This is a genomic window from Sporosarcina sp. SAFN-010, from assembly GCF_059415065.1.
Genome location: NZ_JBPFDS010000002.1, coordinates 153,657 through 211,327 on the forward strand (window position 1 = coordinate 153,657; position 57,671 = coordinate 211,327).

General features: G+C 46.2%; 58 protein-coding genes and 1 riboswitch. Of the genes, 9 read left to right on the forward strand and 49 right to left on the reverse strand.

What is annotated here, in order from left to right; translation table 11 throughout:
- A partial coding sequence (locus ACR65F_RS03650; protein WP_440503317.1) for a hypothetical protein occupies window positions 1-244 on the forward strand: 244 nt, incomplete at its 5' end.
- Between the two features lie 97 nt (window positions 245-341).
- Here the strand turns inward: ACR65F_RS03650 and glyA are convergent.
- From glyA to rpmE, 12 genes are all read right to left on the reverse strand, one after another.
- Entirely contained in the window at window positions 342-1,595 is a 1,254-nt protein-coding gene (glyA, locus tag ACR65F_RS03655; RefSeq protein WP_440503318.1) for a serine hydroxymethyltransferase, read from the reverse strand.
- 59 nt (window positions 1,596-1,654) lie between these two features.
- Window positions 1,655-2,200 carry a TIGR01440 family protein gene (locus tag ACR65F_RS03660; RefSeq protein ID WP_440503319.1) on the reverse strand — a complete coding sequence of 182 codons (546 nt, stop codon included), beginning with the start codon at window positions 2,198-2,200 and terminating at the stop codon, window positions 1,655-1,657.
- 16 nt (window positions 2,201-2,216) lie between these two features.
- Entirely contained in the window at window positions 2,217-2,657 is a 441-nt protein-coding gene (rpiB, locus tag ACR65F_RS03665; protein ID WP_039044348.1) for a ribose 5-phosphate isomerase B, read from the reverse strand.
- 173 nt (window positions 2,658-2,830) lie between these two features.
- Entirely contained in the window at window positions 2,831-4,123 is a 1,293-nt protein-coding gene (locus tag ACR65F_RS03670) for a methyl-accepting chemotaxis protein (protein ID WP_440503320.1), read from the reverse strand.
- Complete coding sequence (locus tag ACR65F_RS03675; RefSeq protein ID WP_440503321.1) at window positions 4,123-4,566, reverse strand: low molecular weight protein arginine phosphatase; 444 nt, start codon at window positions 4,564-4,566, stop codon at window positions 4,123-4,125. The genes ACR65F_RS03670 and ACR65F_RS03675 overlap by 1 nt, the downstream gene beginning before the upstream one ends.
- Before the next feature lie 51 nt (window positions 4,567-4,617).
- Window positions 4,618-5,118 carry a manganese efflux pump MntP gene (locus ACR65F_RS03680; protein ID WP_039044351.1) on the reverse strand — a complete coding sequence of 167 codons (501 nt, stop codon included), beginning with the start codon at window positions 5,116-5,118 and terminating at the stop codon, window positions 4,618-4,620.
- Window positions 5,119-5,210: 92 nt separating this feature from the next.
- The gene (locus tag ACR65F_RS03685) at window positions 5,211-6,257 is read right to left on the reverse strand and encodes an L-threonylcarbamoyladenylate synthase (protein WP_440503322.1); all 1,047 of its coding nucleotides are present in this window, start codon (window positions 6,255-6,257) and stop codon (window positions 5,211-5,213) included.
- Window positions 6,258-6,317: 60 nt separating this feature from the next.
- The gene (locus ACR65F_RS03690) at window positions 6,318-6,911 is read right to left on the reverse strand and encodes a stage II sporulation protein R (protein WP_440503323.1); all 594 of its coding nucleotides are present in this window, start codon (window positions 6,909-6,911) and stop codon (window positions 6,318-6,320) included.
- A 46-nt stretch (window positions 6,912-6,957) separates the two neighbouring features.
- A complete protein-coding gene (prmC, locus tag ACR65F_RS03695) occupies window positions 6,958-7,809 on the reverse strand; it encodes a peptide chain release factor N(5)-glutamine methyltransferase (protein WP_440503324.1) in 852 nt (283 codons plus the stop codon).
- Window positions 7,802-8,878 (reverse strand): peptide chain release factor 1, encoded by a 1,077-nt coding sequence (gene prfA, locus ACR65F_RS03700; RefSeq protein ID WP_440503325.1) that lies wholly within the window; start codon window positions 8,876-8,878, stop codon window positions 7,802-7,804. The genes prmC and prfA overlap by 8 nt, the downstream gene beginning before the upstream one ends.
- Window positions 8,879-9,040: 162 nt before the next feature.
- Entirely contained in the window at window positions 9,041-9,643 is a 603-nt protein-coding gene (locus ACR65F_RS03705; protein ID WP_039044355.1) for a thymidine kinase, read from the reverse strand.
- Between the two features lie 102 nt (window positions 9,644-9,745).
- A complete protein-coding gene (rpmE, locus tag ACR65F_RS03710; protein ID WP_025785581.1) occupies window positions 9,746-9,958 on the reverse strand; it encodes a 50S ribosomal protein L31 in 213 nt (70 codons plus the stop codon).
- Window positions 9,959-10,196: 238 nt separating this feature from the next.
- On the opposite strand from rpmE, the gene ACR65F_RS03715 reads away from it, so the two are divergent.
- On the forward strand, window positions 10,197-10,490 hold the full coding sequence (locus ACR65F_RS03715) for a hypothetical protein (protein WP_440503326.1): 294 nt from the start codon (window positions 10,197-10,199) through the stop codon (window positions 10,488-10,490).
- Window positions 10,491-10,819: 329 nt separating this feature from the next.
- Here ACR65F_RS03715 and rho read toward each other — a convergent pair whose 3' ends face one another.
- The 6 genes from rho to ACR65F_RS03745 form a co-directional block, all read right to left on the reverse strand.
- Window positions 10,820-12,103 carry a transcription termination factor Rho gene (rho, locus tag ACR65F_RS03720; protein WP_039044356.1) on the reverse strand — a complete coding sequence of 428 codons (1,284 nt, stop codon included), beginning with the start codon at window positions 12,101-12,103 and terminating at the stop codon, window positions 10,820-10,822.
- Window positions 12,104-12,215: 112 nt separating this feature from the next.
- On the reverse strand, window positions 12,216-13,181 hold the full coding sequence (glpX, locus tag ACR65F_RS03725; RefSeq protein ID WP_025785579.1) for a class II fructose-bisphosphatase: 966 nt from the start codon (window positions 13,179-13,181) through the stop codon (window positions 12,216-12,218).
- Window positions 13,182-13,279: 98 nt separating this feature from the next.
- A complete protein-coding gene (gene murA, locus ACR65F_RS03730) occupies window positions 13,280-14,563 on the reverse strand; it encodes a UDP-N-acetylglucosamine 1-carboxyvinyltransferase (RefSeq protein WP_440503327.1) in 1,284 nt (427 codons plus the stop codon).
- A 19-nt stretch (window positions 14,564-14,582) separates the two neighbouring features.
- Window positions 14,583-15,230, reverse strand: a complete 648-nt coding sequence (gene fsa / locus ACR65F_RS03735) for a fructose-6-phosphate aldolase (RefSeq protein ID WP_039044358.1) — start codon at window positions 15,228-15,230, stop codon at window positions 14,583-14,585.
- Between the two features lie 105 nt (window positions 15,231-15,335).
- Window positions 15,336-16,193, reverse strand: coding sequence for a class II fructose-bisphosphate aldolase (locus ACR65F_RS03740; protein WP_039044359.1), 858 nt, complete (start codon window positions 16,191-16,193; stop codon window positions 15,336-15,338).
- A 112-nt stretch (window positions 16,194-16,305) separates the two neighbouring features.
- Window positions 16,306-16,668, reverse strand: a complete 363-nt coding sequence (locus tag ACR65F_RS03745; RefSeq protein ID WP_440503328.1) for a response regulator — start codon at window positions 16,666-16,668, stop codon at window positions 16,306-16,308.
- A gap of 151 nt (window positions 16,669-16,819) precedes the next feature.
- Between ACR65F_RS03745 and ACR65F_RS03750 the strand changes: the two genes are divergently transcribed.
- Complete coding sequence (locus tag ACR65F_RS03750; RefSeq protein WP_440503329.1) at window positions 16,820-17,335, forward strand: DUF2529 family protein; 516 nt, start codon at window positions 16,820-16,822, stop codon at window positions 17,333-17,335.
- 265 nt (window positions 17,336-17,600) lie between these two features.
- On the opposite strand, the gene pyrG is transcribed toward ACR65F_RS03750, so the two are convergent.
- From pyrG to ACR65F_RS03870, 24 genes are all read right to left on the reverse strand, one after another.
- Window positions 17,601-19,202, reverse strand: a complete 1,602-nt coding sequence (gene pyrG, locus ACR65F_RS03755; protein WP_440503330.1) for a CTP synthase — start codon at window positions 19,200-19,202, stop codon at window positions 17,601-17,603.
- A gap of 182 nt (window positions 19,203-19,384) precedes the next feature.
- Entirely contained in the window at window positions 19,385-19,939 is a 555-nt protein-coding gene (gene rpoE, locus ACR65F_RS03760; protein WP_440503331.1) for a DNA-directed RNA polymerase subunit delta, read from the reverse strand.
- A gap of 51 nt (window positions 19,940-19,990) precedes the next feature.
- Window positions 19,991-20,158, reverse strand: coding sequence for a hypothetical protein (locus tag ACR65F_RS03765; RefSeq protein ID WP_156138003.1), 168 nt, complete (start codon window positions 20,156-20,158; stop codon window positions 19,991-19,993).
- A gap of 426 nt (window positions 20,159-20,584) precedes the next feature.
- Window positions 20,585-23,854 carry a fused isobutyryl-CoA mutase/GTPase IcmF gene (icmF, locus tag ACR65F_RS03770; RefSeq protein WP_440503332.1) on the reverse strand — a complete coding sequence of 1,090 codons (3,270 nt, stop codon included), beginning with the start codon at window positions 23,852-23,854 and terminating at the stop codon, window positions 20,585-20,587.
- A 42-nt stretch (window positions 23,855-23,896) separates the two neighbouring features.
- Window positions 23,897-24,529 carry a TetR/AcrR family transcriptional regulator gene (locus tag ACR65F_RS03775; protein ID WP_440503333.1) on the reverse strand — a complete coding sequence of 211 codons (633 nt, stop codon included), beginning with the start codon at window positions 24,527-24,529 and terminating at the stop codon, window positions 23,897-23,899.
- A 15-nt stretch (window positions 24,530-24,544) separates the two neighbouring features.
- The gene (locus ACR65F_RS03780) at window positions 24,545-25,684 is read right to left on the reverse strand and encodes an acyl-CoA dehydrogenase (RefSeq protein ID WP_440503334.1); all 1,140 of its coding nucleotides are present in this window, start codon (window positions 25,682-25,684) and stop codon (window positions 24,545-24,547) included.
- Window positions 25,685-25,745: 61 nt separating this feature from the next.
- The gene (locus ACR65F_RS03785) at window positions 25,746-25,871 is read right to left on the reverse strand and encodes a hypothetical protein (RefSeq protein WP_440503335.1); all 126 of its coding nucleotides are present in this window, start codon (window positions 25,869-25,871) and stop codon (window positions 25,746-25,748) included.
- A gap of 189 nt (window positions 25,872-26,060) precedes the next feature.
- Window positions 26,061-27,197 carry an acyl-CoA dehydrogenase gene (locus tag ACR65F_RS03790; RefSeq protein ID WP_440503336.1) on the reverse strand — a complete coding sequence of 379 codons (1,137 nt, stop codon included), beginning with the start codon at window positions 27,195-27,197 and terminating at the stop codon, window positions 26,061-26,063.
- A gap of 14 nt (window positions 27,198-27,211) precedes the next feature.
- On the reverse strand, window positions 27,212-28,063 hold the full coding sequence (locus tag ACR65F_RS03795; RefSeq protein WP_440503337.1) for a 3-hydroxybutyryl-CoA dehydrogenase: 852 nt from the start codon (window positions 28,061-28,063) through the stop codon (window positions 27,212-27,214).
- Window positions 28,064-28,539: 476 nt separating this feature from the next.
- On the reverse strand, window positions 28,540-29,733 hold the full coding sequence (locus ACR65F_RS03800; RefSeq protein ID WP_440503338.1) for an acetyl-CoA C-acetyltransferase: 1,194 nt from the start codon (window positions 29,731-29,733) through the stop codon (window positions 28,540-28,542).
- Between the two features lie 188 nt (window positions 29,734-29,921).
- The gene (locus ACR65F_RS03805) at window positions 29,922-32,072 is read right to left on the reverse strand and encodes a heterodisulfide reductase-related iron-sulfur binding cluster (RefSeq protein ID WP_039044513.1); all 2,151 of its coding nucleotides are present in this window, start codon (window positions 32,070-32,072) and stop codon (window positions 29,922-29,924) included.
- Between the two features lie 537 nt (window positions 32,073-32,609).
- Window positions 32,610-33,290: an alpha-ribazole-5-phosphate synthase gene (locus tag ACR65F_RS03810; protein WP_440503339.1), complete on the reverse strand. Its 681-nt coding sequence runs from the start codon at window positions 33,288-33,290 to the stop codon at window positions 32,610-32,612.
- Window positions 33,287-33,883 (reverse strand): cob(I)yrinic acid a,c-diamide adenosyltransferase, encoded by a 597-nt coding sequence (locus ACR65F_RS03815; RefSeq protein ID WP_440503340.1) that lies wholly within the window; start codon window positions 33,881-33,883, stop codon window positions 33,287-33,289. Before ACR65F_RS03815 ends, ACR65F_RS03810 begins: the two co-directional genes overlap by 4 nt.
- A 13-nt stretch (window positions 33,884-33,896) precedes the next feature.
- Window positions 33,897-34,289 carry a bifunctional adenosylcobinamide kinase/adenosylcobinamide-phosphate guanylyltransferase gene (locus ACR65F_RS03820; RefSeq protein WP_440503341.1) on the reverse strand — a complete coding sequence of 131 codons (393 nt, stop codon included), beginning with the start codon at window positions 34,287-34,289 and terminating at the stop codon, window positions 33,897-33,899.
- A complete protein-coding gene (locus ACR65F_RS03825; RefSeq protein ID WP_440503342.1) occupies window positions 34,232-34,828 on the reverse strand; it encodes a histidine phosphatase family protein in 597 nt (198 codons plus the stop codon). Before ACR65F_RS03825 ends, ACR65F_RS03820 begins: the two co-directional genes overlap by 58 nt.
- Window positions 34,801-35,562: an adenosylcobinamide-GDP ribazoletransferase gene (cobS, locus tag ACR65F_RS03830; protein ID WP_440503343.1), complete on the reverse strand. Its 762-nt coding sequence runs from the start codon at window positions 35,560-35,562 to the stop codon at window positions 34,801-34,803. The genes ACR65F_RS03825 and cobS overlap by 28 nt, the downstream gene beginning before the upstream one ends.
- Window positions 35,559-36,395: a cobyric acid synthase gene (locus ACR65F_RS03835; protein ID WP_440503344.1), complete on the reverse strand. Its 837-nt coding sequence runs from the start codon at window positions 36,393-36,395 to the stop codon at window positions 35,559-35,561. The genes cobS and ACR65F_RS03835 overlap by 4 nt, the downstream gene beginning before the upstream one ends.
- Window positions 36,392-38,050: a bifunctional adenosylcobinamide kinase/adenosylcobinamide-phosphate guanylyltransferase gene (locus ACR65F_RS03840; protein WP_440503345.1), complete on the reverse strand. Its 1,659-nt coding sequence runs from the start codon at window positions 38,048-38,050 to the stop codon at window positions 36,392-36,394. The genes ACR65F_RS03835 and ACR65F_RS03840 overlap by 4 nt, the downstream gene beginning before the upstream one ends.
- Window positions 38,037-39,005: an adenosylcobinamide-phosphate synthase CbiB gene (gene cbiB, locus ACR65F_RS03845; protein WP_440503346.1), complete on the reverse strand. Its 969-nt coding sequence runs from the start codon at window positions 39,003-39,005 to the stop codon at window positions 38,037-38,039. Before cbiB ends, ACR65F_RS03840 begins: the two co-directional genes overlap by 14 nt.
- A complete protein-coding gene (locus tag ACR65F_RS03850) occupies window positions 38,993-40,462 on the reverse strand; it encodes an adenosylcobinamide amidohydrolase (RefSeq protein ID WP_440503439.1) in 1,470 nt (489 codons plus the stop codon). The genes cbiB and ACR65F_RS03850 overlap by 13 nt, the downstream gene beginning before the upstream one ends.
- Complete coding sequence (locus tag ACR65F_RS03855) at window positions 40,462-41,442, reverse strand: FecCD family ABC transporter permease (RefSeq protein WP_440503440.1); 981 nt, start codon at window positions 41,440-41,442, stop codon at window positions 40,462-40,464. Before ACR65F_RS03855 ends, ACR65F_RS03850 begins: the two co-directional genes overlap by 1 nt.
- An 11-nt stretch (window positions 41,443-41,453) precedes the next feature.
- Window positions 41,454-42,461 (reverse strand): ABC transporter substrate-binding protein, encoded by a 1,008-nt coding sequence (locus ACR65F_RS03860; RefSeq protein ID WP_440503347.1) that lies wholly within the window; start codon window positions 42,459-42,461, stop codon window positions 41,454-41,456.
- A 120-nt stretch (window positions 42,462-42,581) separates the two neighbouring features.
- A riboswitch (cobalamin riboswitch) is annotated at window positions 42,582-42,766 on the reverse strand.
- A gap of 1,012 nt (window positions 42,767-43,778) precedes the next feature.
- A complete protein-coding gene (gene argS, locus ACR65F_RS03865) occupies window positions 43,779-45,446 on the reverse strand; it encodes an arginine--tRNA ligase (RefSeq protein ID WP_440503348.1) in 1,668 nt (555 codons plus the stop codon).
- Window positions 45,443-45,880, reverse strand: a complete 438-nt coding sequence (locus ACR65F_RS03870) for a YwiB family protein (protein WP_039044506.1) — start codon at window positions 45,878-45,880, stop codon at window positions 45,443-45,445. The genes argS and ACR65F_RS03870 overlap by 4 nt, the downstream gene beginning before the upstream one ends.
- Before the next feature lie 163 nt (window positions 45,881-46,043).
- Between ACR65F_RS03870 and ACR65F_RS03875 the strand changes: the two genes are divergently transcribed.
- The gene (locus ACR65F_RS03875) at window positions 46,044-48,101 is read left to right on the forward strand and encodes a transglycosylase domain-containing protein (RefSeq protein WP_440503349.1); all 2,058 of its coding nucleotides are present in this window, start codon (window positions 46,044-46,046) and stop codon (window positions 48,099-48,101) included.
- A 478-nt stretch (window positions 48,102-48,579) separates the two neighbouring features.
- Here the strand turns inward: ACR65F_RS03875 and ACR65F_RS03880 are convergent, their stop codons facing one another.
- Entirely contained in the window at window positions 48,580-49,110 is a 531-nt protein-coding gene (locus ACR65F_RS03880) for a YwhD family protein (RefSeq protein ID WP_039044504.1), read from the reverse strand.
- Window positions 49,111-49,178: 68 nt separating this feature from the next.
- On the opposite strand from ACR65F_RS03880, the gene thmT reads away from it, so the two are divergent.
- Entirely contained in the window at window positions 49,179-49,364 is a 186-nt protein-coding gene (thmT, locus tag ACR65F_RS03885; protein ID WP_025785549.1) for a 2-hydroxymuconate tautomerase, read from the forward strand.
- Between the two features lie 58 nt (window positions 49,365-49,422).
- Here the strand turns inward: thmT and ACR65F_RS03890 are convergent, their stop codons facing one another.
- Window positions 49,423-49,929 (reverse strand): YwgA family protein, encoded by a 507-nt coding sequence (locus tag ACR65F_RS03890; RefSeq protein ID WP_440503350.1) that lies wholly within the window; start codon window positions 49,927-49,929, stop codon window positions 49,423-49,425.
- Between the two features lie 15 nt (window positions 49,930-49,944).
- Window positions 49,945-51,243, reverse strand: a complete 1,299-nt coding sequence (locus tag ACR65F_RS03895) for an HD domain-containing protein (protein ID WP_440503351.1) — start codon at window positions 51,241-51,243, stop codon at window positions 49,945-49,947.
- 173 nt (window positions 51,244-51,416) lie between these two features.
- Between ACR65F_RS03895 and ACR65F_RS03900 the strand changes: the two genes are divergently transcribed.
- A complete protein-coding gene (locus ACR65F_RS03900) occupies window positions 51,417-52,049 on the forward strand; it encodes an RsfA family transcriptional regulator (protein WP_039044501.1) in 633 nt (210 codons plus the stop codon).
- A 28-nt stretch (window positions 52,050-52,077) separates the two neighbouring features.
- On the opposite strand, the gene lipL is transcribed toward ACR65F_RS03900, so the two are convergent.
- The gene (gene lipL / locus ACR65F_RS03905; protein ID WP_440503352.1) at window positions 52,078-52,920 is read right to left on the reverse strand and encodes an octanoyl-[GcvH]:protein N-octanoyltransferase; all 843 of its coding nucleotides are present in this window, start codon (window positions 52,918-52,920) and stop codon (window positions 52,078-52,080) included.
- A 218-nt stretch (window positions 52,921-53,138) separates the two neighbouring features.
- Between lipL and hemQ the strand changes: the two genes are divergently transcribed.
- A complete protein-coding gene (gene hemQ / locus ACR65F_RS03910; protein WP_039044500.1) occupies window positions 53,139-53,891 on the forward strand; it encodes a hydrogen peroxide-dependent heme synthase in 753 nt (250 codons plus the stop codon).
- Window positions 53,892-54,341: 450 nt separating this feature from the next.
- Here hemQ and ACR65F_RS03915 read toward each other — a convergent pair whose 3' ends face one another.
- Window positions 54,342-55,295 carry a nuclease-related domain-containing protein gene (locus ACR65F_RS03915; protein WP_440503353.1) on the reverse strand — a complete coding sequence of 318 codons (954 nt, stop codon included), beginning with the start codon at window positions 55,293-55,295 and terminating at the stop codon, window positions 54,342-54,344.
- A gap of 625 nt (window positions 55,296-55,920) precedes the next feature.
- On the opposite strand from ACR65F_RS03915, the gene ACR65F_RS03920 reads away from it, so the two are divergent.
- Together ACR65F_RS03920 and gerQ are read left to right on the forward strand one after the other, a co-directional pair.
- A complete protein-coding gene (locus ACR65F_RS03920) occupies window positions 55,921-56,340 on the forward strand; it encodes a cell wall hydrolase (protein WP_039042735.1) in 420 nt (139 codons plus the stop codon).
- Window positions 56,341-56,358: 18 nt separating this feature from the next.
- Entirely contained in the window at window positions 56,359-56,739 is a 381-nt protein-coding gene (gerQ, locus tag ACR65F_RS03925; protein WP_039042734.1) for a spore coat protein GerQ, read from the forward strand.
- 54 nt (window positions 56,740-56,793) lie between these two features.
- Here gerQ and ACR65F_RS03930 read toward each other — a convergent pair whose 3' ends face one another.
- Window positions 56,794-57,174 carry a DUF423 domain-containing protein gene (locus tag ACR65F_RS03930; protein WP_125102574.1) on the reverse strand — a complete coding sequence of 127 codons (381 nt, stop codon included), beginning with the start codon at window positions 57,172-57,174 and terminating at the stop codon, window positions 56,794-56,796.
- Between the two features lie 30 nt (window positions 57,175-57,204).
- On the reverse strand, window positions 57,205-57,525 hold the full coding sequence (locus ACR65F_RS03935) for a YwdI family protein (RefSeq protein ID WP_440503354.1): 321 nt from the start codon (window positions 57,523-57,525) through the stop codon (window positions 57,205-57,207).
- Between the last annotated feature and the right edge of the window lie 146 nt (window positions 57,526-57,671).

Below are 57,671 nucleotides of genomic sequence, written 5' to 3' on the forward strand. Positions count from 1 at the left end.
CAACATGGAAGAATTAATCGGCATCGAGACACAATTCAACAAGAATAAGGGCGTTATTGGTAGCGCGTCGCTTATTTTAGGATGGGCTACCTCGGTGGCATATCTGAATCGGCAATATGACGGCGGATATCGGCAGTTTCGCGAGGTGAATCGGCACTTCCGGAGTAAGAATCGGCACTATCTCTTGAAGTATCGGCAACATGGAAGAATTAATCGGCATCGAGACACAATTCAACAAGAATAAGGGCGTTATTGGTAGCGCGTCGCTTATTTCTAGTGAACATACCCGAATTTCGCCCGTAAAAAAACCGCCATCTTAAGGATGGCGGCTCTGTATGCATTTATGCATATAGCGCGTGCTGATCTGTTAGTGCTTTGACGCGTTGTTTTGCTTCTTCTTTCACAGCATCGTCTTCGTGGTTCTTCAAGAGTTTCGCGATGATCGCTCCGACTTCTTTCATGTCGTCTTCTTTGAAACCGCGTGATGTCACTGCTGGTGTACCGATACGGATACCTGAAGTAACAAATGGGCTTTCTTTATCAAATGGAACCGTGTTTTTGTTGACGGTGATTCCGCATTCATCCAACACATGCTCTGCAACTTTTCCTGTTAAGCCAAGGCTCGTCAAGTTCAATAGAAGCAAGTGGTTGTCCGTACCGCCAGAAACGATGCCGATCCCTTCAGCAACAAGTGTTTCGCCTAGAGCTACCGCATTCTTTTTTACTTGCTGAATGTACGTTTTGAAATCAGATCGTAATGCTTCGCCAAATGCCACTGCTTTTGCTGAAATTACGTGCATCAATGGACCACCTTGAACGCCTGGGAAAATTGTTTTATCGATTTTCTTGCCGTATTGCTCAGCAAATTCTTCGTTGATCAAAATGAGTCCACCACGTGGTCCGCGCAATGTTTTGTGCGTTGTAGACGTAACGAAATGCGCGTGCGGTACTGGGCTGTTGTGTTCGCCGACTGCAACAAGTCCTGCGATGTGCGCCATGTCCACCATTAAGAAAGCACCGACTTCATCAGCAATTTCACGGAATTTCTTGAAATCGATTTCGCGTGGGTATGCACTTGCGCCCGCTACGATCATCTTCGGCTTGTGTTCAAGCGCTTTTTGACGAACGTCTTCGTAGTCGATACGCTCGTCCTGCTCACTTACACCGTACTCAACAAAGTTGTACAGCTTTCCAGAGAAGTTTACTGGACTTCCGTGTGTCAAGTGACCACCGTGTGAGAGGTTCATCCCAAGAACGACGTCGCCTGGCTCGAGTACTGTGAAGTAGACTGCCATGTTTGCCTGTGCTCCTGAGTGCGCTTGAACGTTTGCATAGGCTGCACCGAATAACTCTTTAACGCGGTCGCGGGCGATGTTTTCAACAACATCGACGTGTTCGCAGCCGCCATAATAGCGCTTGCCCGGATAGCCTTCTGCGTATTTGTTCGTCAAGTAGGAACCTTGTGCTTCCATGACCGCTTCAGAGACAAAGTTTTCTGATGCAATCAATTCGATATTAGCGTTCTGTCGATTCTTTTCTGCCATTATTGCTTCAAAAACAGCACTATCTTCGCGTTTCACATTGCTCAAATCCATGTTCATTTCCCCTTTAGCGTCTATTAGTCTTACTACCCTCAAAGCTTGATGGCATTGAGTTATTCGTACTGCGCTCGAACTCCTCCGATGAGTTTCGGACGAGTAGTTGCACAGGTAACGACAGCTTCACCAACCTGTTTAACGGATGTGCGAATCGGGACTGCAACCGGTTTCAATTGCATACCAATCAGAGTTTGTCCAATGTCGATCCCGGCGTTTGCACGGACAGATTCAACGACGACCGCATCATCTAAATGCTCAAACGCATAAGCGGACATTGAACCGCCTGCAGTCCGAACGGGCACGACAGAAACAGGTTCAAGTGCAAACTTTTCCGCTGTTTTCCGATCGATTGTGAGAGCACGGTTAATGTGCTCGCACCCTTGGAAAGCGAGATGCAGCCGATGAGTTGCAGCAAATTGTGAAAGAGGTCCATAAAGCGCTTCCGCTACGTCGAGCGCCCCGGCTGTACCAATTCGTTTGCCTGCCACTTCAGAAGTGGAACAGCCTATGACAAAAAGGGAACCCGGTACTGGCGGAGCAATTTCCGCAAATTCTGCGAGTGTTTGTTCCAGCTGCAATCTCCATAAGATATACGCGTCCATGACATCCCCCAATTTCTTAGTTGTTTTCAAGATTCATCAATTTCTCGATTCGTCGTTCGTGTCGACCACCTTCAAATGGTGTTTCTAACCATGTTTGAACGATTTCGCGGGCAAGTCCCGGACCGATAACGCGTTCTCCCATCGCTAATACATTTGAATCATTATGACCTCTAGTTGCTTTAGCGCTGAACACGTCGTGAACGAGTGCGCAACGGATTCCATTTACTTTATTGGCCGCTATTGACATGCCGATACCGGTACCACAGATGAGGATACCTTTATCGAATTCACCGGATGCGACGCCTTTAGTTACGGGTGCTGCGTAATCTGGATAGTCAACGGACTGGCCAGATTCCGGACCGAAGTCTTCGAAGTCAATGTTTAGTTCTGTCAGTAGTTGTTTAATTTCATGGCGTAAGTTGTTGCCGCCATGATCGGAAGAAATCGCGAGTTTCATATGCGTCCCTCTTTTCATAATATACTTACAACTAATTCTATCATTGTTCCTAAAAAAAACACAGTGCGAAGTAATATGAGAGATTCTTCTGGTTTTCGGATTAATTAGGAATATGATTTCCCAGACTAGACGGACTTTTTTCCACAGAAAAAGCCGGCGCATGGCCGACTTTGTTATTGAGAAGTATCGAATTGGCGAATGACACCATAGAGGGCTTCGGATTGCCCTTTTAGTTCACTAGCTAGGACGCTTGTTTGTTCAATTGAATGCGCTTGTTCTTCGGTTGCCGCTTGGACTTCTTCAGCGCCTGCTGAAGTCTCTTCTGCAATCGCCGCAACTTCTTGCGACTGATGAGCCGTTTGTTCAATTTTGCTAAGCTGGTGTTCCACAAGCTCTGTAATTCCAGTGATAGAACCTGCCATATCAGTAACAGTTGTTGCCATCGCAATAATACTTTTGTTTGTTTCGTCTGCTCGTCCAGCTTCTTGAGAAGCTGTTTTTACTTGCGCTTCCATTTCTTTCACGACTTTCGTGACATCGGATTGTATTGTACTTACTAGACCGCCGATCATTTGAACGGATTTTGCACTTTCATCCGCAAGGACACGGACTTCTTCTGCAACGACTGCGAAGCCTTTTCCATGTTCTCCTGCACGCGCCGCTTCAATGGAAGCATTCAGCGCCAGCAAATTTGTCTGATCTGCGATGTTGCCGACGAGTTGAACGATTTCGCCAATCTTTTGTGCATTTCTATCGAGATCACGGATTGTTAAAAGAGAGTCTTCGCTTTGTGTGGACATTTCGCGGATTCCACCTACAAGTGTCCTGTACGCATCGGTTGTCCGCTTCAATTCAGCAAGCATGTCGTTCGATTGCTTGGACGATTGATCGGCACGAGTATTCACATCTGAAGCGAGTGCGCGAATGTCTTCCATCGCTTCAGCCGTCTCTTGGATCGCAATCGCTGACGCTTCCGCACCCGAAGAGATCTCAATAATAGTCGAAGCAATCGCATCTGCCTGATTAGAAGCAGATCCTGTTTCATTGTGTAAAATTTCTACGGAGCGCGACGTTTTTTCAAAGTTAGTTTCAATCTGCCCAACAATTCCTCGTAAGTTGACAACAACTTGTTGGAACGCTTCTGCAACGGAACGGATTTCATCAGACGAGTTCGGCAATTCTATGTCAGTACCGATTTTTCCATCAGCAATCCGCATCGCTTCCTGTTCAAGCCGTTGGAGAGGCTTCGTTAAGATTGTACTGAAAAGGGCTGCGAGTACAGCAGACCAAAAAATCCCCATTCCATATGTCATAATTCCGAACCAGGTCGGATTTGCATTCGGGAAAAATTGAGGTTGTAAGATGTTAATGAACACTGCACTTGTTGAATACGTCACAATCGCAAGAATCGTCACGAATATGACGAGTTTCCATTTCAATCCGAACTTTTTTTTCGTCTCTGTCATCACTGTTTCCCCATTAACTTGCGCGCTAGCACATCAATCTGATCGGACAATTCTTCAAACGTCTGTTGATAAACTCCGAGATTCCCGCCATAAGGATCCTGAACATCGTATTGGGCGGCTCCTACATACTCTTTCAATGTAAATATCTTGTCAGAACCGTTACCAAAGGCATATCGAAGCGTTTCTCGGTGGGATACCGTCATTGTAAGAATGAGATCTGCCCACTCCAAGTCCTGTTCTGTAAAACGTCGTGAGGTCGGCGTTACCGGCATTCCATTTTCCTCTAGTAGTAATCGGGAATGATTGGAAATGAAGGCACCATCTGTTGCATAAACACCCGCTGAACGAACCGAAACCCCTTCTAGTTGCTTCGATTTCAATATTCCTTCCGCTAGCGGACTTCTACATGTATTTCCTGTGCAAATAAAGCAAATATTCATCATAATCACCTGTCTTCATCATAACCGATTTATCCCAAAACTGAAACAGTTTTTTTAAGAAATCCATGACAATATCCCCATACCTATTAAGATAAGTCCGGCAATTTTTCGTAAAGTTGCTCTATAACGCGGCTTAATTGTTAAATTCGCACGCAACGCAAAGTAGGAAAGAACTAGCGACATTACCCCCGTTGAGACGATGAAAAGCCATTTATTTAAATGCATTAATCCAAAAGACATGCTTATAGAAAATCCATCCAAACTAACCGCAACGGCAATCAGAAGAGGACCCGCTACTTTGGATGCATTCGGATCTTCTTCTTGCAGTATCATATGTAATCCAATTAACCCCAGTAATACACTTGAGAGAATTCCGCTCCATTCCGAAAACAGTTGAGCAGAAAGTTCCCCTGCCATAAATCCAAGTAGAGGGAACACAACATTCAAGAACGCCGTCCACAGAGCAATTAACCATTTTCTTTTTCGAACGTGCAGCAATGTGTAGATGACGAGGATATCGATTGTTGTCACGCCAGCTGCAATGATTTCTACCAATAGAAGAACCTCCCCTAAGTTTACGCCAGTCCATCTTATGCGGCGCCAAGGGAGGCCATTCATGAATGTTATTTAAATTGTTTTTGGTAAACTTATTGTGAATCCAACTTTACAATCGAAAACTGTTTCCCGTCTGCAGCCTTTTTCAGCCGATTCATGACAGCTAGACCCATTCCTTTAGAAGGGACTTCCACCGCCAATATCACATCTGCTTCAGTTTCATCGCAATTACGAAGAGCATCATAAAGATTTGCTGCCAGTTGACGAGGATCTGCGTGAGCACCAGTCGCAAAATACCAAGATGGCTTGTCCGTTTTCAATTCATCAGGTCCGATGACCGCAACTTTTTTACCTTCATTCATCAAAGCCTGCACAGCTTGTTCAATCTGTTTTTCATTCGGTTCAATTAACCAAACTGGTGCGTCTGGAGAATAGTGCATGTATTTCATGCCTGGAGCACGTGGTGCTTCCGCTTCTTCTGCATGTATTTCTGATCGAACAGGTCCAATGATCGACTCTATCATTTCGACAGTGACCCCGCCAGGACGCAAAATAGCAGGTGGCGCTACTGTCATATCAATGACCGTCGACTCCACCCCAACACCTGTTGCACCACCATCTAAGATGAATGGAATTCTTCCATCTAAGTCACGCGCGACATGGCTCGCTTTCGTCGGACTCGGTTTTCCACTTCGATTCGCACTCGGTGCTGCAAGGGGACCACCAAGTAGTCGCAGTAATTTCAGTGCAACAGGATGATCCGGCATACGCAGTCCAACTGTCCCTCTTCCAACCGTGACACTTTCCGCAATGACACCTGGCTTTTCATTGAAAATCAACGTTAACGGACCTGGCCAAAATGCTTCCATCAACCGGAGCGCACTTTCAGGGATTTCTGCCGCATACTCGTTCACTTCTTCTTTAGTTCCTATATGTACGATCAGTGGATTGTCAGACGGACGACCTTTTGCTTCAAAGATCCGTTTTGTTGCATCCGGATCAGTTGCGAGTGCTCCAAGTCCATACACGGTTTCTGTTGGAAACGCTACAAGACCTCCATTCCGCAAACAATCCACAGTTTGTTGATAACTATCAACGTTATCAACACCCTTATCCACTTTCAACGTTCGAGTGTTCATAAATTCATCCTCCTTTTCAACGCTTCTAGCAAAGTTATCCACAATCACCCGTGGATATCCTTATTCGAACCAAGAAGTTATCCACTCCCATACGAAGAATTTCACTTCTTCTTCTTTCTCTGCAGCCTCTACCGTCTCTTCTTCCGGGTAACACACTTTCGGAAAAATAGAACACCACCAGTTCGCTCCCCGGCCACTTCCAATCGTCAATACGTATGCTTCATAAACATCTTGTGGATAAATTTCAAAGCCCACTCGCTTTGCAGGAAATAGTGCATTTTTTCGTTCAAGAGTAACGACACGATCCGGTGAATGCAAGTTTGCTGCAGCAAGCATTTCTGCTTCAAGCTCTTCTAGTTCGCTTAGCAACTCTTCTTCAGTAGTCGTTCGGGCAATCGCACCTGCGATCATTGGCTCAATCGCTTGTTGAATACGCACTTTGATTGCTTGATCTGCAGGAGCATCCGAGTGTGCTAGAATACGATAGCGAATCGGTTCCTCACTTGTGTGCTCTTGAAAGAGTGTAAGAATCGCTTGAAGCATAACGAGTATTAAAATGAATTCTATGAGAGCAATTACTCTTTTTCGCCATTTATAGTTCGGTTCAGTTGTAAAAATCGGTTGTTGTGCAAACTGTGGATAATCTGGTAACATGTCATCCCCTCCTGACCTCATTGTGGACAGGTTCAGAAGAGTTTATTCACCGAATCTCACAAAATATCATTCGATCTTTCCCATTCATGTCTTGGACGAGTTCAATCTCACCTTTTGGAAAAGCATTTTGAAAGAGTTGTTTCACAGATTCCCCTTGCAGATAGCCTATTTCCAAGCCTATCAATCCCGGTTTCTTCATGATTGAGGGAAGTGTTTCCGCAAGCTTTCGATAGAGTACGAGACCATTTTCATCTGCAAAAAGTGCGTTGTGGGGTTCGTGATCCAGCACTGTGGAAGACATGGAAGACGCTTCGTCCAATCCAATATAAGGCGGGTTGGATAAAACAACATCCCACTTGTCGTTTGCTAACGGCTGTGCTAAATCCCCTTGCAAAAAAGTGACTTTTGCATGGTTCCGTTCAGCATTTCTTCGTGCAACAGTAAGTGCTGCTTCGCTAATATCGGTTGCAGTCACGTGTGCATTGGAATATTCCAGCTGGAATGTCACCGCAATTGCACCGCTTCCTGTCCCGATATCCGCAACTTGAATCGGGTTATTTCCGAATAACTTGGCGGAACGATGCAAAGCACCTTGAACGAGTTCTTCGGTTTCCTGTCTAGGGATCAGTACGTCTTTTGAAACAATGAACGCTCTGCCGTAAAACCATTCTTCCCCAATGATGTGCTGAATCGGTTTGCCAGTTAACAGCTCCGCTGAAAGTTCATCGAATTGAAGTGACTGATGCTCGCTTAGCGTTTCGCGCAAGTCCGCAAGCAGCGACGCACGCGATTTTTGCGTCACGTGCTCAAGCAGTAAAAATGCTGCGTTGACGTCGAGTTGTTTATCAGCAAGCTGTGCCTCTAAAGCTTTTAGTGCCTGATGGATTGTATTAGTCATTGGCTTCCAAACTTTCTAACCTGCGTGCCTGATCTTCCAACGTGAGCGCATCGATCAATTCATCCATTTTCCCTTCAATGATTTGATCCAACTTTTGAATGGTGAATCCGATCCGGTGATCTGTAACTCGGTTTTGCGGGAAGTTGTACGTGCGAATCCGTTCAGAGCGATCTCCTGTACCGACTGCAGATTTCCGTTTTTCATCGTATTCTGCTTGTGCTTCGGACTGGAATTTATCATACACACGGGCACGCAAGACTTTCATCGCTTTCTCTTTGTTTTTGATTTGTGATTTTTCGTCCTGAATCGAAACTGTAATGCCTGTCGGCAAGTGTGTTAGCCGTACCGCAGACATCGTCGTGTTGACGGATTGACCGCCCGGACCTGATGATGCGAATGTATCGGTTCTGATGTCTTTGTCGTGCAGTTCAATCTCAACTTCTTCCGCTTCAGGTAAAACCGCGACTGTTGCGGTAGATGTATGGATACGCCCCCCAGATTCCGTTTCCGGTACGCGCTGAACGCGGTGAGCGCCATTTTCAAATTTCAGTTTGGAGAATGCCCCATTTCCACTGACCATGAAAATGATTTCCTTGAAACCACCCAGTTCGGTCGACGCAGAGTCCATCACGTCAATTTTCCAGTGATTTAATTCCGCGAATCGGCTATACATGCGGTAAAGTTTTGCAGCAAATAATGCAGCTTCATCCCCGCCTGCAGCACCGCGGATTTCCATAATTACGTTTTTGCTGTCGTTCGGGTCTTTCGGTACTAGCAATATTTTAAGACGGTCTTCCAGCGCTTCAATCGTTGCCGAAAGCTCTGTGAGTTCAGCTTTAATTAACTCTTCCATCTCAGCATCTGTTGATTCTTCGAGCATTTCTTTCGCATCACGTTTTGCTTCTGTTGCTTGTTTATATTCCCGATAAGCATCCACGGTTTCCTGCAGATCTGATTGTTCCTTGGAATACGTACGGAGTTTGTTTAAGTCACTGACGACGTCAGGATCACTCAGCAATTCGTTCAGCTTATCGTACCGGTCTTCAACCGCTTGGAGTCTGTCATACATAATCGATTCACCTCTAATTAGTTTGGTCTTAGTGTTATTGTACGGTATTGGGGCGTGCAAATATACAGTGCACATATCGCAAGCTGATTGTGTGGATAGATTTTTGTCGGATAAAGTAAGGAAGAGACAATCTGCTAGGCAGCTTGTCTCTTCAACGTGTTGTTATTTAGCGGTTGGTTGGATGGAAATCCCTTTTGGTACATCGTGGTGCATGCGACATCTTGGTTCGTATGCTTCCGACGCCCCAACTAAGATAATAGGGTCATCAAATCCTGCGGGTTTCCCGTTGATGAGGCGTTGGGTTCTACTTGAAGGTGAACCACAAATTGTGCAGACCGCTTGTAGTTTCGTGACGATTTCCGCAATCGCCATCAGTTTCGGCATCGGGCCGAATGGTTCTCCGCGGAAGTCTTGATCGAGACCCGCGACGATTACTCGAAACCCGTGATTTGCGAGTTCCATAACGGTATCGACAATTCCATCATCAAAAAATTGTGCTTCATCTATAGCAATGACGTCACAATCGTCTGTTACTTGCGCAACAATGTCAGCAGAACAGGCAACTGGCATCGCAATGACGGTTGTCCCATTATGGCTGACGACCGCTTCTTCACTGTATCGGTTGTCGAGCTCCGGTTTGAAAACAGCGATTTTTTGTTTGGCAAATTGAGAGCGTCGGATTCGGCGAATCAGTTCTTCGGATTTCCCGGAGAACATACTTCCGCAGATGACTTCAGCCCATCCGCCTTGCATGGAAACGTACATGGTGAATCCCCTTTCGTCTACATGAAAAATAAGGATAAGTGCTCGTAAAACCAAAATTCCCGCCCGGCGCAAATGCACCGGACGGGAACTGGAAAGCCGTTCTTACTTGCCTTCTTCTTTGAGGCCATATTTCTTGTTGAAGCGGTCGACGCGGCCGTCCGCTGCAGCAAATTTCTGGCGTCCAGTGTAGAATGGGTGGCATTCTGAACAAACTTCTACTTTAATGTCTTCTTTGACAGAACCTGTTTCGAATGTGTTACCACATGAACATGAAACAGTTGATAGTTTGTAATCTGGGTGAATTCCTACTTTCATCGGTCTCTCTCCTCTCGCCCTGAACCATCTGGTACAGAGTTTTTATTCTGGTTGGCTTGCGCCTTCCCAGTAAAAGACAGATGCCTTACACGACCCGTGTATGTCAGTCGTATATGAATCATATGAGTTAATCTTATCAAATTGTGTAGATGTGTGCAAGGTTTTTGTTTGAGAAATTTGGTAGCTAGACGGAGTTAATTTGCACTTCAGACCGGTGCGGGCCAACTGGATGTAGGTCATGCAACCGTTGCGGCAGGACGCCGCGCACTTAGGTTGTTTCCTTTATCAATCCCCATCTTTCGTTACGATCAAGGGATATTGGTTTGCTCGACCTATTTCTTTAATTAAAGGATTCGCATCTGGTATTTCAATGGGGGTGTTGCTCGTTACGCTCGGCTTTTATTCGTTAAAGTCGCACTTTGCGCTTTCTTCCGCTTCAGGAGAAGCCTCGTTTAAGATAAAAATTACTACGCCCGAAAATGTTGCTCATAAATCTGGGAAAATGATCATAAAAACAGGATTCTGCTCATAAACGCGAGAAAGTGATCATAAATCCCGGATTCCGCTCATAACTCCAGAAAAGTGATCATAAACCCAAAATAATGCTCATAAATCTCGAATAACGCTCATAAGATTGTCGGCGGATGCTTGTATCGGCGAATTTCTCGCAAATTTCCGTGCTGCATAGATAAAAACAGGCAGCCATCTATCGGCTGCCTGTTCTTTTGTTATCATTTAGCAATCATCCAGCTCCGGCGGCTAGTCCCTCGGGGTCGTTTCGGTCTTAAAGTAAAGGCACAGTACGCCTTTTCTTTAAGACCTCCAACGCCTGTCGGGACTAACCAGCCGCCTCCGCTTTTGTTAGAGCAGCCCTTTTCCATTACGCTGGTTTTTCATGTCGCCGTTTAGTTTTTCGAAGAATTCAGCGTTGGATTTGGATTGTCGTAGTTTCTTTAGGAAACGCTCGGCGAAGTCTGGGGCGTCTGAGAATGTTTTTCGGATTGCCCATAGTTTTTCGAGTTGGCCCGCTGGGACGAGGAGTTCTTCTTTCCGGGTTCCTGAGCGACGGATGTCGATGGCCGGGAAGATTCTACGCTCGGCGAGTGTGCGATCCAAGTGCAGTTCCATGTTGCCGGTTCCTTTGAATTCCTCGTAGATGACTTCATCCATTCGTGACCCTGTATCGATGAGGGCTGTCGCGAGAATCGTCAAGCTACCCCCCTCTTCTAAATTACGCGCTGCACCGAAGAATCGTTTTGGTCGGTGGAATGCAGCTGGGTCGATACCTCCGGATAACGTGCGTCCACTTGGTGGGATGATAAGGTTATAGGCACGGGCAAGACGTGTGATGGAGTCCATGAGAATGACAACATCGCGTTTATGTTCGACGAGCCGCATCGCGCGCTCCAGTACCAATTCTGCCACTTTCACATGGTTTTCAGGGACTTCATCGAATGTGGAGCTGACGACATCCGCATCCACTGAACGCTCGATGTCCGTTACTTCTTCTGGACGTTCGTCAATGAGTAGGACGATGAGTTCTGTATCAGGATGGTTCGTAGTGATTGCATTTGCAATTTCTTTCAGCAACATCGTTTTACCCGCTTTTGGGGGTGCGACAATCAGGCCACGTTGTCCGAAACCGACTGGAGATACTAAGTCCATGATTCTTGTGGATAGATTACTTGAATCTGTTTCCAACTTAATATGACGCGTCGGATAGAGCGGTGTAAGCGCTGGAAAGTGGACGCGTTCTCTTGCGACTTCAGGGTTTTGACCGTTGACCGCTTCGACTTGCAGTAGACCGTAGTAGCGCTCGTTCTCTTTTGGTGGACGTACCTTCCCTGTGACCTTGTCCCCGTTCCGTAAGTCGAATCGACGGATCTGGGATGCGGAAATGTAGATATCTTCTGAACTCGAAGAGTAGTTGATCGGCCGTAAGAAGCCATATCCTTCAGATTGAATGATTTCTAGTACGCCTTCCATGAAGAAGAAGCCTTCTTGTTCAGCGCGTGATTTCAGTATGGAAAAGATGAGTTCTTTTTTAGTCAGTTTGCTGTAATAGCTAATTTTATATTCCTTGGCAAGTGCATAAAGCTCTTTGAGCGTCATGTTTTCCAAGTCAGCTAAGGTTATCATTGTCATTATTGGCACCACTCTTTTAAAGTTTAGGATTCATATGTTTTGGGGGTGCAGCGATTGCTGCTGGGGTACAAAAGAATTGCCCGGCTGAAGTGCCGGGCAATTTAGGGGTTACTTAGTCTTTCATCACAAGATGAGGTTTTTTGTCCATGCTATGACGTCCTTCAACAAAACGGATAGTACCAGACTTAGAGCGCATTACGAGTGAATGCGTTTTAGAGTGGCCACCTGTGAATTGTACGCCGCGAAGGAGCTCGCCATCTGTTACACCAGTTGCTGCAAAGATTGCGTCGTCCCCTTTTACGAGGTCGTCCATGTAAAGGACTTTGTCGACATCGATGCCCATTTTCACGCAACGCTCACGTTCAGCATCATTCATAGGAATGAGTTTACCTTGGATTTCTCCGCCAAGACATTTCAATCCTACTGCTGCAATAACGCCTTCAGGAGCTCCGCCAAGTCCGAAAAGAATGTCGACGCCTGTACCTTCGAATGCTGTGTTGATAGCACCCGCTACGTCTCCATCGTTAATGAGCTTGATGCGAGCACCCGCAGCACGGATTTCAGCGATGATGTCTGCATGACGTTCGCGATTTAAAACGGTTGCCGTAATTTCGTTCAATTTCTTGTTTTTCGCTTTTGCAACAGCATTCAAGTTGTCAGTAACTGACGCATTAATGTCAATTTTACCGACACACTCAGGGCCCACTGCAATTTTGTCCATATACATATCAGGGGCATTCAGGAGATTTCCTTTGTCCGCGATAGCGAGAACCGCAAGTGCGTTCCAACCGCCCGATGCTACGATGTTTGTCCCTTCAAGTGGATCGACTGCAACATCTACGAAAGGTCCAGTGCCTGTTCCAAGCTCTTCTCCAATGTATAACATTGGCGCTTCGTCCATTTCACCTTCACCAATCACAACGACACCTTGCATCGGAATTGTATCAAACACCGTGCGCATTGCTGTTGTTGCTGCGTCATCCGCTTCGTTTTTCAAACCTCGTCCCATCCAGTGCGATGCGGCAACTGCCGCCGCCTCTGTCACACGTACAAGTTCCATCGATAAACTGCGTTCCATCTCTAGAATTCCTCCCGTTTTCTGCTAGTTGCAGATTGTGTAACTGTCTCAATCGTTCGCTCTATTATAGCACACGTTTGAATGAGCACTAAACTGTTTTATAAATTACTCTGAGTGTCATCTTTATCAGGAACTTCCACTTTTTGAATGGATGCACCAAGACCATGCAGTTTTTCGATTAAACCACCATAGCCGCGTTCAATGTGTGAGATCCCTTGAATTTCAGTTTCACCTTCTGCAATCAGGCCCGCGATGACAAGCGAAGCACCTGCACGCAGATCACTCGCCTTCACTTTTGCAGCATGGAGCGGTGTTGGTCCATGAATAATTGCAGAACGTCCTTCGACCTTACTACTTGCGTTCATTCTACGAAGTTCATCAATCTGCTTAAACCGTGCTGAATAGATTGTATCCGTAAGCATGGAGGCTCCATCTGCTTGAGTGGATAATACGCAAAACGGTTGTTGCAAGTCCGTTGGAAATCCAGGGTAAACAAGCGTTTTCACATCAACCGCTTTGAGCGCCTTCGTTTTCGGGATGAAAATCTTTTCTTCATCTTCTTCCACAACAACGCCCATTTCACGGAGTTTCGCTGTAACTGCTTCCACGTGAAGTGGAATGACGTTCTCGATTGTGACACCATCTCCAGCAGCTGCCGCCATAATCATGAACGTCCCTGCTTCAATACGGTCCGGAATGATGGTATGACGTGTACCGCTTAAGCTCTCAACACCTTCGATTCTAATCACGTTCGTGCCTGCACCTTTAATGTTGGCACCCATGTTGGAAAGCAAGGTCGCAACGTCAATAATTTCGGGCTCTTTCGCCGCATTTTCAATGACGGTTTTCCCTTTCGCAAGAACTGCAGCGAGCATGATATTGATCGTCGCGCCAACGCTGACGATATCCAGGTAGATTTTTGCACCCTTCAACTCATCTGCACGCAAGTAGATAGCACCATGTTCGTTTGTGACTTTCGCTCCTAGTGCTTCAAATCCTTTAATATGCTGATCAATCGGGCGGGGTCCTAAATGACAACCACCAGGTAATCCAATAACCGCTTTTTTGAATTTCCCCAGCATCGCACCCATTAAGTAATACGAGGCACGTAACTTTTTCACGTTTCCATTCGGGAGCGGCATGGAAATCATTTCAGAAGGGTCGATTGTCATCGTTCCATCATGAAAATCTACGTTGCCTCCGATATCTTCGAGCAAGTTCTGTAACGTATGGACATCGGAAATTTCGGGCAGTCCTTCTATCGTAACTGGGGAATCCGCTAAAATGGACGCAGGAATCAATGCAACTGCACTGTTTTTCGCTCCGCTAACTTTAATGTTTCCCTTTAGAGGGGTGCCACCTTGTATTTTATATACTTCCATTTCAATCTCCTTTACACAATCACTTGTTGTCGCGGGCTTCCCAATCCTTCAAGAATTGTTCAATCCCTTTATCTGTCAGTGGATGGCTGAACAGTTGCTGTAATACTTTGAATGGCACGGTTGAAATATGAGCACCTGCAAGTGCCCCATTTGTAATTTGTTGCGGGCTACGGATCGATGCTGCAATAATTTCCGTGTCAATGTTGTGGATCGTAAAGATATCTGCAATTGTTTCGATCAACGCTAAACCATCTTGACCGATATCATCGAGTCTGCCGATGAACGGAGACACGTATGTAGCTCCGGCACGCGCTGCCATCAATGCTTGGTTTGCACTGAAAATAAGCGTTACATTCGTTTTAATGCCTTCAGCTGAAAATACCGCACACGCTTTTAAGCCTTCAGCAGTCATCGGCAATTTCACTGTGATATTTGGTGCGATAGCTGCAAGTTCACGACCTTCTTTAATCATTCCTTCAGCATCGAGTGCAATGACTTCAGCACTTACTGAACCTGGAACGAGTGCCGTGATTTCTTTTAAACGATCGTGGAATGAGATATTCTCTTTTGCTACGAGTGAAGGATTTGTTGTTACTCCAGACAAAATCCCCCAGCTGTGGGCTTCTTTAATTTCTTCAAAATTTGCTGTATCGATGAAAAATTTCATAGTCCGTGTCCTCCTTAAAATTGAAAAGGAGGAGATTCATCCGTTTACGGGATGTCTCCCCCTATAGGTTTTGTCTAAACGTTCACGCAAGAAACGCAGCGTACATTACGCTTTTTGCGAGCTGCCGAATTCACGCATTTTCCCAACGACTGTTGCTTGAATCGCTTCGCGCATTGGTGTAAGGAATTTACGCGGATCGTAAACTTCTGAATCAGCTGCAAGCACTTCGCGTACTTTCTTCGTTCCTTGAATCTGATTTTCTGTATTCACATTGATTTTTGAAGTTCCAAGTGAGATGGAACGTTGGATATCTTTTGTTGGAATTCCAGTTCCGCCATGTAGGACGAGTGGAATATCCGATTGGTTCGAAATTTCTTCCATTTCCTTGAATCCTAGATTCGGTTCGCCTTTATAAGGACCGTGTACAGATCCAAGTGCAGGCGCGAGACAATCGATGTTCGTTTCATCAACAAGACGTTTACACTCTGCAGGATCTGCATACATGACGCCTTCAGCAATTGTGTCGTCTTCCTGACCACCGACTAGACCTAGTTCTGCTTCAACGGAAACGTTTTTAGGATGTGCATATTCCACGACTTGCTTTGTAATCGCAATGTTTTCTTCGATAGGTTTTGCAGAAGCGTCAATCATGACTGATGTAAATCCAGCGTCAATTGCTTCCTTACACTTTTCAAGACTCGATCCATGATCTAGATGAATCGCAACCGGTACTGTGATTTTGTAGTCATGCATAAGACCTTTAACCATGTGAACGACTGTTGTGAAACCACCCATGTAACGTGCTGCACCTTCAGATACGCCTAGGATAACTGGCGAATTTTCAGATTGAGCCGCTTGCAGAATCGCTTGCGTGTATTCCAGGTTATTTAAGTTGAATTGCCCGATTGCATACCCTTCCCGCTTGCCTTTAATCATCATTTCTTTCATTGATACGAGTGCCATGTGCAGTTCCTCCTTCGAATATGGAAACGGATTGCGTTCGTTTTATTTTTTTGATGTATTCCACCTTCATCATATCAAAAAAACCGAACCACTTCCACTTAGGGAGCAGACTCTAGGTTTCTCGTAACAAATGATTAATGGTATGTCGTACTTGGTGGATGTCAAATGGTTTCGTGAAATAGTGGTCAGCCTGATGTTGCACTTCCGAATCAGAGGCTTCTATTACGTCGTATGCTGTCATCATGACAACTGGTAGGTTTGGTCTGTCACTTTTTACTTGTTTCAGGACTTCATCCCCATTCATTCCAGGCATTTTCATGTCTAATAGGATACAGTCCGGTTCGTCGTTCTCCACACGAAGTAACGCCTCTTTACCCGTTGCAGCAAGGACGGTTTCATAACCCTCTTTTTTGAAGACTTCATCGAGTAACAGACGAATACCAGCTTGGTCATCTACGATTAACAACTTTTTCAAACTGCCCACTCCTTTTAATATATAGTCACTACTTTAGTCTGAATTAAATTAGTTTGAATATTAATAGTAATTTGACAAAAAGGTAGTAATCCCTGCTTTTATCGCTAAATGATTTCTAATTCACTATACTACTACTTATGGAGGTGTAGTTATGAAAATGTTAACGACACAAATTGCAGGTCTCTTGCAACGGATTGCGTCGAACCATGAAGATGAAATCGAAGACACCGCCAGACTACTTGCACAGGCAGTTGTTGGCGATGGACGTGTGGTATTGGTAGGAACAAATGAATTGAATGGCATTGTGATCAACGCGATAGAAGGAGCTGAATCGTTTACTAACGCGACTCGGTTTTCTAGGGATCTTGAATTAGGTACTATGGATCGTGTTTGGCTGTTCACTCGGAGCTCGGCGGATATAGAGGCGCTTGAAATCGCAAGAGATTTAGCAAAAAAGAATGTCGCTTTTGCAGTTGTCGCATCAGAGAAACCAACTGAAGAAAATGAGCTATCGGAGCTTGCAGATATCTATATTTCAACAGGAATTTCCAAAGGCTTGTTGCCAAACGATGAAGGTGGACGCGTTGTAGAACCCCACTTACTTGCGTCGTTGTTTGTTTACGAAGCAGTGAAACTTTCTTTTGATGAAATGTTGATGGATCTTTAAGGGAGCTTTTTTAATATCAGGAGATTTCAACTCAGGGTTATGAGGTTTTCTGTTGTGCTTGAGCGGATTCGGCTTTGCTTGAGCGGATTTCCTATGTTCTTGAGCAGATTTGGCTTTGCTTGAGCGGTTTTCCTATTCGCTTGAGCAGATTCAGCTTTGCTTGAGCGGTTTTCCTATTCGCTTGAGCAGATTCGTTCCTTCCTGATTTTAATTCATGAAAAAATCCCCTATTCTGCATCACGCGGAATAGGGGGTTTGGTTTTCATTACTTTTGGTGAGCAAGTGCAGCTTCCACGAAGCTCTTGATAAGCGGTTGTGGAGCTGTTGGACGTGATACGAACTCTGGGTGGAACTGGCATCCAATGAAGAACGGATGACTTGGTACTTCGATAATTTCTACGAGGCGCTCGTCCGGGCTGATTCCTGAAATGACCATACCTGCGTCTTCAAACTGCTTTTGATAAGCGGTGTTGAATTCGTAACGATGACGATGACGCTCTTCAACGAGGTCCTTGCCATACGCTTCATATGCTTTTGAACCTTTTTTCACTTCACATGGATAGCTTCCTAGTCGCAATGTGCTTTCTTCTTCGCGACCGTTGCGGAAGTCCGGGTGCAATAAGAAGATTGGATCCTTCGTATGCGCATCGAATTCTACGGAATGTGCATGTCCAAGACCCATCACGTCACGTGCATATTCGACTGCCGAGAGTTGCATGCCAAGACCTGTTCCGAGGAACGGAAGATCATTTTTACGTGCATAAGCAATCGCATGGATCATTCCATCTACTCCGCGCTCACCGAAACCTGCTGGTACAAGCAAGCCGTCGACGTCTGATAGCAATTCTGCTACGTTTTCGGCAGTGACCTCTTCAGAATTAATCCACTTAATGTCAATGTCTGCATCAAATGCATACCCTGCATGGTACATCGCTTCTACGAGTGAAATGTACGCATCTTGCAATTCCACGTATTTTCCAACGAGTGCAACGCGAACCGTTTTCGAGAGGTTTTTCACGAGACTAACGAGTTTTTTCACTTCGTCCATTTCAGGTTGCTTCACATCTAAACCAAGGTAATCGACAACGATATCGTCCATCTTTTGTTCATGCAAACGAAGTGGCACTTCGTATAATGTTTCTGCATCTCTCGCTTCGATGACTTCTTCCGGCTTAATGTTACAGAACAACGAAATTTTATCTTTCATTTCCTGTGGGATTGGATACTCGCTTCGCAAGACGATCATATTCGGTTGGATACCTAGGCTACGTAGCTCTTTCACACTGTGCTGTGTAGGCTTTGTTTTCATTTCTCCCGCCGCTTTCAAATAAGGAACGAGTGTATTGTGGATGTACATAACATCGTTTTTGCCTAGGTCCGTTTTCATTTGACGGATTGCTTCAAGATACGGTAATGATTCGAAGTCACCGACGCTACCACCGATTTCTGTAATGACGACATCTGCATGCATTTCTTGTCCTGCGCGCTTGATGAGTGTTTTAATTTCGTTCGTAATGTGTGGAATAACTTGAACAGTCGCTCCGTTATACTCGCCATTACGCTCTTTTTGAAGAACAAGTGAATACACTTTCCCCATCGTGATATTAGAATATTGGTTTAGATCGATGTCGATAAAACGCTCATAGTGACCGATATCGAGATCCGTTTCTGCTCCGTCTTGTGTGACAAACACTTCGCCGTGCTGAAGTGGGCTCATCATTGTCGGATCAATGTTAATATATGGATCGAATTTCTGCATCGTCACTTGCAAGCCACGATTTTTAAGAAGTCTACCTAGTGATGCTGCATTTATGCCTTTTCCGAGTGAGGAAACGACACCGCCTGTAATGAATATATATTTCGTCATGAATAATTCCTCCAATGTGTGTAGTAGTCGGGAAAAGCTAATTTCTATACGGTGCAATAACGAAAAAACGCCCCTGCTGCAGTATTCTCTGCAGAAGGAGCGCTTAAACATCCGTTCGTTTGTCCTTTAAAAAGGAGCCCAATTAGATTGTATAGCGGATGACTTTAGAAGTCAAGGAATGATTATAATTCTTCTTCCTCGTCCTCTTCTTCCTCATCATCTTCGTCTTCTTCATCTAATTCGATGTCTTCATCAGGAATGATTTCAAGACCTTCGGCGGGATCTTCGACTTCGTCTTCGTCGGCATCTACGTCATCATCCTCGTCATCCACGTCTTTTTCATCGCCGAGTTCTTCATAGTCTTCTTCGAAGATTTCATCCTCGTCCAACTCATCCAAGTCTTCCAACTCATCGTCGTCATCTGAAGCTTTTTTCTTTTTCTTACGAGTCTTAACGACTGGTGCAGTTTCTTCTTCAATTTGGTCGACTGGGTACCACTCACGAAGTGCCCATCCGCCGTCATTCATAGCCATGAAACGACCGTCGATGTTGATGTCTGTGTAGAATTGGGGAAGGCGTTCTTCCATTTCTTTTTTGCTGACACCTGTAAGACTACGGATTTCATCCATTAGTTTTTGAAATGTAATAGGTTCGCGACGATCTTCAAAAATTGCAAATGTAATATCGATCATTGATTCCTCTTGTAGTTGTTCTTTTGTCATGTTTTTATAGTCCATGAGATGCACGCCCTTTCTGAAGCTTTTTTCATGTATTCGACTGGTGCTTTGTTACAGGGTTTTTCTATTCGTACGGAAACGCTTGAATTCTTTCCAGCTGATCACGAGTAAATATACGGCCGCGAGCAGGAAGGGAACTGCACCAAATCCTTCTCCGTAGAGGAGATAGGTTAGTACGATTAGAATGATTATGATAACAAGATGAAGTGCCATCTTCAACTTCCGCACCCCTTTTCGGCCATTCTTTATAGTATACTCGGGTTTTGGGTTTAAAATCCACTGAAATTCATTTTGTTTGTGAATAAATTCGGTTGGGCTAGTATGGACGGTGTTGATTTGCGTTCCAGGCGTACGCTTTCCGAGGGGCGAGCGGTGAGCCTCCTCGTTCGCTGTGCTTCCTGCGGGGTCTCCCCTAGCTCGCTGATCCCTTCGGAGTCGACGCCTTCCACTTAAATCAACGGAGTTTTGGGGCATATAGAAATTTCTTTCAAGCTGTTGATAAGCATAGGAACCCTTATAGCACTCAAATTTCACGTTAAGCGGATGGATAATAGAAAACGCTGCTAATTCCAATTCCGCAAATTACACACGAAAACGCACTAAATAGAGCGAGGGGATTTCCCCCGCTCTTTTTTAGTACGCATGTTACATATTACGACGGTATTGGCCGCCTACTTCGTATAGGGCGTTAGTGATTTGGCCGAGGCTTGCGACTTTTACGGTGTCCATGAGTGCCTCGAAGATATTGCCGCCTGAGATGGCGAGTTGTTTTAGGTCTGCGAGTGCCTGTTCTGCTTCGCTGCTGTGAGCGGATTGGAACGTGCGCAGGTTTTTGATTTGTGTTTCTTTTTCTTCTTGCGTTGCGCGTGCAAGTTCCATGCTATCGATGTCTTCTTCCGATGGCGGGTTCGGGTTCAAATACGTATTGACTCCGATGATTGGGAGCTCGCCTGAGTGTTTTTTCATCTCATATAACATAGATTCTTCTTGAATTTTGCCTCGTTGATACTGCGTTTCCATTGATCCGAGAACGCCGCCACGGTCGTTGAGTTTGTCGAATTCTTGAAGGACTGCTTCTTCGACAAGGTCCGTCAGTTCTTCTGCGATGAATGATCCTTGGAGTGGGTTTTCGTTTTTCGAAAGTCCGTGCTCTTTTGTGATAATCATTTGGATTGCCATAGCGCGACGAACGGATTCCTCCGTAGGTGTCGTGATGGCTTCGTCATACGCATTTGTGTGGAGAGAGTTACAGTTATCTTGCAATGCCATGAGTGCTTGCAATGTTGTACGAATATCATTAAAATCGATTTCTTGCGCGTGAAGCGAACGTCCTGATGTCTGGACATGATATTTCAGCTTTTGGCTACGGTCGTTAGCACCGTATTTCTCACGCATTGCAATTGCCCAGATGCGACGTGCAACGCGACCGATGACCGTGTACTCCGGATCGAGACCGTTCGAGAAGAAGAACGATAAGTTCGGTGCGAAGTCATCGATGTTCATCCCACGGCTCAAATAATATTCGACATACGTGAAGCCGTTTGCAAGTGTAAATGCAAGTTGTGAAATCGGATTTGCCCCGGCTTCTGCAATATGATAGCCCGATATGGACACAGAGTAATAATTACGTACTTTTTTGTTAATGAAATACTGCTGAATATCCCCCATCATTCGAAGAGCAAATTCTGTCGAGAAGATACATGTATTTTGCCCTTGATCTTCTTTTAGAATGTCGGCTTGCACCGTTCCACGAACGACTTTCAGCGTTGCTTCCCGAACTTCCGTGAATTCGGCCACAGATAAATTACGGCCAAGTTCTTCTTCCTGTTTCTTCACTTGCTGATCGATCGCAGTATTCATGAACATCGCTAGAATAATCGGTGCAGGACCGTTGATGGTCATCGAAACGGAAGTCGATGGCGCACATAGATCAAATCCAGCGTAGAGCTTTTTCATATCCTCAAGTGTACAAATGTTAACGCCAGATTCTCCTACTTTCCCGTAAATATCCGGGCGTTCGTCAGGATCTTCTCCGTAAAGTGTTACCGAGTCGAATGCTGTAGATAGACGTTTTGCATCATCGTCTTTCGACAAATAATGGAATCGGCGATTGGTACGTTCCGGTGTTCCTTCTCCCGCGAACTGACGTTTCGGATCTTCCCCTTCTCGCTTGAAAGGGAATACGCCTGCTGTATACGGATATGAGCCCGGTACGTTTTCTTTGTAAACCCAACGAATAATTTCGCCGTAGTCTTTGAACTTCGGCAACGCCACTTTAGGAATTTTCAATCCGGATAAACTCGTTGTCGTCAGCGCTGTCCGGAGTTCTTTATCTCGGATTTTCGTGACGAATTCGTCTTGTGCATACGATTCTTTCAACGTGTTCCAGTTATCCAAAATACGTCTAGATTCAGCAGTCATCTCGTTGCGCACATTGTCATGAAGCATTTCAAGAGATTTCACGAGTGCATCTTCAGGTGACTTTTCGCGCACTTCTGCGAGCGCTCCTTCGAGTTGATACATCCTCGTTGCAAGATGGGCTTGCTGTTCTGTGCGTTGATGGTAACCTCGGACAGTGTTAGCGATTTCACGTAAGTATTGCAGGCGGTCGTTCGGAATGATGACATTTTGTTTCTGTGTTTTCACGAATTCGGTGTAAGACGTCGTCCAGTCGCTTCCACATTTTTTATTCAGCGTATCAACGATTGCAGCGAATAACGTATTTGTCCCTTTGTCATTGAACTGGCTCGCGATTGTACCGTAGACAGGCATTGTTTCCAACGATTTATCAAATAAAAGGCGGCTACGTTGGTACTGCTTCTGAACTTGGCTCAATGCATCTTCTGAGCCTTTTCGTTCAAATTTGTTAATAGCGATCAAGTCTGCAAAATCGATCATGTCGATCTTCTCAAGTTGTGAAGGCGCACCGAATTCGCTCGTCATTACGTACATCGAAACGTCAGAGACTTCGTCGATTTCTGCGTCCCCTTGCCCGATACCGCTCGTTTCCACGATGATTAAGTCATAGCCCGCTACTTTTACGATATCAAGCACGTCTTTCAACGCACCTGAAAGTTCAGTGCGGGAGCCGCGAGTTGCAAGACTGCGCATGAAGACGCGCTTATTGAAGATTGCATTCATCCGGATCCGGTCACCTAGAAGCGCTCCACCCGTTTTCTGTTTCGTCGGGTCGATAGATAGAATCGCCACTTTTCGGTCCGGTAGTTCATGAAGGAATCTGCGGATTAATTCATCCGTTAGAGAACTTTTTCCGGCTCCCCCTGTCCCCGTTATCCCGAGAACCGGCGTACCTTTAGTTAGTTCACGCGCTCGATTCAGTAGAGTCAAAGCTTTCTCGTCTTGATCGGCATAGTGTTCTTCGGCATACGTAATGAGGTTCGCAAGCAACTCGGGCTTTGTCGTTTCGACTTGCTCCAAATAAGTCATTTCGTCCTGCACTTCCGTTGCGTAATCGCACTCTTCGACCATGCGATTGATCATCCCTTGAAGGCCGAGTTTGCGACCGTCTTCAGGAGAGAAGATCCAGGCGATGCCGTATTGGTGTAGCTCTTTAATTTCTTTCGGGATAATGACGCCGCCCCCGCCGCCATAGATTTTAATATGACCCGCACCGCGTTCCTTCAACAAGTCGTACATGTATTTGAAGTACTCGACATGCCCACCTTGGTACGATGAAATCGCGATTCCTTGGACGTCTTCCTGGATTGCCGCGTTCACGACTTCTTCCACAGATCGGTTGTGTCCGAGGTGAATAACTTCTGCACCTGTCGATTGTAAAATGCGTCGCATGATATTAATGCTCGCATCGTGACCGTCAAATAGACTAGATGCTGTTACAAATCGCACGTGATGTGTCGGTTTGTAAATCTCTTGTTGCGTTTCAGCTGTTGCCATATTCGTGCACCCCTTTTGCTTTGTTTTCCATTTCCCCAATCATTAATTGCTAACAGGTTTCACTAATCCGTTCAGTAACTGGTCGGTTTGAAATTCAATATAGCCATCTAATGTATACATCCGTTTCAGTTCCCATCTGCGGAATGCCCACATTTGCCCTTGGATAACGATGTGGTGTGCGGCAAGTCCGATGCTATTTTTCGTGATGCGGAGCTCCCCAGCATCTGCGCATGCACGAAGCAGAGTTTCGAATAACCCTGTCATTCCACGTTCTTTTTCCAGCACATATTCGAGTGCATTTTTCGGCAGCGATTTGGATTCTTGATACATGACGACGAATTCATCAGACAAGTCATCGATGAGCCTGTAATAGACGTCGATTGCACGGGTGAGCCCGCCAATCGTCGCTTCTTCGTCCGCGATTCCCGAAAGACGGAGCTGCACTTCGTTGTAAATCGTGTCACAGACGAGGTACAGCACGTCTTCTTTCGTACGAATGTACTCGTAGAGCGTACCGATGCTGAATCCTGCTTCCTTTGCAATTTCACGTGTTGTGGAGCGGTGAAATCCTTTTTGTTTGAACAACCGGACAGCACCTTGGATAATCTGTTCTCGCCGTTTTTCGATTAAATCGCCATCTTTTACAGACGACTTTACTTGGTGTTTCAGTTCCATCATCTGACCCCCTTTTTACTTCGTCAGCATACGGGAGATGACGAGGCGTTGCACTTCTTGCGTGCCTTCATAGATTTGCGTGATTTTAGCATCGCGCATAAAGCGCTCGACTGGATAGTCTTTCGTATATCCATATCCACCATAGACTTGAACCGCTTCAGTAGTGACCTTCATCGCCGTGTCGCCCGCCATGAGTTTCGCCATTGCGGATGCTTTTCCGTATGGAAGGTTGTTGGACTCGAGCCATGCAGCTTGGTATGTCAATAGACGAGACGCTTCTGTCGCCGTCGCCATGTCTGCAAGTTTGAAACCAATCCCTTGGTTCGCAGCAATCGGCTTACCGAATTGTACACGCTCTTTTGCGTAACCCACCGCAGCGTCTACCGCACCTTGAGCGATTCCGACTGCTTGTGCAGCAATTCCGTTCCGTCCGCCATCGAGGGTTTTCATCGCGATGATGAAGCCTTGACCTTCTTCACCGAGCATGTTTTCTTTTGGCACACGGCAGTTGTCGAAGATGATTTCTGTTGTTGGTGATGAACGGATGCCGAGCTTTTTCTCCTTTTTCCCAACGGAGAAGCCTGGATAATCCGCTTCAACGATGAAGGCAGTCGTCCCTTTGTGCTTCGAGTCTGCGTCCGTGACTGCGAAGACGATGTAGATGTCAGCGATGCCACCGTTTGTGATGAAGATTTTTGAGCCATTTAAAATATAGTCGTCACCATCGAGTTTCGCAGTTGTTTTCATGCCCCCCGCGTCTGACCCTGATTGAGGTTCTGTCAGTCCATAAGCACCGATTTTTGAGCCTTCTGCCATAGGACGGAGATACTTCTGCTTCTGTTCTTCCGTTCCGTATTTGAACACCGGCCATCCAGCGAGCGATGTGTGCGCAGAAAGTGTGACGCCAGTTGACGCACAAACGCGTGACAATTCTTCGACTGCGATAACGTATGCGAGGTAGTCGCTACCGATGCCACCGTATTCTTCAGGCCAAGGAATTCCAGTGAGTCCGAGTTCCGCCATTTTTTTGAATAAATCCATGTCGAAGCGTTCTTCTTCGTCACGTTCAGCTGCTGTCGGTGCGACCTCGTTCTCTGCAAAGTCGCGGACCATTTTACGGATCATTTCGTGTTCTTCAGAAAGTGTAAAGTTCATGGTGAGTTCCTCTTTTCTATTGGATTCGTTGCTTGCTTGAGCGGATTTATGACTCGCTTGATCACTTTTCTTCTTGCTTGAGCGGATTCATGACTCGCTTGATCACTTTTCCTCTTGCTTGAGCGGATTCGTGGCTCGCTTGATCACTTTCCGCTTGCTTGAGCGGATTCATGACTCGCTTGATCACTTTTCCTCTTGCTTGAGCGGATTCGTGACTCGCTTGATCACTTTCCCTCTTGCTTGAGCGGATTTGCGGCTCGCTTGATTACTTTTCCTCTTACTTGAGCGGATTCGCGGCTCGCTTGATCAGATTATTTTAGTTGAAGAAAATAGCCTGCCAGGTTTGATTACCACTGTATCCTCACTGATCTGCTGGTTACTTCGTTAGGTGCTTGGAAATTACGATGCGTTGGATTTCGCTCGTACCTTCGTAGATTTGAGTGACTTTGGCGTCGCGGAAATAGCGCTCGACGGGATAGTCTTTCGTGTAGCCATAGCCACCGAATACTTGGACAGCTTCGATTGCGTTGTCCATCGCCGTTTGCGAGGCGAATAGTTTAGCCATGGATGCTTCTTGTGCGCATGATTTGCCTTCAGCACGAAGTTGAGCTGCTCGGTAAACGAGTAAGCGCGCGGCTTCTGTAGCGGTTGCCATGTCGGCAATTTTGAAGCCGATTCCTTGATTTGCAGCGATTGGTTTGCCGAATTGGACACGTTCTTTTGCATAGTCAGTAGCAGCTTCAAGTGCGGCTTCTGCGATGCCAAGTGCTTGTGCCGCGATGCCGATTCGTCCGACATCGAGGTTTGCCATGGCGATTTTGAAGCCTGCATTTTCCTCACCCAGCAAATTTGCTTCAGGTACAAGCATATCTTCGAATGTGAGCTGGACGGTACGAGAGCCGTGCATGCCCATTTTGTCTTCATTTTTCCCGATAATTAAACCAGGAGTATCACCATCTACGATGAACGCCGAAATGCCATATGATCCTTTGGATGGATCCGTTGCGGCGAAGACAATGTAAACGTCCGCTTCCCCGCCATTTGTGATAAACACTTTCGAGCCGTTTAGGACGTAACCGCCATCCTTTTTCACTGCGCGTGTTTTAAGGGACCCTGCGTCCGAGCCCGATGCAGGTTCTGTCAGACAGAATGCGCCGAGTAATTCGCCAGCTGCCATTCTTTTCAAGTATCGTTCTTTTTGTTCTTCTGTCCCGAAGTAAAGAATCGGGTTGGTACCTACGGATGTATGTACAGAAAGAATGACTCCGACAGTTGCATGCACTTTCGAAAGTTCGTGGATTGCACTAATGTACGAGACGAAATCCATACCAGCACCACCGTACTCTTCAGGAACGGTAATCCCCATGAGTCCGAGTTCGCCCATCTTTTTGAGGATTTCTGTCGGGAATTCATCCGCCTCCATATTAGGTATAAATGGTTCGATTTCCGCTTTGGCAAAATCCTTTACCAGTTTGCGCATCATCTGTTGTTCTTCGGTGAAATGGAAATCCATAAGTTAGTCCCCTTTTATGAGTACGAGTAGAAGCCCCGCCCTGATTTTTTGCCAAGCCATCCAGCGTTTACATATTTACGAAGCAATGCACACGGGCGATATTTCGGATCGCCATAGCCTTCTTGCAGCGTTTCCATAATGTACAAGCATGTGTCGAGTCCGATGAAATCTGCGAGTTGAAGAGGGCCCATTGGATGGTTCATCCCGAGTTTCATCACTTCGTCGATCGCTTCTTTCGTTGCGACACCTTCTTGAAGTGTGAAAATCGCTTCATTGATCATCGGCATAAGGACACGGTTTGCAACGAATCCCGGATAGTCGTTCACTTCCACAGGTACTTTACCAAGTTTGTTCGTCATGTCCTCCACAGCTTGATACACTTCGTCTGATGTGGATAAACCACGGATGATTTCGACGAGTTTCATGACTGGTACTGGGTTCATGTAGTGCATGCCGATGACGTGTTCCGGACGTTTCGTTGCCGCTGCGATTTCTGTGATGGGCAATGATGATGTGTTCGTCGCAAGAATTGTATGAGACGGCGCAATTTCGTCCAGTTGTTTGAAAATCGATTTTTTGATGTCCATGTTTTCTACTGCCGCTTCGATGACAATATCGACGTTTTGTGCATCATTGATATCCAGTGATTTCGTGATGCGACCAAGGACAGCTTGTTTTTCATCTTCTGTCATTCGTTGTTTTTCAACATTGCGAGCTAGATTTTTCTCGATAACTTTGATGCCTTTTGCATATGATTCTTCTTTGACATCATTGAGTGTCACATTGAATCCTGCTTGCGCGCAAACTTGCGCGATGCCGCCGCCCATTTGTCCAGCGCCGATTACCATTACGTTTTGAATGTTCATGTATATTCATCCTTTCAGTTTCGTGTTTATTGGTAGTGTGAGCTTTTCCAGGTTCAGATGAATTTTTTTAATCTGGGATCCTCGAAATGCTCATAAACTCTCGATTCTGCTCATAAAACTCCGCACGCGGCGGAATCCAATTGCTCACTAACTCCACCCTGTCGCGCCAAGTGCTCTTAACCAATCAAAACCAAGATTAATTGGTGTGCTTCGCTTTGCAAAGCATTTTCTGTAGAGAGGAGAAGGCATTTGGCTCCTTCATTGAAGCCATACTTTGCCACTCTCGGAGATTGTGATCATAAATATCGAATTCCGCTCATAAACGCTAGATTGTGATCATAAATCTGCAATAACGCTCATAAATCTCGAAATGTGATCATAAAACCACAAAACTGCTCATAAAACCTGAAATGTGATCATAATCTTCGAATTCCGCTCATAAACTTCCCGCGCGACAGGTTTGCTCGCCTTGCTATTTATTGTTTAGGAACTTCAATCATAATCGCGTCGCCTTGGCCTCCGCCAGAGCAAATTGCTGCCACTCCGATTCCGCCACCACGGCGTTTGAGTTCGTAGGCAAGTGTCAAAATGATTCGGGCACCGCTAGCGCCGATTGGGTGACCGAGTGCGACTGCGCCGCCATTGACGTTCACTTTTTCTGGATCGAGTTTCGCAATATCTGAACTCGCGAGTGCAACGACAGCGAATGCTTCATTGATTTCAAATAGGTCGATTTCTTCAATCGATTTCCCTGTTTTCTCTAGGATTTCATTGATGACCAGTCCTGGGGTTTGTGGGAAGTTTTCCGGCTCCACTGCAACTTCTGCGTGACCAATCACCGTTGCGAGAACGTTTTTACCTTCTCGCGATGCTCGCTCGTCACTCATTAATACGAGTGCACATGCGCCGTCGTTTACACCAGGTGCGTTCCCCGCAGTGACGGATCCGTCTTTACCGAATGCCGGGCGAAGTTTCGCCAGCACTTCGAGTGACGTATCTTTTCGTGGTGCTTCGTCTGTATCAACGACAATCGGATGCCCTTTACGCTGAGGAATCTCAACGGGTGTGATTTCTTCAGCAAATAGTCCTTTTTCCATCGCAGTTACAGCAAGTTGATGACTGCGCAGCGCCCATTCGTCTTGACGTTCACGTGTCACGTTAAACGCTTCTGCTGTTGAGTTTCCGAACGTGCCCATGTGTACATTCCCTGGAGAGAACGAATCGGAAAGTCCGTCGTAAATCATTCCATCGACGAGTGTCGCATCGCCCATGCGTAATCCGAAACGACCTTTAGGCAAGTAATACGGCGCATTGGACATTGACTCCATGCCGCCTGCAACGATAACTTCTTCGTCTCCAAGTCTGATAAGCTGATCGCCGAGCGTCACACTGCGCATGCCGGATGCACAAACTTTGTTAATCGTTTCTGTTTTCACTTTCCACGGAAGTCCAGCTTTTGTCGCCGCTTGTCTTGATGGAATCTGTCCTTGTCCTGCTTGTAAAACAGTTCCAAAAATCACTTCGTCTACATCAGTTACTTCGACTCCCGAGCGTTCCAGAGCGGATTTAATCGCCGCTCCACCTAAATCACTTGCAGTGAGGGTTTGTAGTGCGCCACCCATTTTTCCAAAAGCAGTTCGTGCGCCGTCAATCAATACTGTTTTAACCATTTTCATCATCCTCCAGTTTTTGATAGCGTTTACATTCCGAGTTGCAAGGAGCGACTGAACGCTCGCTCGATAAGGCTCCATTAGAAAGGGGAAGCACTGGTGCTCCCCCTCGGTTTGATTTGTTTTATAATTCTGTTCTGTTCGACTGTCTTAATTGTAGGACAAATCTGTCAGTCTTGCAAACTTTATTATTGTAAAACAGGTTCCAGTTCAGTCTCTGATCCGTCTGCAATACCTTCACCGAATACAGAGCGTTCGAGAAGCTCTGCAATGTCATACGTTCCGACAGTTTCTTCCACTTCAATCGCTTTCGTTCCGTCAGACAACATCGTTAAGCAATACGGACACCCAGAAGAAATGATTCCTGGTGTCACTTCCATCGCTTGCTCCGTTCGAGCGACGTTGATGCGGTGACCTGCGTCTTCTTCCATCCACATGAGACCTCCACCGGCGCCACAGCACATGCCGTCTTGACGGTTTCGCTTCATCTCAACCAAGTTAACACCTGGAATGGATTTCAAAATTTCACGTGGTGCATCGTAAACGTCGTTGTAACGACCGAGGTAACACGAATCGTGGAACGTGATCGTTTCTTCGATTGCGTGTTGCGGTTTCAATCGGCCTTGTTGGACGAGTTCATGGAGCAGCTCAGTATGGTGATAAACTTCAGCAGTGAAGCCAAAGTCTGGATACTCGTTTTTAAAAATGTTGAATGCGTGCGGATCGATTGTAACAATCTTTTTCACTTCCGCTTTTTCGAATTCAGCGATGTTTGCAGTAGCAAGTTCTTGGAATAGGAATTCGTTTCCGAGACGACGCGGTGTGTCACCGGAGTTCTTTTCTTTATTGCCAAGAATTGCGAATGAAACCCCTGCTTCGTTCAACAAGTGAGCGAATGACAACGCGATTTTTTGTGAACGGTTGTCGAATGCCCCCATTGAGCCTACCCATAGCAAGTATTCGAATGATTCATCTGCTTTTTTCAGTTCTTTCACCGTTGGAATCTTAAGATCCGGACGTGCGTCACGCCAGTTCTCTTTCTCTTTACGGTTCAGTCCCCACGGATTACCTTGGCGTTCGATGTTGGTCATCGCGCGCTGTGCATCCGCATCCATTTTACCTTCCGTCATTACGAGGTAACGGCGAAGGTCTATTATTTTATCAACGTGCTCGTTCATAACTGGACATTGGTCTTCACAGTTACGGCACGTCGTACATGCCCAAATTTCTTCTTCAGTGATGACATCGCCAATCAAAGATGGATTGTAAATGTCGTCCATTGTTGCGCCTTCGAGACCAGCTGCAAGTGCGATCTGGTTCCCTTTTGTGTGACCAAACATGAAACTTGGCACCCAAGGTTTTTGTTTCGTTGTCAATGCACCTGTGTTCGTCAAGTTGTCGCGTAGTTTTGTGATCAAATCCATCGGTGACAGCATTTTCCCTGTTCCCGTGGCTGGACACATATTCGTACAGCGACCACATTCTACGCACGCATACAAGTCGATCATTTGAAGTTGTGTGAAGTCCGTGATTTTGCCGACGCCAAGTGTTGGCATTTCATCTTCATCTTCTATTTCTTCAAGCGCTTCAAAATCAATTGGCGCAAGTTTTCCACGACGGTCGAAACGCATCATGTACGTATTGACTGGTCCTGCGATCAAGTGTGCGTGCTTCGATTGCGGCACGTACACGAGGAATGTGAGCAATGTCAGCAAGTGAATCCACCATGCGACGAAGAAAATCGCTGCTGCAGCCGTTGGCGATAGGAAACTGAAAACGGTTGCAATTCCTGACGCCATAGGTTCTGTCCACGTCGTTGCGTGGCCATGCCAGATCATGTTCATACCGTTTGCAACGAGTGTAGAAATCATAAGGGATCCGATAAAGATGAGGACTAGCCCTGACTTCCAGCCACGCTTCAAGCGTGTTAGTTTTTCCATGTAACGACGGTAGAATGCCCAAACAACGGCTACGAGGATGACCGCAACAACAATCTCCTGGAAGAATGTGAAGAATGGATAGACCGGTCCAAATGGTAAGTGTGAATCCGGTTTCAATCCTTTCCAAATGAGGTCGATCGCTCCGAATTGAACGAGTAGGAATCCATAGAAAAACATAACGTGGATTGAGCCACTCTTTTTATCTTTCATTAGTTTCTTTTGTCCGAATACGTTCACCCAAACTTCTTTCAAGCGTTTTTGTACATTATTGTCAAAGTCTTCTTTTTGCCCGAGTCGGATGAATTGCGTGCGTGTTTTGATTAAATATGTAAACAGCGCCAGCCCATATGCGACGATGCCTAGGAATAAAACCCAATTGGCGATTAATAAAGGTGTCATGTTGTCCTCCCCTTTTTTTGTATGTAGTGAATGTTCTTACTAGTCTAGACGAATTGAGGCAATTTGTCGATGCGTTATTTACTAGTTTAAGATATGAATGAGCATTCAGTCAATGAAAATTTTGAAATGCTGGTGAATTCTGATGAAGTAATCATTTGATTGGGGATTAGTAAGTGGATTGCACTGAGTATGGTTCGTGGTGGTTGAAGGTTATGAGCACTTTTCGAGATTTATGAGCATTTTTTGGAGTTTATGATCACTTTGCAGGGTTTATGATCACTATCTTGTGTTTATGATCACTTTTGAAGTTTTATGAGCACTTTTTAGAGTTTATGATCACTATTCGTGATTTATGAGCACATTCTTCTAAATCTTGAGCGCAACCCAAGATTTGAACGATTACGGGAGTACAAGCCCGCACTAAACTAGCGGAGCGCTACCAATCAATCCCTTGAACTGAAGTTTGATGGCAATGAATTCTGCTAATGAAAGTATCCAGTGATGCAAGAGCACCCAACGGATTGAGCACTCTAGATATCATTCCAATGCACGTAGCGATGTACCCAAGATATGGTTAGTTTCTGCAAGTTGGGATGGATTGATTTGCAGCAGCACAACTGTCGAGGGGCCGGCTGAACAAGTTACGTCGAGTGGACTGGCCATCACGCAAGTCGTGTCCCCGGTAACTGCTTGCCATTCTGCCAAAATCCCGCTCGAACCAACTGGCCAAATTCGCTGGATGAGTCCATTACGACGCGCTTTGTCGAGTGAGGCAAGTGAAGCGATTTCAGATTCCCTTGTGAGTACCTCTTCACCTACTAGGGGTGTTCCATATGTATACCAGATTCCGTCTAAAACATTAGAATCGAAAGTCTGCCTGCCCATCAACGTTATCGCAACAGCCGATTGACTAAGCGACATATTCGTTTCGCTGCTGCCGCTGATTGGTGGCGACACTACACCGATTTCATCGAACACGTCACGAATCCCATCACAATACCGGTCCCAACTCGCGTCTCCACTGAAATTATGAAGCAACACAGCTTCCGGTTCCGCACCCGCCGCCCACTGTTCGAGGAGGGCGACGCGGGTCGCGAAACGTGCGGTAATCCGGTCTGGAACAGCAACGAGGTCATCCGTTTTCTCGCCGATGCCCCCAGAATTATCTGTTGTAACAATCCAGTCACCGAGCTGAATCGCATTCCGGTATGCGGTCATTCGCTTGCGCTATCCTTTTTGTCTTTAGCGCCTGTACGGAATACTTTTGCACTGCGGACGTATTCATTATCCGAAACGTTTGCTCGCTTGTTGACGATACGCGCTGCAACGAATAAGTAGTCCGATAGACGGTTCAAATAACGTTGGACTGTGCCTGGTACGTCTTCCTCATCCTTCATAAGTGTCACAGTAATCCGTTCTGCGCGGCGAGTGACTGTTCTACAGATATGAAGTGACGCAGCTGCGTGTGTTCCTCCTGGTAGGATGAATTTTTCGAGTGGCGGTGCTTCTTCCATCAGTTCGTCAATGCGCTGTTCGAGCACTTCGATTGGCTCATCCGATAGTTTGTAGTGGCGTTCTTTCATGACATTCGCGAGATCTCCTCCACCGTCGAACAATTCGTTCTGAACCGCTTCGAGGTCGTCAAAAATATCTCGACACGTTTCTAAATCCAGTTCCGTCATCGCTTTTCCGATGAATGAATTCAGTTCGTCGATTGTGCCATAGGCTTCGACGCGCAAGCTATCTTTGTCCACACGTCCTCCGATTAAACTTGTTTGACCTTTGTCCCCTGTTTTCGTATAAATTTTCATGAAATTCTCCCCTTTATTTCAGTTTTTGTGGAATGCCATACCAAATTCGTGTGACTCCCTCTGCCACTTTCATTAAATGCTGATTCAACCTGCCGCATGCATCGCGGAGTGCTCGTTCACGCGCATCCATCGGTACGATTCCTCTGCCAATGTCCGTAATGATGAGTGTTACGTTTTTTCCTAGTATGGCGTTGAGTAAATCATGAATGGCTTTTTCTTCATCGTCAAGTTGAGTAGCCATCCACTCTTCGATGTTGCATATCACAGCCGGTTGATGGTCAGGCAGCTCGTTCAACCGCGTCAATTCAAGAGGCGTTTCATCCCCAAACCATCTAGCTTCTGCAGGCATCATTGCCCGGACAAATTTCCGTTTTCCGTTAGCCGATCCACCGATAACGATGTGCATCGCTGTCCCTCCTTCCACTGTTCCTCTGAATCCCAGTGAAACCTGTAGATTGCACCATGCGGGACGGACCATGACCAGAATTCACGTTGTTGTGGAGCAAATCGTGTTAGTAACAACCGGATTGGACCGCCGTGCGTAATGAGTTGCGCACCTGAAGGCAATTGTTGAAACGCCTCAAGTACTCGCGTTTCTACTTGTCTCAACGATTCTCCTCCAGGAGGTGCAATCGTCGTCGGATTCTCCACCCAACTTCGGTAATGATCATTCTTTTCAAGCTGTGCATACGTTTTCCCTTCAAATTCACCGAAATTACATTCTCGGTACCGGGCATCTGCTAAATAAGTCGCGTTCGGAAACAGCAATGCAGCGGTTTGTCGCGTTCTCAATAAATCACTTCCGTAAACTGCGACACGCTCGATATCAAACGGCCTTACAGTAACAGGAACAATCGGTTCGTCCGTCCACCCAACGTATTGTCGTTTTCCATTTCCAACTGTCGGCAAGTGACGGATTACAATGAACTCAACACTGCGATCCATAGCACAACCTCCATTCCTTCAATGAACGCACCGCTTAAATCACCAGTGACGCCTCCAAAATTACGAACGGTCCACGATCGATACAGTAAGAGTGAAAGGCCGATTACACTCGCAATAACCACCGGCAGAATAGTAGTCTCCAAAACAATTCCGATGGCAATTAACCCAGCCACCATGCACACAATTGTCCAGCTAATGAGCGGACCGCGATTCAGTTTTTCAAGAAAGAAATGCGCCATGCCGCTTTCTTTTGCAGGTTTGGTGGAGACAAAGTAGAGGACCATTGCGCTTCGTGCGAAAAATGGAACTGCAACGAGGACGCAAACACTTGCTTGACTCGTTGCGATTAATTCCTGCAGTAACGCGAACTTTAAGAGGATGAATACGATTAACCCAAGCGTACCGAATGCGCCAATTCGGGGGTCACCCAAAATTTCATGACGGCGTTTTTGATCACGATAAGAAAAGTAAGCATCACTCGTATCTGCAACGCCATCCAAATGCAATCCACCCGTGAGAGCAATTCCAACAACTAGCGCAAGAACGCTTGCAAGAAGTGACCCGAATCCAAACCAGTCACTTAAAAAAATACTCGCAGTCATTGCAAGGCCGATCAATGCACCTACAAACGGTAACGCACCATACATCGCCGTGATATGACGCCGTTCCATCGGCAGTTCTTTTCGGATCGGAATGCTTGTAAAAAACTGAAGTGCTAGTAGAATTCCGTTCATCGACACGCCTCTTCTATTCCGATAATCCCTTTCATCAATGGCCAGTCGATATGCTGACGGACGTGTTCAGACCATGCTTCATAAAGATCTATCCCACTCGGTGCTAGTGTTTTAGGTCTCGGGGTATCTTCTTCAGCAATTCCGTGATCGGGTTTGTATGGCAGTACTCCCAATACCGGAATCCCTGTGTAGGATTCGATAAATTCAACACCCTCTTGAAATCCCTCGGGATCACCTTTGAATTTATTAATAATTATCGCCTTCACACGATTTCGTTCGGATGGTTGTAGCAATTCGAGGGTACCGACAATTGCCGCAAAAACACCGCCACGATCGATGTCCGCAACGAGAACGACGGGAACATCCGCCAGTTCGGCAACCCGCATGTTTACAATGTCTCGAGCGAGTAAATTCATCTCCACTGGACTTCCCGCACCTTCAATAACAATCGCTTCGAACGAGTCATTTAAAGAATCGAGTGAACGTCCAATCGCTTGGATCGCCTGCTCGTAATACACATCCCGATAGGCCATGCCACTAACGGGTTTAAGGCGTTCACCACAGAACGTCCCTGTCAGAGTTCCGTCTCCTCCAGGCTGTAAGATGATCGGGTTCATGTCGGCCGTTGGTTCTGTTCGAGCAGCTTCTGCTTGGATAAATTGCGCCCTGCTGATTGGTATTCCGTTTATTGCGCGTTCAGTATAAGGGGATAAATTCTGGGACTTAAACGGCGCCACACGTATACCTTCATTCGCAAGCAATCGGCATAGCGCTGTACAAACAAGGCTTTTCCCAACGTCTGAAGCAGTTCCCATGACCATGATTCCTTTCATCCTTGCGTCCCCCTTTGTTTATGAACAATCGGCAAACCACTATCCATTTCAATTGCGGCATCTGCTTTCGCAACGATTGCTTGGTGCAATGTACCAAGTGTTTGTGTATACGTACGAGTGATTTCCTCTGTCTTTAGTGGTTCATCGAACACTTCGTTTGAAACGATGACAAGTTGGTTCGTGCAGTTTTGGATACGCTCGATTGTATCTAGCAACGTAGTAATCTTCTGATTCATACACTCCGGCTTCAAAATACAGGGCGTTCCGGTTTCCCAGCCTGCAAATGTTTCGTTTCCTAGCCACGTCGTTACGCAGTCCCAGAGTACATGGTCGTCCGGTTGTAAGTTAGGTAACACTTGCTCAAGATGAGTTGGCTGCTCAATCGTTGTCCAGCCATCATCAGCTCGGTCCGTCTGATGACGTGCAATCCGCTGTGCCATTTCGTCGTCGGTTGCTTTACCGGATGCGATGTATACGAGCCGGCCACCTGTCTGTTTTGCTTCCGTTCGAACAAGCTGTTCAGCGTAAGCGCTTTTTCCACTTCGAACTCCTCCACTAATGAACGTCAGTGTGCCCTCCTTTTTATCCAAAAGAGGTACTAATGCATTGCGCAATATCTCCATGGCGCTAGCAGATTTCATGCCAATACGGAGCCAACGTCCACCTAGTCCCTTGAAGTTTTCGGTATGGCGAACCACGATGCCTTGTGTGAGCAGACTATTGAAAACATTTTGTGCCGCTATATTTACAGGGGGCTTGAATAGAATGAAGTTCGCGACAGAATCGATGACTTTGCAACCGTGTGCTGTTAAAAAGTTGGTCATCTTCAAGCGTTCTTCAGTTGCTTGCAGGATCGCACGCTCGCGGTAGTCTGCTTGCTGTAGACAAATCGTCCCGAGCTGTGCCGCAATCGCGTTGATGTTCCAATGAGGTGCACTTCGTTTGATAGCGTCAATACGATCAGGATGTGCGACCGCATACCCAAGTCGGATTCCTGGAATGGCGTACAATTTCGTCATCGAGCGGACGACAATCAGATTCGAGTAATTCTTGACTTCCGGAATGAATGACAAGTTTTCATCCACCCAATCAATGAATGCTTCGTCCAAAATGACGTCGCAGGAAACCGTAGCCGCATGTTGAATGAGCGAGTCTAATTCCGTTCGGTTCGGCAAAACGCCTGTCGGATTGTTCGGCGTGCATATGTATAGGACGTCCGCTATATCCATTGCGATTATAAGTTCTTCAATTGGTAACGCGAACCCGTTTTCTTCGCTCGCTTGGACATGTGTAATGCTCGCACCCGCTGCGGTTAATGTTGCTTCGTATTCGGAGAATGTTGGATGGACTAGGATAGCTCGTTTTCCCCGGTATCGATTGGCGACGAGTGAGAGAATTTCTGCAGCTCCATTGCCGAGAACAAGTTGCTCATCCCCGATCCCGTGAAACTCTGCGACTGCTGAGCGGAACGGTTCACCGTTCGGATCCGGATAGCGAGAAATCTTTGGAAGAAGCTCGTTCCAGCCTGTTTGAATCGCTTCAGGTGGGCCTGCGGGATTACAGTTTTCGCTAAAATCGAGCACTTCCAACGGCTGCTTGAGATTCAGTGTTTCGTATAGCTTGTGCGGGTTCGCTCCATGGTTAGGCAATGGCATAGATAATCCCTCCGATGATGATGCCAAGCGCCCAAACGCCGTATGCTGCGCGTTTTAGTTGGACGAGTGTTTGATTGATATGGATGGCGGTGAGTTTCTGCAAGTTCGGACCAAACTTTGGTCGGCGAGATGCGATACCTTTATATATATTTGTACCACCAAGTTGGACGCCAAGTTGCCATGCGGTAGCCGCTTCCAAATAGCCACTGTTCGGACTCGGGTGCTTCTTTGCATCCATTCGCCAGCCTTCGAATCGCTCGCGAAGTGGTATGCCTCCTTTATTCGGCGAAAGAATGACAATGAGAAAGCCTGTTATTCTCGCTGGAATGTAGTTCAGGACGTCGTCGGCACGTGCAGATGCCGTTCCGAATTCGCGATAGCGGTCATCTTTGTAACCGACCATCGAGTCCAATGTATTCACTGCTTTGTACAACCACAACCCTGGAGCTCCGAGAATGAAAGCGAAAAAAAGGGGCGCAGTGACACCATCCGAGATGTTTTCTGAGACCGTTTCTACGACGCCTCGCGTGACTTCGGATTCGTTCAATTCATGCGTATCTCTTCCTACGATCCACGACAACTTTTTGCGCGCTTCTTTCATGTCGCCTGCTTCAAGGGGCATTGATACGTCGAGCGCTGCGGTGCGCAAACTTTTTTGGGCGAGACCGATTGCGATGAATATACTTTCAGTTGCAACACCGACTGCTGGATGCCACCAATAAGCTGCGACTGTCAAGATTGCAAAGAGTAAGAATGTCGGCAATACGACAAGAACTAGCAGGACAGCCCCTTTCGCAGTGCGTTTGCTCCCTTTGTTCAGCAAGTTTGTGAGTTTCGTGACATACGTTCCGAGCCAACGAACAGGGTGTGGCCAGTTTGGGGGATCACCGATGAGCTGGTCTAGATAGAATCCGAGTGTGACGGCGAGTAGATGCGCTAAAATCAGCCCTTCCATCCCTTCGCCTCCTTGTAAGTCTGGATGGCGCGGATCGTGCATTCATAGACCCCAGTCCCGATCAATTTACCGAGTGGTGTGATGGGTCCTGCATAAGGGAGTTCTGGTCCTATTTGTGTTGCTGCAACGAGTAAACTATCCGTCGACGTTCCAGTTGCTTGAGTTCCCGTTAGCGGATCAAGCACCTTTTCCGTCTGAAGCGCACGTGTTTTCGCTTCAGTTGAGGTAATCATCGCTTGGATGAATGCCTCATCGGAAAGCCGACCGTTGACGATAATCCAAGTGTTAATGGTGCCGACACGCGCTTCCCTTTCTCGTGCTTTTGAGACGTCGACTGCATTTCCGACGCCTGCTGTGACAGCGATGACGATTGAAATTCCTTCATCTGCAAAACTAGCAATTTCAGCGTGTAGTGTTTGGACAGCAGTCATCATGCCGACTGTATCCGTTAGGTGATGACCCCGTTTTTCAAGATAGTCTTCCATTTCCTTTTTCACGTCATCGCAATCATAATTTGCATCGACATGGCGATTGACGAACGTTGTGTACCAGCCAGTTCCCGGATTATGTACCGCGGATGAAACCGTTTTAAGTGATTGTGGTGCGTGAAATTGCACGCTATCTGCTGTGACGGTGAACTGGGTTTCATCCACAACGAGAGGCGCTTCTACACTACCATTCATGGATGGTAACAACGTCATTTGTGGTTTTGGTAATTCCGGATGGGCTTGCGTTTTGACAGCAGCTTTGTAGACGGAATGGATAATCGATTCCCGCACGACGTCTTGCGGCGAACCGATTTTTGCGATTTCGCCGTTTTCCATGAGGAGTAATCGGTCGCAATAGAGCGCCGCTAAGTTGACATCATGGAAGACGGAAACGACGGTTTTCCCTTCGTCTACTGCGAGACTTCTGACGGTGTCGAGCAATTGTTGCTGATACGCGATGTCCAGATGGTTTGTGGGTTCATCCAACAACAAAAGCGGGGCTTGCTGAGCTAAAGCTTGCGCGACAAAGACTCGCTGCTGTTCTCCTCCTGATAACGATTCGATCAGAGTGTTTTCATAGCGTGTAACACCTGTACGTTCCATTGCATGGGTTACAGCTTCTTCGTCTTCAGCTGTCCACGAGGAGAACAGCCCCGTTTGGTACGGGTAGCGCCCGAGTTCAACAGTTGCCTTGACAGTATGCGAAAATGCATGTGCGTGCATTTGTGGAAGTACTGCAACGTTGCGTGCAAATTCTTTAGGTGAGTAACTATCTGCATCTCTGTCCGCGATTTTAACGGTTCCTGCTTGTTTCGGTAGGATGCCTGAAATCATTTTTAGAAGTGTCGATTTCCCACTTCCGTTTGGTCCGAGAATGCCAAGTATTTCCCCAGGTTGTACGTCGAATGACACGTTTTTTACGATTAGTTCTTTGCCATATCCACCAGTTAACCCTTGTACGTGCAACATCACGCAGTCCCCCCTTTCCGTTGTCGATAAAAGATAAATGCAAATACCGGCGCGCCGATGAATGCGGTGATGACGCCAACGGGTAGTTCTGTCGGCGAAATAATCGTACGGGCAATGAGGTCACAAATGATGAGTAACGTTGCCCCATTCATGAACGATAGTGTGAGTAGATGACGATGGTCAGATCCCCAAAGTAGGCGTGTCATATGGGGTACGACGAGTCCTACGAAACCGATTGTACCGGAAACGGATACTGCTGCACCCGTTAGGATCGAGCCCCCGATTAAGATGACGAGTTTTCGTCGTTTGACGTCCACGCCTAAGTGCTTCGCCCGGTCTTCCCCGAATAGCATCGCGTTTAGCTCTCTGCGGTTCATCCATAGAAGAAACGAACCAATGATGGTGTACGGGAGAATCATGTTGATGTAATTCCAGCCTTTCATCGAAACACTGCCGAGTAGCCAGCTAATGATTTGACGCAACTCTTCACCTGTAAGCGCAATCATTAGTGATAGTACGGAGCCGAGGAATGAGCCGAAAATGATCCCAGTTAAAATGATGGTTTCCATGTTGAGACCGCGATCGACGAGTTTGGCGAATCCGAGAACGACAAACATCGTAATTGCGGCACCCACCATACTGAAAACAGGGAGTGTGTAGAGACCAAGGAATGGAATGCTAATGCCAAAAAAGAGTGTCATCACAGCACCTACAGAGGCGCCGGATGACACTCCGAGGGTGTATGGATCTGCAAGCGGGTTTTTAAGTAACCCTTGGAATGCAGCACCAGCAATGGCAAGTGACGCACCGACGAGTCCAGCTAGGATGACGCGCGGCATTCTGATTTTCCATAAAATATTGGTCGCCGTCGTATCTGCTCCTTGGTTCCATAATGTGCTGATCGGCACGTGGACAGATCCGATAGATACACCGAGACCAACTGCCGTTAAAAGGACGGCAGCTGAAACGATGTAGGCGATCAGTGGTTTTCTCACTTAAATGCCTCAGGATAGACTGCTTTTGCGACTTCTTCAAGTCCTTCAGCAAGACGTGGACCTGTTCGGCTAGTTAAGTTTGAGTCGACTTGTACAACTTGGTCTTCTTTGACAGCTGTAATGTCAGCGAAGCCGTCACGCTTTTTGACGCTGTTGATAACGTCAGGTGTGTAGTCATGCATGATGACCATGACGTCCGGATTTTGTTTAACGATTTCTTCAGGGCTAATCATGATCCATCCTTCTTCTGTCACGACGTTTTCAGCGCCAATCTTGTCGAGGATTTCTTGCATGAATGTATTTTTACCAGGTACGTAGATTTCAGGTACGTCAGATGTTTCTACAATGACACGTTTAGGAGTTTCAATGTCGGCAGTTTTCGCAACGACTTCCTCGACTTTCGCTTTCATGTCTTCAACGACTTTTGTCGCTTCTTCTGATTTGCCAGTTGCTTCGCCAATTGCTTCGATTGTGCTGTACGTTTCGTCGAAGTTCATCGCATTTTTCACGATGTAAACGGGAATTCCAGCATCGCGGATTTGTTGGTAACCAGCTTCAGAACCAGGAAGTGACATTTCGTGTCCGAATACCATTTCTGGATTCATAGAGATGATTTTTTCGATATTGAGGTTCATGTCACCGATTTTTTCTTTTTGTGTTGCGTCTTCCGGGAAATCTGAATAATCATCGACTGCAACGATTTCGTCGTCGAGTCCAAGTGCAAAGAGAATTTCCGTGTTGCTTGGAAGTGTAGAAATGATTGTTTCTGGTGCTTTTTCAAGTGTGATTTCTACGCCAGTAGCATCTTTTATTGTCATTGGGAAGGTAGCGGCGTCGGCATCTTCACTTGCTTCTGAATCGGATCCGTTTTCTTTGTCGGACTGCTCAGTTGTTGCTGCGTTGTTATCTGTTCCTTTGTCTTTGTTGTCGTCTGCTCCACCACAAGCGGTTAGAAGCAGGACAGCAAGTACGGCTGTAAGCCACAGTTGCCACATTTTTTTCATGATTTGTTTTCCCCCTATTTTGTCCAAACAAAAATCCCCCATTGTGTATATGGAGGATGAGCGCATTGGAAATGAGGCGGACTTCGCCAAATTTCACCATGTCTATCCTCGTAGATCTCGGGTGATTACCGAAAATAGGCAGGTCTCCTGGCTTGTGCTTTGACGCTCATTGCGCGCCTTCCCGAAAGTTTTTCCGGGGGCTTTGGCAGATAAGCTAGCACGTACAGTGGCGGGACCGCGCCGGATTGAAACCGGCTTCCCTTTTAACCCCGATTGCTCAAGGCACCTTTTTCGTGTTTGTTATGTAATTTGATACATTCCTATTATACAGAAGTGTCTGGAAATGTCGAGAGGGTGCTGGCGAATATTGTCATGTTGTGTGGATGGTGGAAGTTTTGAGTTGGACGACACTCATGGCGATTTGTCCTACACTGACGGGGGTTTCTCGAACACTCAGGCTGAGTTCTCCGACACATATGGTCATTTCTCCATCACTTAGCGAAGTTTCTCGATAACGGGACACAATTCAACGTAGTCTAAGGGATTTATTGGGGGCGCTTCGCTTGTTTCTAAACTGTAGCTTGCCGGCTTAGTGGAATCGGCATTATGGCAACAAGTATCGGCAAGTTCGTGGCTTGAATCGGCATTATGTCGAGGGGAATCGGAACTTTCGAGCTAATAATCGGCATTATCGGCGAATTAATCGGCATCGGGACACAATTCAACGTGGTTTAAGGGATTTATTGGCTGCGCTTCGCTTGTTTCTAAACTGTAGCTTGCCGGCTTAGAGGAATCGGCTCTATGCCAACAAGTATCGGCAAGTTCGTGGCATGAATCGGCACTACGGCGAGGGGAATCGGAACTTTCGAGCCAAGTATCGGCATTATCGGCGAATTAATCGGCATCGGCACACAATTCAACGTGGTTTAAGGGATTTATTGGGTGCGCTTCGCTTGTTTCAAAACTGTAGCTTGCCGGCTTAAAGGAATCGGCTCTATGCCAACAAGTATCGGCAAGTTCGTGGCATGAATCGGCATTATGGCGAGGGGAATCGGAACTTTCGAGCCAAGTATCGGCATTATCGGCGAATTAATCGGCACCGGGACACAATTCAACGTGGTTTAAGGGATTTATTGGCTGCGCTTCGCTTGTTTCAAAACTGTAGCTTGCCGGCTTAGAGGAATCGGCATTATCAGCGAATTAATCGGCATCGGCACACAATTCAACCTAGTTTAAGGAATTATCCGGGTGCGCTTCGCTTGTTTTTGTTCACACAAAAAAGCCCTCCACGTATACTGGAGGGCTTGAAGTAGAAATTTACATACGTTCTGGTGCTGCGACGCCAACGAGTTTCAAGGCATTGGCAATCGTTGTGCGAGCTGCTGTGATCAGCGCTAGGCGTGCTTCAGATAGCTCACGATTCTCATCATCCAACACTTTTTCCGCATTGTAGAAACTATGGAATGTGGATGCGAGTTCTTGAATATATGTCGTGATGCGGTGCGGTGCGCGGAGGCGCGCTGCGTCGCTGACGAGTTGTGGGAAGTCCCCGATTTTTTTGATCAAATCGATTTCCTTTTCCGCTTTCAACAACGATACGTTGGCAACAGATGCAGATACACCTTTTTCTTCAGCTGCACGTAAAATCGAAGAGATTCGAGCGTGTGCGTATTGCGCGTAATACACCGGATTTTCATTGGATTTAGAAACGGCTAGATCCAAGTCAAAGTCCATTTGTGCATCACCTGAACGCATTGCGAAGAAGTAACGTGCTGCGTCTAAACCGACCAATTCAACGAGTTCACGAAGTGTAACGGCTTTACCAGTACGTTTACTCATCTTGAACTTTTCACCATCTTTATAGAGCTGTACCATTTGCGCAACTTCCACTTCTAACGTCTCGCGGTCATAACCAAGTGCTTGAATTGCCGCTTTCATACGTGGAATGTATCCGTGGTGGTCTGCACCCCATATGTTGATGAGCTTATCGAATCCGCGATTCAATTTGTCTTCGTGGTAGGCGATATCTGGCATCAAATACGTGTACGAGCCGTCGTTTTTAATGAGTACGCGGTCTTTGTCGTCACCAAACTCAGTCGAGCGGAACCATGTGGCGCCCTCTTCTTCAAAGACGTGACCGTTTTCGCGCAGCTTGTTCAATGCTACGTCGATTTTGCCATCTTTGTATAGGGATGTCTCTGAGAACCAGACGTCAAATGGCACGCGGAAGTCTGCTAAGTCTTGTTGTAATTTGCCAAGCTCTATTTTCAAACCGAATTCACGGAAGAATGCATAGCGCTCTTCCTCGGACACGTGAACGAACTTGTCGCCGTTTTCTTCGACGAGTTGCTTAGCAATTTGAATAATATCCGGACCTTGATAACCGTCTTCTGGCATTTTTTTCTCGAGTCCAAGTTCTTCAAAGTAACGTGCTTCTAATGAATACGCCAAGTTTTCTACTTGTTTACCAGCATCGTTAATGTAGTATTCGCGAGAAACATCGTAACCTGCAAAGTCGAGAATGTTGCATAGGGAATCTCCGAGTGACGCACCGCGAGCATGTCCTAAGTGCAGGTCACCTGTTGGGTTTGCTGATACAAATTCGACTTGGATTTTTTCATTTTTGCCCGAGTCGTTGCGACCGTATGCTGCCGATTGGTCGATCACTGTTTTTACAACATCATCTAGGTAATCCTTTTTCAAAACGATGTTCATGAATCCAGGACCTGCAATGTCGATTGACTCGATGGATGTACCCGTTTTATCCAGTTTCTCAAGAATTGCTTCTGCAACCGCACGCGGAGGCTTTTTCGCTAATTTAGTGAGCTGCATTGCAATGTTCGTTGCATAATCGCCGTTTTCTTTGCTCTTTGGCGTTTCCAGCTTGATGGCTGGTACTTCCGTCTCTTCTACTAAGCCTGTCGCTAGAACTGCGTTGTGCAAGGCGGTCTTAACTTCGTGCTGGATCTGTTCTACTGCATTCATAGTGTTCCCTCCGCATAGTGAATAGTTAGTTGGTAACTCCCGAGTAAGGATTGTTCAGAGTGCATGTCGTAATGCACATGGAATTTGCCTGCTTTTTGTTCAGACTTAATGGAAAGTTCTTTTGTTACGACGAGCAAGTCCATCGCGAGTGGTCCATTGGCGTATGTCCCAACACGCTTGCCGTTCAATTCAAATGGTAGTCTCATCCTGATGGCGCCTGTCCGCATAACGAGTGCGTCTTCTGGGTCTAGCTTGATCATCGTTTTTATGAGTTCACGATTCTGCTCTTCTTCATAGCGCAAGTATCGGTTGCCTGCTTTTTCAACGATTGTTCCTTCTATTTCGAGCTCGTACTTATCGGTTTCCTGTCCGGGATGTTGGATTGCCGACTTTAGTTTAATCTTCACCGGCACAGCCGAATTTTGCGTTCCCATCCGCTCACCGCCTTTAATTTCATATATCTCTCTATTATAGCCTTCCAACAGTCCTTTTTTCAATCATTGCTTGACGAGATGCGTTTTTTCCAAGTCTTCCGTTTAATTTGCCCCGACCTTTCGCATACTACCCTTAAAAGAGTGTCGAGGAGGTTGGGATGAGATGCGGCGAACGGACTATGTAAAAAAGAGTAAGCGCAGAGCACGGTTCCGTTTCGCCGGGCTGGTCGCAATTACTGCTGCAACCGCACTGTTTACAGTGCTGGTCTGCCTGAGAGTGTACGCACAAATTGCCGGTGCACCTTCGTTAAGCGTTCCTGAAGCATCTGTTTTTATGGACCGTAATGATAAGGAAATCGGTGATCGTTTTTCAGGCGAACGACGATACTGGGTCGATATTGACAAGATGTCTCCTTCCCTTGTTGACGCGTTCATCGCCGTAGAGGATAAAAACTTTTATAAGCATAACGGATTTGACTACAAACGGATTGGCGGCGCGGTGCTGAAAGACGTGAAGGCTCGTCGAAAAGTAGAAGGTGCGAGTACGATTACCCAACAGTATGCGCGAAATTTGTATCTATCCAATGAAAAGTCATGGACCCGTAAAGCTAATGAAGCACTCTACGCGTACCGGATGGAGTTATTTTACGATAAAGAAAAGATTTTAGAAGGCTATTTGAATACCGTGTATTTCGGACATGGAATGTATGGTGTTGAAGCGGCAAGTCGGTATTTCTTTGCTAAATCAGCGAGCGAACTGACGTTGGAAGAAGCCGCCACGATTGCAGCGATTCCGAAAGGTCCTTCGATTTATTCCCCAGTCGCAAATTTGGAAAAGTCTACAAATCGAAGAAAAATTGTTTTGCGACTAATGGAAGAACAAGGGTTCATATCCTCTGAGCAAAAAGATCGCGCGGCGGATCAGAACCTAGCGCTAAAAGCAGAAGATTGGTCAAGTTCTAAAGATGTCGCTCCCTACTTTTTGAATGAGGTATGGCAAGAGGCTGAAAAAATCTTGACCGACAAAGGACGGTACCCTGCTGAAGGTGGTTGGACCATTAAGACTACGCTTGACTTGAAGCATCAAAAGACCGCTGAAGATGTTATTGCGAACAGAATGCCTGAGAATGAGTTACAGCTCGGATTCGTTTCGATGAAACCCGAGACGGGTGAAGTGACGGCAATGGTTGGTGGTAGGAGTTTTGCTGATAGCCCATTTAACCGGGTGACCCAGGCAAAGCGGCAGCCCGGTTCTGCCATGAAGCCCATATTGTATGCGGCGGCTTTGGAGGACGGGTTTAATCCCCTTACGTATATCTCGACAGAGCAGACAATTTTCACGTATGACGGTGGTCGTTCTTCATATGAACCGAGCAACGTGAACGGTAAATTCGGGGACCACCCGATTTCGCTTGCGCAGGCCGTCGCAGTGTCTGACAACATTTACGCTGTGAAAACGCTGGAAGAGGTTGGATACAAAAAGTACAATGCAATGGCGGAAAACCTAGGAATCAATGTGAAGTTTCCGGAGTCACCTGCGGTCGCGCTCGGGACGTCCTCTGTAACGCTTTTTGAAATGACGAGTGCGTATAACCGAGTCGCCTCTGGCGGAAAGAAAGTGGAACCCGTGATGATTTTATCCATTGAAGATTCTCGCGGAAAACTTGTATACGAGCATCCTGAACAAACAAAAAAGCGAGCGATGACAGAGCAGAACGCTTTTGTGTTGACGCATTTATTGACCGGCATGTTTGACCCTGTATTCAATGATTATTTGACATCTACTGGGATTTCAATGCGGGCGAAGCAATCTCGTCCTTATGCCGCTAAGTCAGGAACGACGATTTCCGATCAATATTTGATTGGTTATTCACCAACGCTGACGGCGGGCATATGGACAGGCTACGACGTCGGGAAACAGTTGGAAAATGCAATCGATAAATCTGTGTCGAAGCAGATTTGGATTGAATTTATGGAAGGTGCTCATGAAGGATTGATGTCTGAGCCTTTTCTTCCGCCAAAGGGCGTGAAAGGCGTGACTGTAGATATCGAAACAGGTGGATTGGCGGTTGAAGGGTGCAGCAAGCAGCGGCTTGTTTATATGAAAGAGAAGGACGTTCCGAAGCAACTCTGTACGGATAAAACGTTGCGTGAGTCACGGATGACTGGTTCGAAGAAAGAGAAGGAGTTCGAGTTGTTCCCATTTTCATTTTTTGAGTGATGTTGGGGTCTAATGATGCGCTTGCTTGAGCGGATTCTACTCTTGCTTGATCACATTCAGGCTCGCTTGAGCGGATTCGGCTCTTGCTTGATCACATTCGAGCTTGCTTGAGCGGGTTCGGCTCTTGCTTGATCACATTCAGGCTCGCTTGAGCGGATTCTGCTCTTGCTTGATCACATTCGAGCCCTCTTGAGCGGATTCTGCTCTTGCTTGATCAAACTTGAGCTCAATTGATCAGATTCGTCTTTGATTATAGCGGTCATCCGAATGAATGGAGCACTTCACCTGTAGCACATGCTGAAATTGGCACAACACAACAAAAAAAGCTTCCTGCCTGTTGGGTCTAACGGGCGGGAAGCTTTTTTGTCGGGCGAACCCGAGTGTCCTAGCTCACAATTGCAAGCTAACCTTAGTTTACTTCGTTTTGTCGTGACATTCAACTACCTATTGTCGACTTTCAGTGATTTTTCTACCTATTTCATAAATGAGGAGACGATTCACTGAGATCGATGTGAAGTTTTGGTTCACTGTTGCTCCACATGTCTTCATTGTGCTCTTTAAGGAAGTCCGCTAGAATTTTTTTCGACTTTTCATCCATGTTATCGACGATAATGCGGCGCTTCATGGATTTATCCATCAAATTCACGTGATCAGCGAGCAACTTGTAGCCACGACGTTTTGCGCGGTTGACAATCATTTCACAAGACGTAACTCCCGCATAATACGGTCCCTTTTCATTAAAATCGATTGTGACCCAGACGAGCCAGTAGAGCTTGCCGCCTTCAGAGTCTTCTCGATTTGTTGTGAACTTGATACCCCGCTCGATGTCGCTCTTCGCATGCATTGCGCCTATTTCGATGGAAGCGAGCTCTTCTTCTGTGTCAACCATGACAGGTGTGATGTTTTCCAACGATAGCGATCCGATGCCGAATCCTTTGTGGCCATCTGTTGGGTCGTTCTTTATAATGGTGAACCCTAACTTTTGTTTCGGTTTTTGTTCGTCTGCCATTTCCGCAAACCCCTTTCTATCTGGTAGTATATCTACTATACCGAAATTAATGGAAAGGTGGAAATTGTATGCCGTATGTAACTGTAAAGATGTTGGAAGGTCGCACGGAAGAACAAAAGCGTGCGATGGTGGAAAAAGTGACGGAAGCGGTCATGGAAACTGCCAATGCACCACGGGAAAACATTGTGGTGTTCATCGAAGAAATGCCAAAAAATCATTATGCCGTTGGTGGAAAACGATTGAGCGACCAATAAGAAAAGCCGGACGTAGCAAGGAATCCCCTTGCGCATCCGGTTTTTTTTGTGGAATGAATTATGCGACAGCACAGGCTGACATTTCTGCGATAAATGCAAATGCAGCATCCATTTCCTCATCTGAGAAATTCAATTTGTTCTTGACGATACGGACCTTTTCGATTTGCTCGGTACGCTCTAAGTGATCGAAATAAAGCAACGTAGAGACGAGTTCCAAGAAGCGTGAACTCTGGTCATTCAACTTGCTGATGCATGGCGCAAGTGATTGCTTTGGAGCGTCCCCCGTTTCTGAAAACTTAAGTCCGTCTTCGGTTACTTGGTATGTGTATTGGACGTATGACCCTTTGTCTGTGCATGTTTCATCCAAAAAGCCCATCTCACACAACTCTTCGACGCGCAACGTCAGCTCCTCTGAATAGGGGCCGTACATGTGCAATTCGTATTTCTCTACGAAGGAAAACTCCATCTTTTTCAATATGTAGACCATCTTCTGTAGTTTCTTTCTTCCATTGACTTCATCCGCCAGGGAAATCATCTGAACGATTTTCGCGTGTTCCGCAAGCATTGCGCTCGCTCCTTTCTAGCCTCTTACTAGCTGTAAAATTTCTTTATATAGAGGATTGTCCTCTTGTCCTGCTTCAAGTATGTCTTCAGGGAAATAGATTTTGTGGTCCGTTCGCCTTTTGCCGGAAATGGCATCGACGATATCGGATGACCGTGACAGTTCGCTCAACTCCCCATTTGGCAGTTGTAAGTAGATCGGAACGCGTTCGTTTTCTTCTCCTGGGCGATAAAAATCATATGGTAAATCGGAAGAAGAGTCCGTAACTAAATAATATTCGGGATCAATGCCCGCTTCTTTGAATAATGAATCGAGTTGACCGATTTTGCGATATTCTTTCGCAGGATCGAACTCGGCATATTGAAATAGCTTTCGATTAATGAATCGACGGCATAAGTCAGATAGAATTGGGTCTTGTTCTTTCATCCAAAGCTGGAAATATGTAAATAAGACTCCTTCGTCCAACGAGATATAATCTTCGATTGTAATGGTTTTATCGAAAAAAGACCGGAATGGTACAGGGTCTTGTAGGAACTGATAGCCATCTTTATATAGCGCTTTTGCGCGGTGCAAAATCTTGATGAGAATCACTTCTGCACTACGGGAAACGGGATGGAAATAGACTTGCCAGTACATTTGGTAGCGACTCATGATGTAATCTTCGACAGCGTGCATGCCGCTTGACTTGATGACGACTTGTTCTTCTGCAGGACGCATAACGCGCAAAATTCGCTCCATATCGAAATGTCCATATTGAACGCCTGTGTAATAGGCATCCCGCTGCAAGTAATCCATACGGTCTGCGTCGATTTGGCTGGATATCAAACTGATGACAAGCTTGTCCTTGTACGTTTTACCGACGACATCAGCTACACGTTGCGGGAACTCAGGACTGACGCGACTTAACACTGCGTTCACTTCCGTATCCCCTAACAAAATCGCTTGTGTAAACTTCTCGTGGTCCAAATCGAATACTTTCTCGAACGCATGTGAAAACGGTCCATGACCGAGGTCATGCAGGAGTGCTGCGCACAGTGCGACCAGGCGTTCATCCTCATTCCACTCAGGACGTCCTCCGAAGCCGCTATCAATGATGCGACGGACAATTTCATAGACGCCGAGCGAGTGTTGGAATCGACTATGCTCCGCTCCGTGAAAGACGAGATACGTTGTGCCAAGCTGCCGAATTCTGCGCAGTCGCTGAAATTCCCGGGTGCCTATGACATCCCAAATGACGCGATCTCTCACGTGAATATAGCGGTGTACCGGGTCTTTGAACACCTTTTCTTCTGCCAGTTTCTCATGCTCGTACGACATATCGCACCTCCGTTCAACGTTTATCCAGTATACCAAAAATCAGCAAGTTCGACAGCTGCAAAAGGCACATTCGAAAAAAGATGAAAGTATCAATCTTTTGTTCTGTATAAAATTCTCGCGTGCTGTCCATGCTGTCAGTAGAAAGAGAGAACGAATTATGGGAGGCATTGGAGATGGTAAAAATTAGACAAGACGCATGGTTGGAAGAAAATGACACGTTATTAGCAGAGACAGTATTACGTCACGTACGAGAAGGCAGCACGCAACTAAGTGCATTTGAAGAAGTCGGGGATGCATTGAACCGAACTGCAGCGGCATGTGGATTTCGTTGGAACGCTGTTGTAAGACAAGACTATGAGAAAGAATTGTCACAAGCGAAGAAAGAACGGAAGCAAGCATTGCGAGTCCTTGGTACAGACTTCAAACGTCGTGCGACACCTCTTTACTCGGTTCAAACGAATGAAGAAGAACAACGCGCGGTATCTGTTCCCCTTTCTGCACTTTCCATGGATACAGTGATTGCATTCCTAATTCGCATGCATCACTCAGGTGGTATTAATAATGATGCGCTGCGTTGGCAGCAAACTGCAAAAACTGCTCAGACCCGCGTTGCTGAGCTTGAAAACATGGTGGAGCGTCTGAAAAAAGACAATAAATCCATTCGCGATGACTATGAGCAATTTGTTGAAATTATGAACCGAGCGCGTCGTCTCGTTACATTGAACGAAGAAGGCGAGCATACCGCTCCCGCTTTCAAAATGGAGCAAAACGGAAATTTAATCTCTAAAGAACCCCCTATTCATTAAAATAGGCGGTTCTTTTTTTATGAATTCGTTAACTTCGAGCGATCATTTTGGCGTTCCGTTCGACGACGCGATTCAAGTAATACGTATAGAGTTCCATTTCCTCATCGCGGAAACCGCCAGACTGGACGTTTTCTGCAAGCACGTTCAACTGGTGTTGAATTCGCAAGTTGACATCTTGGACAGTGAGCGGCTGGTCGAGTAATTCGGATAACGATGCCATTGTTTCCGGTTGAATCACAGGGTAGGCAAATTTCGTAATCTCTCCACCTAGTCCAGTTTCATACAACTCTTTCACGATTGCTGCCCGCTCGCTACCGCTGCCTTCGATACATAGATAGACTTGGACGGCGACGCCTTGTCGTAATCGACGCTGGGAGATTCCAGCGAACTTCTTACCATCGATGCTAAGATCATAACTTCCAGGACAATACGATCCTACGATTTCATAGGCCTCGATCCTGTCACCTGTTTCCGGGAACAGCATGCGGATAAATTCCAGCATGACGTCGTAGCCGACCGAGATATCGATTGAACCGTTCTGTTCAGATAATACTATGGAAATGTTGAGCACTCCACTATCGAGGACGACCGCAAGTCCTCCTGAATTTCGGACGATTGTTTTATATCCTGCTTCATGGATGGCCGGTAATGCACGTTCTAGATGTGGGAGACGATGATCCTGAACGCCGAGAACAATTGTATGATCATGCACCCATGTACGGACGGTTGGTGCACTTTGTAGTTGTCCGACTAGCTGGCAAAGTGTATCGTCTGCTGCGAACGATTCTAATGCAGATCGACTTTTAGCCGTTAGGGATTCATCTATATAACGCCATGTCGGGATGGACAAATATGATTCAATTGCTGTCATAAGTAGACTCCTGTTTGTGAATGTTTTAGTTTGATTATCCTCAGTCTACACCACAATTCATTCCTCTTCCACTCGCTGTGTGGTGTCGAATTCGTGACATCCGGTTTCTTGGCTGAATTGAAGTTGTCCGTTATGGTACACTGAGAAAAGAACGGCTGCCTCGGGGGTTTTTCTCCGTCCACCCGTACGAATCTCAATTTAAAGGAGTTCGATTTTTCATGATTGAAGCAGCACAAACGCTGGATGGCTGGTATGTATTACACGACTTCCGTACTATGGACTGGACCTCTTGGAAACTTATTTCCAAAGAAGAGCGCCAGCATGCGGTTGACGAGTTCGTCGCATTTCTAGACAAGCTGAACGTAGCGGATGAAAACAAAACAGGCAGCCATGCATTTTATACAATCGTCGGTCAAAAAGCCGATTTCATGCTCATGACGTTGCGCCCAACGATGGACGAATTACAACAGCTTGAAGCGGAATTCAATAAACTCACGATCGCAGACTTCACTCTTCCTGCGTATTCGTACGTATCCGTAGTGGAACTCTCTAACTACTTAGCTGGTGGGGATTCTGATGAAGATCCATACCAGAACCCATACGTTCGCGGACGTTTGTATCCTGAACTTCCACGCAGCCAATACGTCTGCTTCTACCCAATGGACAAGAAGCGCGAAGGCGACGTCAACTGGTACATGCTTGATATGGATATCCGCAAAGAAATGATGCGCAGCCATGGCTTGATTGGCCGCAGCTACGCTGGCAAAGTGAAGCAAATCATCTCCGGTTCTGTCGGTTTCGACGACCACGAGTGGGGCGTTACACTATTCGCGGACGACGTGCTTCAGTTCAAGAAATTAATCTATGAAATGCGTTTTGACGAAGTGAGCGCGCGCTACAGCGAGTTCGGCGAGTTCTTCGTAGGAACAATTTTACAGGATGACACACGCGCCGATTTCTTCGTGGTGTGAGGTAGATTTGAATGTGAGCCGCCCTTGGGGGAATCCCCAGGGCGTTTTTTTGTGGTTATGGGGAGTTTTCTGGGGTTTATGAGTAGATTCCAGGGCTTATGATCACTTTTCGCGATTTATGAGCACTTTCCAAGGGTTATGATCACTTTTTGCAATTTATGAGCACTTTCCAGAAGTTATGATCACTTTTCGCGTTTTATGAGCGCTTTCCAGGGCTTATGATCACTTTTCGTGTTTTATGAGCACTTTCCAAGGGTTATAATACTTTTTGCAATTTATGAGCACTTTCCAGAAGTTATGATCACTTTTCGCGATTTATGAGCTCTCCTCTAGCTCTCTATCCGCCAACCACGGAATACACATAGTTTTATTCGTACAAATTCACAAATACATCGAAAATCCAACAAAAAAACGCTTCGCAAGGCGAAGCGCAGCCAATCAATCTTGGTTTTACTTGGCAAGTGTATAAGTGGTTGCTTTACGAGTACCGACTTTTTGAAGTAGCGGGCTGGACAGTAGCCGTTTTGCTGTATGGCGGCATGTCAAACCTGTGAATCCACAAAACTCCCGGTTCGTCAGCGACTTTCCAACAAGCATGAAGTACTCTTCGATTGCCTGTTCATAAGGTACCCTACTCTTATGACTACACAGTGGACAGCTCCATACGTCACCTTCACGCACGACGACTTGTTCATTCGGACAATTACAGCAAAGAACCCCATTATTCAATTCAGTAGGATGAATTCCATACCTCGAAGTTAGCGGGAATGGATCATAATCTTGGTGATGTTTTAGGAATATGTCCGCAACTTTTTGGATATCTTGCTTGGATAGTATGGAAGACTCGAGAGGTAATTCTCTAAAAAAAGCAGGCGCTTCGTAATTCGGTAGGATCGGCATAGTTGGTTGCTCTTCGATGAGGATTTCGTTGTTGTGCGCAAACGTGATGAGGCCAGTTACTGGTAGATGAATGTCAAATGCGCTAAGCCAATTGTTCAAAAAATGAATTTTGCGCTCGACTTCTGAAATTGGATTTCTAAATACAGCACGAGCACCGGTTTGCGACTCTTTTAGAAATTGAGTAGGATTCGCTTTGACTATGATTTTATCTGCAATATTTTTGACTTCAGTAATAATAATTCTATCGGGTGCAATAAATAAAGAATCAATTTGAAATTGCACACCATTTTGCTGAAGACTGAGGTCATGCAAGATCGCATGGGGAAAATCAGTATGGACTTCTTTCATGCAGCGGTCGTATTCTTGCTCACCTCCATATCCGGCACGTACTTTGTATAATTCATCCTGGATAAATCGGTACTTTTCGTGTGTGGAAGATAATCTGCTTGCGAGTGATTGCAGTCCTTCTAACTGCTTCGGTTTTGTTCGTTGTTTATAGAGCATGGACACCCTTCCTTTCTATTTCATTGAGTGTAGCTTTTTCCCAGACTGATTGGAATAGCTTTTGCCAAGTTAGCATTTTGCGCTATTCTTGAGGGTTAAACTTGAAGTTTAGTGGCCCATTTCTTCACTTAAAAGCACTCCTTCTTCCAAAGTGTAGCGCTTGAACCATTGTAAGGGCTTGATTGGTTGGCGCTTCGCTTATTTTTAGTAATGTCTTATGGAATAGGGTTCATTTCTGAGATATGGATGATTTTTTTGAGGATTTCTAGTGACTTATGAGCAATTTTGCAGAGTTTATGATCACTTCTCACGCTTTATGAGCACTTTCCAGGTTTTATGATCACTTCTCACGCTTTATGAGCACTTTCCAGGTTTTATGATCACTTCCCACACTTTATGAGCACTTTCCAGAGTTTATGATCACTTCTTACGCTTTATGAGCACTTTCCAGAGTTTATGATCACTTCTTACGCTTTATGAGCACTTTCCAGAGTTTATGATCACTTCCCACGCTTTATGACCACTCTCCACACTTTATTAATGCCTCAACAAATTACGAGTACTTCGTAATGCTTGGTATGTTTCCGTCACTCCGTTCATAGGATACCTGTGAGGGGGTTATCGTGTGGCGGTGATTAAGACGACGGATAAGCATATCGATTTGCTGGCGCGCTTGATGCGAGCGGAAGCCGAAGGCGAAGGCCAGCTCGGGATGCTCATGGTCGGTAATGTTGGTGTAAACCGGGTTCTTGCGGACTGCCTGGACTTCACAGATATTCGCGACCTGGAGGATATGGTATTCCAGCGACCCGGTGGCTTTGAGGCAACGACGAAAGGTTACTTTTATCAACGCGCCCGTGAGGTAGATCGCAAATTGGCACGGCGTGCGGTCAATGGAGAACGGTTCTCGCCTGCAGAACGGTCTCTCTGGTTTTTCATGCCCGCAGGAGATTGCCCAGAACAATGGTACGGACAATACAATACGGGCCGATACAAATCACACTGTTTCTTCTCGCCAACCGCACAAGATTGCCCAAGAGTTTAACTTTGAAAGGATGATGATTTGGTTCAATATCAATGGACACCTAACTATCAGCAACCGCAATATCAATATCCACAACAACCGCAACAGCAACAAAACGTACCGCCGCAAGTCACCATTCCGAGCGGACGTCCGCCAGCGGGCGCATTTCGCGAAGAATCATACATCGAGAATATTTTACGATTAAACCGTGGCAAGGTCGGAACATTCCACTTTTCATTTGAAAATGCTACGGAGGCTGGTACGAACGTAAAAGCAGTCACGGGGATGGTCGAGGCAGCTGGTCGTGACCATGTGATTTTAAGTGAACAAAGTACTGGCAAACGATTCCTCTTCCCGATGATTTACTTCGATTATGCGGAATTCAACGAAGAGCTCAATTACTTCCCTCAGCGACCATGACAAAAAAACACCTGCATTCCCTCAATTCGAGAGGGTGCAGGTGTTTTCATTTCATTAATTGCCAAACTTTGAGGCTGCTACAATAAGCATAATCCAACCGGCGATGAATGCAACGCCACCTATTGGTGTAATGGCACCGAGGATGCCGATTCCCGACAAGCTCAGTACATACAGGCTACCGGAGAAAATGATAATTCCAGCTAACAGGAGATACCCTGCCCACGATAATGCGGTAGATGATCCGAAAAGTGCAGGGCTCATCAAAATTCCGATTGCGAGTAAAGCGATCGCATGAAACATTTGATAGTGAACCGCTTTCTCCCAAACATCCAAATAATGTGCAGATAATCTGTCAGCTAAGGCGTGCGCGCCAAAAGCTCCGAGAGCAACTGCAATAGCACCGTTTACTGCACCTGCGATAATGAAAAATGGCATGTTGTATTCCCTCTTTCCGAGTAATTTACATCAAAAATCAAACAGCGAACCGCCATTTGCATCTTCTTCTACTAAAACTTTTCCCTCAAGACTAGATTGCACTGGAGCGGAGATTGTCTTTTTAATGGGCTCCATTCCAGTTGGAGAAGCACCTGCACCTGCATTACTTCCAGACAAAAACTTCAACTCACCTTCAGATGATGGCAACTGCGCTGTCTTCTCTCCAAGTATCAAACCGCATAGCGACTGCATCGCTGCAATCGATTCGCGCATCGCCGCTTCATCAGACGTCGTTTTCGCATATGTCAGTTGTCGTTGTAATTCTTCTAGAACACGGTTTGTTGAAATCATGCGCCACCGCTTCCTTTCTTCGGTTCAAACTTCATGCATTCCATCCCTGAGGAACGCAGAACAACTGCAGAAGGCAACTCGCGCGTTTTAAACCCATACGCTTTGCAACCACGGGGATGCTTCGGGTCCCACGTGACGTAGAAATG

Bases quoted from the DNA above. Each gene is read 5' to 3' on its own strand.
- fsa (WP_039044358.1), bottom strand. From the start codon at position 15,230: ATGAAATTTTTCATCGATACAGCAAATTTTGAAGAAATTAAAGAAGCC.
- ACR65F_RS03880 (WP_039044504.1), bottom strand. From the start codon at position 49,110: ATGGCAGACGAACAAAAACCGAAACAAAAGTTAGGGTTCACCATTATA.
- ACR65F_RS03820 (WP_440503341.1), bottom strand. From the start codon at position 34,289: ATGCACATCGTTATCGGTGGATCGGCTAACGGAAAACGGAAATTTGTC.
- pyrG (WP_440503330.1), bottom strand. From the start codon at position 19,202: ATGACGAAATATATATTCATTACAGGCGGTGTCGTTTCCTCACTCGGA.
- glpX (WP_025785579.1), bottom strand. From the start codon at position 13,181: ATGGAACGCAGTTTATCGATGGAACTTGTACGTGTGACAGAGGCGGCG.
- ACR65F_RS03930 (WP_125102574.1), bottom strand. From the start codon at position 57,174: ATGCCATTTTTCATTATCGCAGGTGCAGTAAACGGTGCTATTGCAGTT.
- ACR65F_RS03875 (WP_440503349.1), top strand. From the start codon at position 46,044: ATGCGGCGAACGGACTATGTAAAAAAGAGTAAGCGCAGAGCACGGTTC.
- ACR65F_RS03825 (WP_440503342.1), bottom strand. From the start codon at position 34,828: ATGGATCGCAGTGTTGAGTTCATTGTAATCCGTCACTTGCCGACAGTT.
- ACR65F_RS03860 (WP_440503347.1), bottom strand. From the start codon at position 42,461: ATGAAAAAAATGTGGCAACTGTGGCTTACAGCCGTACTTGCTGTCCTG.
- ACR65F_RS03790 (WP_440503336.1), bottom strand. From the start codon at position 27,197: ATGGATTTCCATTTCACCGAAGAACAACAGATGATGCGCAAACTGGTA.
- rpiB (WP_039044348.1), bottom strand. From the start codon at position 2,657: ATGAAACTCGCGATTTCTTCCGATCATGGCGGCAACAACTTACGCCAT.
- ACR65F_RS03740 (WP_039044359.1), bottom strand. From the start codon at position 16,193: ATGGCACTCGTATCAATGAAAGAAATGATGATTAAAGGCAAGCGGGAA.
- ACR65F_RS03685 (WP_440503322.1), bottom strand. From the start codon at position 6,257: ATGAACACTCGAACGTTGAAAGTGGATAAGGGTGTTGATAACGTTGAT.
- argS (WP_440503348.1), bottom strand. From the start codon at position 45,446: ATGAATGCAGTAGAACAGATCCAGCACGAAGTTAAGACCGCCTTGCAC.
- ACR65F_RS03705 (WP_039044355.1), bottom strand. From the start codon at position 9,643: ATGTACGTTTCCATGCAAGGCGGATGGGCTGAAGTCATCTGCGGAAGT.
- thmT (WP_025785549.1), top strand. From the start codon at position 49,179: ATGCCGTATGTAACTGTAAAGATGTTGGAAGGTCGCACGGAAGAACAA.
- ACR65F_RS03750 (WP_440503329.1), top strand. From the start codon at position 16,820: ATGAAAATGTTAACGACACAAATTGCAGGTCTCTTGCAACGGATTGCG.
- ACR65F_RS03660 (WP_440503319.1), bottom strand. From the start codon at position 2,200: ATGGACGCGTATATCTTATGGAGATTGCAGCTGGAACAAACACTCGCA.
- cobS (WP_440503343.1), bottom strand. From the start codon at position 35,562: ATGAACGGAATTCTACTAGCACTTCAGTTTTTTACAAGCATTCCGATC.
- ACR65F_RS03775 (WP_440503333.1), bottom strand. From the start codon at position 24,529: ATGGAACTGAAACACCAAGTAAAGTCGTCTGTAAAAGATGGCGATTTA.
- ACR65F_RS03870 (WP_039044506.1), bottom strand. From the start codon at position 45,880: ATGGGAACGCAAAATTCGGCTGTGCCGGTGAAGATTAAACTAAAGTCG.
- rpmE (WP_025785581.1), bottom strand. From the start codon at position 9,958: ATGAAAGTAGGAATTCACCCAGATTACAAACTATCAACTGTTTCATGT.
- ACR65F_RS03895 (WP_440503351.1), bottom strand. From the start codon at position 51,243: ATGTCGTACGAGCATGAGAAACTGGCAGAAGAAAAGGTGTTCAAAGAC.
- ACR65F_RS03780 (WP_440503334.1), bottom strand. From the start codon at position 25,684: ATGAACTTTACACTTTCTGAAGAACACGAAATGATCCGTAAAATGGTC.
- prmC (WP_440503324.1), bottom strand. From the start codon at position 7,809: ATGACTAATACAATCCATCAGGCACTAAAAGCTTTAGAGGCACAGCTT.
- ACR65F_RS03915 (WP_440503353.1), bottom strand. From the start codon at position 55,295: ATGCTCTATAAACAACGAACAAAACCGAAGCAGTTAGAAGGACTGCAA.
- ACR65F_RS03815 (WP_440503340.1), bottom strand. From the start codon at position 33,883: ATGAAAATTTATACGAAAACAGGGGACAAAGGTCAAACAAGTTTAATC.
- ACR65F_RS03890 (WP_440503350.1), bottom strand. From the start codon at position 49,929: ATGCTTGCGGAACACGCGAAAATCGTTCAGATGATTTCCCTGGCGGAT.
- ACR65F_RS03715 (WP_440503326.1), top strand. From the start codon at position 10,197: ATGCAACCGTTGCGGCAGGACGCCGCGCACTTAGGTTGTTTCCTTTAT.
- prfA (WP_440503325.1), bottom strand. From the start codon at position 8,878: ATGTATGACAGACTCCAAGCGGTTGAAGACCGGTACGATAAGCTGAAC.
- lipL (WP_440503352.1), bottom strand. From the start codon at position 52,920: ATGACAGCAATTGAATCATATTTGTCCATCCCGACATGGCGTTATATA.
- ACR65F_RS03935 (WP_440503354.1), bottom strand. From the start codon at position 57,525: ATGATTTCAACAAACCGTGTTCTAGAAGAATTACAACGACAACTGACA.
- ACR65F_RS03670 (WP_440503320.1), bottom strand. From the start codon at position 4,123: ATGACAGAGACGAAAAAAAAGTTCGGATTGAAATGGAAACTCGTCATA.
- ACR65F_RS03675 (WP_440503321.1), bottom strand. From the start codon at position 4,566: ATGATGAATATTTGCTTTATTTGCACAGGAAATACATGTAGAAGTCCG.
- ACR65F_RS03690 (WP_440503323.1), bottom strand. From the start codon at position 6,911: ATGTTACCAGATTATCCACAGTTTGCACAACAACCGATTTTTACAACT.
- icmF (WP_440503332.1), bottom strand. From the start codon at position 23,854: ATGGCAACAGCTGAAACGCAACAAGAGATTTACAAACCGACACATCAC.
- ACR65F_RS03795 (WP_440503337.1), bottom strand. From the start codon at position 28,063: ATGAACATTCAAAACGTAATGGTAATCGGCGCTGGACAAATGGGCGGC.
- ACR65F_RS03805 (WP_039044513.1), bottom strand. From the start codon at position 32,072: ATGACACCTTTATTAATCGCCAATTGGGTTTTATTCCTAGGCATCGTC.
- ACR65F_RS03850 (WP_440503439.1), bottom strand. From the start codon at position 40,462: ATGTTGCACGTACAAGGGTTAACTGGTGGATATGGCAAAGAACTAATC.
- hemQ (WP_039044500.1), top strand. From the start codon at position 53,139: ATGATTGAAGCAGCACAAACGCTGGATGGCTGGTATGTATTACACGAC.
- glyA (WP_440503318.1), bottom strand. From the start codon at position 1,595: ATGGATTTGAGCAATGTGAAACGCGAAGATAGTGCTGTTTTTGAAGCA.
- cbiB (WP_440503346.1), bottom strand. From the start codon at position 39,005: ATGGAAGGGCTGATTTTAGCGCATCTACTCGCCGTCACACTCGGATTC.
- ACR65F_RS03835 (WP_440503344.1), bottom strand. From the start codon at position 36,395: ATGAAAGGAATCATGGTCATGGGAACTGCTTCAGACGTTGGGAAAAGC.
- ACR65F_RS03800 (WP_440503338.1), bottom strand. From the start codon at position 29,733: ATGGTTAAAACAGTATTGATTGACGGCGCACGAACTGCTTTTGGAAAA.
- murA (WP_440503327.1), bottom strand. From the start codon at position 14,563: ATGGAAGTATATAAAATACAAGGTGGCACCCCTCTAAAGGGAAACATT.
- rho (WP_039044356.1), bottom strand. From the start codon at position 12,103: ATGACAATGATAACCTTAGCTGACTTGGAAAACATGACGCTCAAAGAG.
- ACR65F_RS03900 (WP_039044501.1), top strand. From the start codon at position 51,417: ATGGTAAAAATTAGACAAGACGCATGGTTGGAAGAAAATGACACGTTA.
- ACR65F_RS03810 (WP_440503339.1), bottom strand. From the start codon at position 33,290: ATGACCGCATACCGGAATGCGATTCAGCTCGGTGACTGGATTGTTACA.
- ACR65F_RS03840 (WP_440503345.1), bottom strand. From the start codon at position 38,050: ATGCCATTGCCTAACCATGGAGCGAACCCGCACAAGCTATACGAAACA.
- rpoE (WP_440503331.1), bottom strand. From the start codon at position 19,939: ATGGACTATAAAAACATGACAAAAGAACAACTACAAGAGGAATCAATG.